Annotated in this window: 60 protein-coding genes and 1 tRNA gene (2 of these 61 only partly in view); 31 read left to right on the forward strand and 30 right to left on the reverse strand. The window is 62.9% G+C overall.

Annotation, left to right across the window (positions count from 1 at the left end):
* Both ABIB00_RS06145 and ABIB00_RS06150 read left to right on the forward strand, forming a co-directional pair.
* On the forward strand, positions 1–3046 hold the 3' portion of the coding sequence (locus ABIB00_RS06145; protein WP_354046729.1) for an efflux RND transporter permease subunit. It extends 101 nt beyond the left edge of the window; 3046 of the gene's 3147 nt are visible here — the last part of the coding sequence; the start codon falls outside the window, past its left edge; it ends in the stop codon at positions 3044–3046.
* Between the two features lie 69 nt (positions 3047–3115).
* Positions 3116–3688 carry an invasion associated locus B family protein gene (locus tag ABIB00_RS06150; protein ID WP_354103721.1) on the forward strand — a complete coding sequence of 191 codons (573 nt, stop codon included), beginning with the start codon at positions 3116–3118 and terminating at the stop codon, positions 3686–3688.
* Positions 3689–3880: 192 nt separating this feature from the next.
* Here ABIB00_RS06150 and ABIB00_RS06155 read toward each other — a convergent pair whose 3' ends face one another.
* Positions 3881–6169: an arylsulfatase gene (locus ABIB00_RS06155; protein WP_354103722.1), complete on the reverse strand. Its 2289-nt coding sequence runs from the start codon at positions 6167–6169 to the stop codon at positions 3881–3883.
* A gap of 107 nt (positions 6170–6276) precedes the next feature.
* Between ABIB00_RS06155 and ABIB00_RS06160 the strand changes: the two genes are divergently transcribed.
* On the forward strand, positions 6277–6963 hold the full coding sequence (locus ABIB00_RS06160; protein WP_354103723.1) for a TetR/AcrR family transcriptional regulator: 687 nt from the start codon (positions 6277–6279) through the stop codon (positions 6961–6963).
* Here ABIB00_RS06160 and ABIB00_RS06165 read toward each other — a convergent pair.
* From ABIB00_RS06165 to ABIB00_RS06190, 6 genes are all read right to left on the reverse strand, one after another.
* Positions 6945–7664 carry an ABC transporter ATP-binding protein gene (locus tag ABIB00_RS06165; RefSeq protein ID WP_354046722.1) on the reverse strand — a complete coding sequence of 240 codons (720 nt, stop codon included), beginning with the start codon at positions 7662–7664 and terminating at the stop codon, positions 6945–6947. The genes ABIB00_RS06160 and ABIB00_RS06165 overlap by 19 nt on opposite strands.
* Entirely contained in the window at positions 7661–8428 is a 768-nt protein-coding gene (locus ABIB00_RS06170; RefSeq protein ID WP_354103724.1) for an ABC transporter ATP-binding protein, read from the reverse strand. Before ABIB00_RS06170 ends, ABIB00_RS06165 begins: the two co-directional genes overlap by 4 nt.
* Positions 8418–9389: a branched-chain amino acid ABC transporter permease gene (locus ABIB00_RS06175; protein WP_247345810.1), complete on the reverse strand. Its 972-nt coding sequence runs from the start codon at positions 9387–9389 to the stop codon at positions 8418–8420. The genes ABIB00_RS06170 and ABIB00_RS06175 overlap by 11 nt, the downstream gene beginning before the upstream one ends.
* Before the next feature lie 13 nt (positions 9390–9402).
* Positions 9403–10266 carry a branched-chain amino acid ABC transporter permease gene (locus ABIB00_RS06180; protein ID WP_354103725.1) on the reverse strand — a complete coding sequence of 288 codons (864 nt, stop codon included), beginning with the start codon at positions 10264–10266 and terminating at the stop codon, positions 9403–9405.
* A gap of 64 nt (positions 10267–10330) precedes the next feature.
* Positions 10331–11584 carry an ABC transporter substrate-binding protein gene (locus ABIB00_RS06185; protein ID WP_354103726.1) on the reverse strand — a complete coding sequence of 418 codons (1254 nt, stop codon included), beginning with the start codon at positions 11582–11584 and terminating at the stop codon, positions 10331–10333.
* 218 nt (positions 11585–11802) lie between these two features.
* Positions 11803–12165 (reverse strand): DUF1428 domain-containing protein, encoded by a 363-nt coding sequence (locus tag ABIB00_RS06190; protein WP_247446782.1) that lies wholly within the window; start codon positions 12163–12165, stop codon positions 11803–11805.
* Between the two features lie 297 nt (positions 12166–12462).
* On the opposite strand from ABIB00_RS06190, the gene ABIB00_RS06195 reads away from it, so the two are divergent.
* The 12 genes from ABIB00_RS06195 (at position 12463) to ABIB00_RS06250 (ending at position 19237) form a co-directional block, all read left to right on the forward strand.
* Positions 12463–12536 (forward strand) — tRNA-Gln (locus ABIB00_RS06195).
* Positions 12537–12847: 311 nt separating this feature from the next.
* The gene (locus tag ABIB00_RS06200) at positions 12848–14017 is read left to right on the forward strand and encodes a phage portal protein (protein WP_354103727.1); all 1170 of its coding nucleotides are present in this window, start codon (positions 12848–12850) and stop codon (positions 14015–14017) included.
* Positions 14017–14685 carry a tail assembly protein gene (locus tag ABIB00_RS06205; RefSeq protein ID WP_354103728.1) on the forward strand — a complete coding sequence of 223 codons (669 nt, stop codon included), beginning with the start codon at positions 14017–14019 and terminating at the stop codon, positions 14683–14685. Before ABIB00_RS06200 ends, ABIB00_RS06205 begins: the two co-directional genes overlap by 1 nt.
* On the forward strand, positions 14685–15014 hold the full coding sequence (locus tag ABIB00_RS06210) for a gene transfer agent family protein (RefSeq protein WP_354103729.1): 330 nt from the start codon (positions 14685–14687) through the stop codon (positions 15012–15014). Before ABIB00_RS06205 ends, ABIB00_RS06210 begins: the two co-directional genes overlap by 1 nt.
* A 123-nt stretch (positions 15015–15137) precedes the next feature.
* Positions 15138–15770: an HK97 family phage prohead protease gene (locus tag ABIB00_RS06215; protein ID WP_354103730.1), complete on the forward strand. Its 633-nt coding sequence runs from the start codon at positions 15138–15140 to the stop codon at positions 15768–15770.
* Positions 15771–15802: 32 nt separating this feature from the next.
* On the forward strand, positions 15803–16927 hold the full coding sequence (locus tag ABIB00_RS06220) for a phage major capsid protein (RefSeq protein WP_354103731.1): 1125 nt from the start codon (positions 15803–15805) through the stop codon (positions 16925–16927).
* A gap of 12 nt (positions 16928–16939) precedes the next feature.
* Positions 16940–17509: a hypothetical protein gene (locus ABIB00_RS06225; protein ID WP_354103732.1), complete on the forward strand. Its 570-nt coding sequence runs from the start codon at positions 16940–16942 to the stop codon at positions 17507–17509.
* Between the two features lie 185 nt (positions 17510–17694).
* On the forward strand, positions 17695–17838 hold the full coding sequence (locus ABIB00_RS06230; protein WP_354103733.1) for an HNH endonuclease signature motif containing protein: 144 nt from the start codon (positions 17695–17697) through the stop codon (positions 17836–17838).
* Entirely contained in the window at positions 17835–18209 is a 375-nt protein-coding gene (locus ABIB00_RS06235) for a hypothetical protein (protein ID WP_354103734.1), read from the forward strand. The genes ABIB00_RS06230 and ABIB00_RS06235 overlap by 4 nt, the downstream gene beginning before the upstream one ends.
* 2 nt (positions 18210–18211) lie before the next feature.
* Positions 18212–18499, forward strand: coding sequence for a head-tail connector protein (locus ABIB00_RS06240; RefSeq protein ID WP_354103735.1), 288 nt, complete (start codon positions 18212–18214; stop codon positions 18497–18499).
* A gap of 1 nt (position 18500) precedes the next feature.
* The gene (locus ABIB00_RS06245) at positions 18501–18923 is read left to right on the forward strand and encodes a DUF3168 domain-containing protein (protein ID WP_354103736.1); all 423 of its coding nucleotides are present in this window, start codon (positions 18501–18503) and stop codon (positions 18921–18923) included.
* Positions 18920–19237 carry a phage head closure protein gene (locus tag ABIB00_RS06250; RefSeq protein ID WP_354103737.1) on the forward strand — a complete coding sequence of 106 codons (318 nt, stop codon included), beginning with the start codon at positions 18920–18922 and terminating at the stop codon, positions 19235–19237. Before ABIB00_RS06245 ends, ABIB00_RS06250 begins: the two co-directional genes overlap by 4 nt.
* A 2-nt stretch (positions 19238–19239) precedes the next feature.
* Here ABIB00_RS06250 and ABIB00_RS06255 read toward each other — a convergent pair whose 3' ends face one another.
* Complete coding sequence (locus ABIB00_RS06255; RefSeq protein WP_354103738.1) at positions 19240–19467, reverse strand: hypothetical protein; 228 nt, start codon at positions 19465–19467, stop codon at positions 19240–19242.
* 74 nt (positions 19468–19541) lie between these two features.
* On the opposite strand from ABIB00_RS06255, the gene ABIB00_RS06260 reads away from it, so the two are divergent.
* From ABIB00_RS06260 to ABIB00_RS06315, 12 genes are all read left to right on the forward strand, one after another.
* On the forward strand, positions 19542–19832 hold the full coding sequence (locus tag ABIB00_RS06260) for a hypothetical protein (RefSeq protein ID WP_354103739.1): 291 nt from the start codon (positions 19542–19544) through the stop codon (positions 19830–19832).
* The gene (locus ABIB00_RS06265; RefSeq protein WP_354103740.1) at positions 19802–20203 is read left to right on the forward strand and encodes a phage terminase small subunit P27 family; all 402 of its coding nucleotides are present in this window, start codon (positions 19802–19804) and stop codon (positions 20201–20203) included. Before ABIB00_RS06260 ends, ABIB00_RS06265 begins: the two co-directional genes overlap by 31 nt.
* Complete coding sequence (locus ABIB00_RS06270) at positions 20181–21806, forward strand: terminase large subunit (protein ID WP_354103741.1); 1626 nt, start codon at positions 20181–20183, stop codon at positions 21804–21806. The genes ABIB00_RS06265 and ABIB00_RS06270 overlap by 23 nt, the downstream gene beginning before the upstream one ends.
* A gap of 3 nt (positions 21807–21809) precedes the next feature.
* A complete protein-coding gene (locus tag ABIB00_RS06275; protein ID WP_354103742.1) occupies positions 21810–22205 on the forward strand; it encodes an HK97-gp10 family putative phage morphogenesis protein in 396 nt (131 codons plus the stop codon).
* On the forward strand, positions 22198–22542 hold the full coding sequence (locus ABIB00_RS06280; RefSeq protein WP_354103743.1) for a gene transfer agent family protein: 345 nt from the start codon (positions 22198–22200) through the stop codon (positions 22540–22542). The genes ABIB00_RS06275 and ABIB00_RS06280 overlap by 8 nt, the downstream gene beginning before the upstream one ends.
* The gene (locus tag ABIB00_RS06285) at positions 22529–24805 is read left to right on the forward strand and encodes a hypothetical protein (RefSeq protein WP_354103744.1); all 2277 of its coding nucleotides are present in this window, start codon (positions 22529–22531) and stop codon (positions 24803–24805) included. Before ABIB00_RS06280 ends, ABIB00_RS06285 begins: the two co-directional genes overlap by 14 nt.
* Before the next feature lie 99 nt (positions 24806–24904).
* Positions 24905–25510 (forward strand): hypothetical protein, encoded by a 606-nt coding sequence (locus ABIB00_RS06290; RefSeq protein WP_354103745.1) that lies wholly within the window; start codon positions 24905–24907, stop codon positions 25508–25510.
* A 746-nt stretch (positions 25511–26256) separates the two neighbouring features.
* Complete coding sequence (locus ABIB00_RS06295; RefSeq protein WP_354103746.1) at positions 26257–26607, forward strand: hypothetical protein; 351 nt, start codon at positions 26257–26259, stop codon at positions 26605–26607.
* 15 nt (positions 26608–26622) lie between these two features.
* On the forward strand, positions 26623–26838 hold the full coding sequence (locus ABIB00_RS06300; protein ID WP_354103747.1) for a hypothetical protein: 216 nt from the start codon (positions 26623–26625) through the stop codon (positions 26836–26838).
* 25 nt (positions 26839–26863) lie between these two features.
* On the forward strand, positions 26864–27106 hold the full coding sequence (locus tag ABIB00_RS06305; protein ID WP_354103748.1) for a PilZ domain-containing protein: 243 nt from the start codon (positions 26864–26866) through the stop codon (positions 27104–27106).
* A gap of 136 nt (positions 27107–27242) precedes the next feature.
* Positions 27243–27509, forward strand: a complete 267-nt coding sequence (locus tag ABIB00_RS06310; protein ID WP_354103749.1) for a hypothetical protein — start codon at positions 27243–27245, stop codon at positions 27507–27509.
* 260 nt (positions 27510–27769) lie between these two features.
* Positions 27770–27952 (forward strand): hypothetical protein, encoded by a 183-nt coding sequence (locus tag ABIB00_RS06315; protein WP_354103750.1) that lies wholly within the window; start codon positions 27770–27772, stop codon positions 27950–27952.
* 77 nt (positions 27953–28029) lie between these two features.
* Here ABIB00_RS06315 and ABIB00_RS06320 read toward each other — a convergent pair whose 3' ends face one another.
* The 8 genes from ABIB00_RS06320 to ABIB00_RS06355 all read right to left on the reverse strand — a co-directional run bounded on the left by ABIB00_RS06320 (position 28030) and on the right by ABIB00_RS06355 (position 37464).
* On the reverse strand, positions 28030–28653 hold the full coding sequence (locus ABIB00_RS06320; RefSeq protein ID WP_354103751.1) for an SLATT domain-containing protein: 624 nt from the start codon (positions 28651–28653) through the stop codon (positions 28030–28032).
* Positions 28650–30455, reverse strand: a complete 1806-nt coding sequence (locus tag ABIB00_RS06325) for a DUF6538 domain-containing protein (RefSeq protein WP_354103752.1) — start codon at positions 30453–30455, stop codon at positions 28650–28652. The genes ABIB00_RS06320 and ABIB00_RS06325 overlap by 4 nt, the downstream gene beginning before the upstream one ends.
* A 317-nt stretch (positions 30456–30772) precedes the next feature.
* Entirely contained in the window at positions 30773–31744 is a 972-nt protein-coding gene (locus ABIB00_RS06330) for a Bug family tripartite tricarboxylate transporter substrate binding protein (protein ID WP_354103753.1), read from the reverse strand.
* Between the two features lie 59 nt (positions 31745–31803).
* The gene (locus ABIB00_RS06335; RefSeq protein ID WP_354103754.1) at positions 31804–32925 is read right to left on the reverse strand and encodes an iron-containing alcohol dehydrogenase; all 1122 of its coding nucleotides are present in this window, start codon (positions 32923–32925) and stop codon (positions 31804–31806) included.
* 16 nt (positions 32926–32941) lie between these two features.
* Complete coding sequence (gene pdxA / locus ABIB00_RS06340) at positions 32942–33976, reverse strand: 4-hydroxythreonine-4-phosphate dehydrogenase PdxA (protein ID WP_247345738.1); 1035 nt, start codon at positions 33974–33976, stop codon at positions 32942–32944.
* Complete coding sequence (locus ABIB00_RS06345) at positions 33973–35079, reverse strand: four-carbon acid sugar kinase family protein (RefSeq protein WP_247446780.1); 1107 nt, start codon at positions 35077–35079, stop codon at positions 33973–33975. The genes pdxA and ABIB00_RS06345 overlap by 4 nt, the downstream gene beginning before the upstream one ends.
* A complete protein-coding gene (locus tag ABIB00_RS06350) occupies positions 35076–36521 on the reverse strand; it encodes an FAD-binding oxidoreductase (protein WP_354103755.1) in 1446 nt (481 codons plus the stop codon). The genes ABIB00_RS06345 and ABIB00_RS06350 overlap by 4 nt, the downstream gene beginning before the upstream one ends.
* Positions 36522–36543: 22 nt before the next feature.
* A complete protein-coding gene (locus ABIB00_RS06355) occupies positions 36544–37464 on the reverse strand; it encodes a dihydrodipicolinate synthase family protein (protein ID WP_354103756.1) in 921 nt (306 codons plus the stop codon).
* A 121-nt stretch (positions 37465–37585) separates the two neighbouring features.
* Between ABIB00_RS06355 and ABIB00_RS06360 the strand changes: the two genes are divergently transcribed.
* Positions 37586–38419 (forward strand): IclR family transcriptional regulator, encoded by an 834-nt coding sequence (locus ABIB00_RS06360; RefSeq protein WP_247446777.1) that lies wholly within the window; start codon positions 37586–37588, stop codon positions 38417–38419.
* Between the two features lie 6 nt (positions 38420–38425).
* Here the strand turns inward: ABIB00_RS06360 and rnz are convergent, their stop codons facing one another.
* The 4 genes from rnz to ABIB00_RS06380 form a co-directional block, all read right to left on the reverse strand.
* On the reverse strand, positions 38426–39337 hold the full coding sequence (rnz, locus tag ABIB00_RS06365) for a ribonuclease Z (RefSeq protein WP_354103757.1): 912 nt from the start codon (positions 39335–39337) through the stop codon (positions 38426–38428).
* Positions 39338–39770: 433 nt separating this feature from the next.
* The gene (locus ABIB00_RS06370; protein WP_247446775.1) at positions 39771–40976 is read right to left on the reverse strand and encodes a calcium-binding protein; all 1206 of its coding nucleotides are present in this window, start codon (positions 40974–40976) and stop codon (positions 39771–39773) included.
* A gap of 237 nt (positions 40977–41213) precedes the next feature.
* The gene (locus ABIB00_RS06375; protein WP_354103758.1) at positions 41214–42416 is read right to left on the reverse strand and encodes a calcium-binding protein; all 1203 of its coding nucleotides are present in this window, start codon (positions 42414–42416) and stop codon (positions 41214–41216) included.
* A 269-nt stretch (positions 42417–42685) separates the two neighbouring features.
* Complete coding sequence (locus ABIB00_RS06380) at positions 42686–43291, reverse strand: TetR/AcrR family transcriptional regulator (RefSeq protein ID WP_247345715.1); 606 nt, start codon at positions 43289–43291, stop codon at positions 42686–42688.
* Positions 43292–43491: 200 nt separating this feature from the next.
* Between ABIB00_RS06380 and ABIB00_RS06385 the strand changes: the two genes are divergently transcribed.
* Positions 43492–44748, forward strand: a complete 1257-nt coding sequence (locus ABIB00_RS06385) for an efflux RND transporter periplasmic adaptor subunit (RefSeq protein ID WP_354103759.1) — start codon at positions 43492–43494, stop codon at positions 44746–44748.
* Between the two features lie 151 nt (positions 44749–44899).
* Complete coding sequence (locus ABIB00_RS06390) at positions 44900–48088, forward strand: efflux RND transporter permease subunit (protein ID WP_354103760.1); 3189 nt, start codon at positions 44900–44902, stop codon at positions 48086–48088.
* On the opposite strand, the gene ABIB00_RS06395 is transcribed toward ABIB00_RS06390, so the two are convergent.
* From ABIB00_RS06395 to ABIB00_RS06435, 9 genes are all read right to left on the reverse strand, one after another.
* A complete protein-coding gene (locus ABIB00_RS06395; protein WP_354046696.1) occupies positions 48085–48813 on the reverse strand; it encodes a sulfite exporter TauE/SafE family protein in 729 nt (242 codons plus the stop codon). The genes ABIB00_RS06390 and ABIB00_RS06395 overlap by 4 nt on opposite strands.
* Before the next feature lie 14 nt (positions 48814–48827).
* The gene (locus ABIB00_RS06400; protein WP_354046694.1) at positions 48828–49004 is read right to left on the reverse strand and encodes a hypothetical protein; all 177 of its coding nucleotides are present in this window, start codon (positions 49002–49004) and stop codon (positions 48828–48830) included.
* On the reverse strand, positions 48997–49254 hold the full coding sequence (locus ABIB00_RS06405) for a hypothetical protein (RefSeq protein WP_354046693.1): 258 nt from the start codon (positions 49252–49254) through the stop codon (positions 48997–48999). Before ABIB00_RS06405 ends, ABIB00_RS06400 begins: the two co-directional genes overlap by 8 nt.
* Positions 49255–49484: 230 nt before the next feature.
* Positions 49485–50603: a helix-turn-helix transcriptional regulator gene (locus tag ABIB00_RS06410; RefSeq protein ID WP_354103761.1), complete on the reverse strand. Its 1119-nt coding sequence runs from the start codon at positions 50601–50603 to the stop codon at positions 49485–49487.
* 112 nt (positions 50604–50715) lie between these two features.
* Positions 50716–51834, reverse strand: a complete 1119-nt coding sequence (locus ABIB00_RS06415) for a helix-turn-helix transcriptional regulator (RefSeq protein WP_354103762.1) — start codon at positions 51832–51834, stop codon at positions 50716–50718.
* Between the two features lie 441 nt (positions 51835–52275).
* Positions 52276–52524: a DUF6894 family protein gene (locus ABIB00_RS06420; protein ID WP_354046688.1), complete on the reverse strand. Its 249-nt coding sequence runs from the start codon at positions 52522–52524 to the stop codon at positions 52276–52278.
* A 45-nt stretch (positions 52525–52569) separates the two neighbouring features.
* Positions 52570–52671, reverse strand: a complete 102-nt coding sequence (locus tag ABIB00_RS06425; protein ID WP_502917793.1) for a DUF3455 domain-containing protein — start codon at positions 52669–52671, stop codon at positions 52570–52572.
* A gap of 23 nt (positions 52672–52694) precedes the next feature.
* Positions 52695–53666, reverse strand: coding sequence for an AraC family transcriptional regulator (locus ABIB00_RS06430; protein WP_354103763.1), 972 nt, complete (start codon positions 53664–53666; stop codon positions 52695–52697).
* Between the two features lie 220 nt (positions 53667–53886).
* Complete coding sequence (locus tag ABIB00_RS06435) at positions 53887–55044, reverse strand: helix-turn-helix transcriptional regulator (RefSeq protein ID WP_354103764.1); 1158 nt, start codon at positions 55042–55044, stop codon at positions 53887–53889.
* Between ABIB00_RS06435 and ABIB00_RS06440 the strand changes: the two genes are divergently transcribed.
* Entirely contained in the window at positions 54940–55197 is a 258-nt protein-coding gene (locus tag ABIB00_RS06440; RefSeq protein ID WP_354103873.1) for a hypothetical protein, read from the forward strand. The two genes, ABIB00_RS06435 and ABIB00_RS06440, sit on opposite strands and share 105 nt — an antisense overlap.
* Positions 55198–55336: 139 nt before the next feature.
* Here the strand turns inward: ABIB00_RS06440 and ABIB00_RS06445 are convergent, their stop codons facing one another.
* Positions 55337–55536 carry the 3' end of a hypothetical protein gene (locus ABIB00_RS06445; protein WP_247345677.1) on the reverse strand. 313 nt of this gene lie beyond the right edge of the window, so 200 of the gene's 513 nt are visible here — the last part of the coding sequence; the start codon falls outside the window, past its right edge; the stop codon is at positions 55337–55339.

Below are 55536 nucleotides of genomic sequence, written 5' to 3' on the forward strand. Positions count from 1 at the left end.
GTTGCCGGTCGCGCCACTGCCGCAGGTGGACTTCCCGACCATCCAGATCACCGCCAATCTGCCGGGCGGCAGCCCGGAGACCATGGCCTCGTCGGTGGCCCAGCCGCTCGAACGGCAATTCGCCCAGATCCCGGGCATCGCCCAGATGACCTCGACGAGCTATCTGGGCACCGCGTCGATCACGATCCAGTTCGACCTCAACCGCAGCATCGACGGCGCCGCCAATGACGTGCAGGGCGCCATCAATGCCGCGAGCGGCCAGCTGCCGAAGAATCTGCCCTCGCCGCCGACCTACCGCAAGGTCAACCCGGCCGACGCGCCGATCCTGCTGCTGTCGGCGACCTCCGATACATTGCCGCTGACCAGCGTCAGCGACGCGGTCGATGCCCAGCTCGCCCAGCAGATCAGCCAGCTCTCGGGCGTCGCGCAGGTGTTCATCGGCGGCCAGCAGAAACCGTCCATCCGCATCCAGATCGATCCGGCGAAACTCGTCGCCAAGGGCCTGTCGATGGAGGACGTGCGCAGCCAGATCGCGATCACCACGGTCGACAGCCCCAAAGGCAATATCGACGGCCCGAAGCGCGCCTACACGATCTACGCCAACGACCAGCTGACCCAGGCCAAGGACTGGAACGACGTCATCATCGCCTATCGCAATGGCGGTCCCTTGCGAATCCGCGACATCGGCCAGGCGGTCAGCGGCGCTGAAGACGCCAAGCAGGCGGCCTGGGCCAATGGCAAGCGCGGCGTGTTCCTGGTGATATTCAAGCAGCCGGGCGCCAACGTGATCGAGACCGTCGACCGGATCAAGGCCACCCTGCCTCGCCTCGTGGCCGCGATACCGCCCGCGATCAAGATCGAGCTCATCAGCGACCGCACCACGACCATCCGCGCCGCCGTCGAGGACGTCCAGTTCACGCTGCTGCTGACCATTGCGCTGGTGGTCATGGTCATCTTCATTTTCCTGCGCAGTTTCTGGGCGACCGTCATTCCCACCATTACGGTTCCCCTGGCGCTGCTGGGCGCGTGCGCCTTGATGTGGGTGGTCGGCTATTCGCTCGACAATCTGTCGCTGATGGCGCTCACCATCGCGGTCGGCTTCGTCGTCGACGACGCCATCGTGATGCTCGAGAACATCACCCGCTACATCGAGGAAGGCGAATCGCCGATGGCGGCCGCCTTCAAGGGCTCCAAGGAAATCGGCTTCACCATCGTGTCGATCAGTATCTCGCTGGTCGCGGTGCTGATTCCGCTGCTGCTGATGGGCGGCATCATCGGGCGCCTGTTCCGCGAATTCGCCGTCGTGCTGGCGATGACGATCTTCGTCTCGATGTTCGTGTCGCTGACCCTGACGCCGATGATGGCCTCGCGCTTCCTGCGCGCCCATGGCGAGGTGACCCACGGCAAGTTCTACCAGTGGAGCGAGCGCGGCTTCGATGCGATGCTGCGCGGCTACGAATGGGTGCTCGACCATGCCCTCGCCTGGCGCCGCACGACGCTCGCGATCTTCTTCGCAACCCTTGCTTTGTCGGTCTACCTGTTCGTCCTGATCCCGAAAGGGTTCTTCCCGCAGCAGGACGTCGGCCTGATCACCGCGACCTCGGAAGCCTCCCAGGACATCTCGTTCGCGGAGATGCAGCGCCGCCAGGTCGAGCTCGGCAAGATCGTGATGGACGATCCCGACGTCGCAACGATCGCGATGAACATCGGCGGCAGCGGCCGCGCCGGCAACAACGGCAACATGTTCATCACGCTGAAGCCGCTCGGCGTCCGCACTACCTCGGCGCAGCAGATCATCGCGCGGCTGCGTCCCCAGCTCGAGAAGGTGTCGGGCGCCCGTCTCTACATGCAGGCGGCCCAGGACGTCCGGCTCGGCGGCCGGCCGACGCGCACGCAGTTCGAGTTCACGTTGCAGGACGCCGATCTGGCCGAGCTCAACGACTGGGCGCCGAAAATCCTCGCCAAGATGCAGACGTTGCCGCAACTGCGCGACGTCGCGACCGACCAGCAGACCAAAGGCACCACGGTTCAGCTCAAGATCAACCGCGATACCGCAGCGCGCTACGGCATCCAGCCTCAGCTGATCGACGACACGCTGTACGACGCCTTCGGCCAGCGCCAGGTCACGCAGTATTTCACCCAGCTCAACACCTACAAGGTCATCCTGGAAATCCTCCCGGAGATGCAGGGCAGCCTCGAAAGCCTGAACAAACTCTATCTGAAATCGCCGCTGACCGGGGACCAGGTGCCGCTGTCGACGTTTGCGACCTGGAGCACCGATCCGGTCCGCCCGCTCTCGATCAGTCATCAGGGCCAGTTCCCGGCGATCACGATCAGCTTCAACCTCGCCCAAGGCGTCGCGCTCGGCCAGGCCACGGAGGCCGTGCAGAAGGCGATGGCCGATCTCGGTGCGCCGCCCACGCTCAATTCGAGCTTCCAAGGCACGGCACAGGCGTTCCAGCAGTCGCTGGGCACCGTGCCGCTCCTGATCCTCGCGGCGCTGGTCGTGGTCTATCTGATCCTCGGCATCCTCTACGAGAGCTACATCCATCCGATCACGATTCTCTCGACCCTGCCCTCGGCCGGCGTCGGCGCGCTCGCGATCCTGATGGCGGCCGGTTTCGAGTTCAGCCTCATTGCTTTGATCGGCATTATTCTGCTGATCGGCATCGTGAAGAAGAACGGCATCATGATGGTGGACTTCGCCATCGCCGCGGAGCGCGACGAGCACAAGACGCCGGCGGAATCGATCCGGCAGGCAGCGCTGTTGCGCTTCCGTCCGATCATGATGACGACGATGGCTGCCCTGCTCGGCGGCGTGCCGCTGATGCTCAGTCACGGCACCGGCGCCGAGATCCGCCAGCCGCTCGGCTACGCCATGGTCGGCGGCCTGATCGTCAGCCAGGCGCTGACGCTGTTCACCACCCCGGTCGTCTATCTCTATCTCGACGAGCTCAACAACTGGTTCTCGGGTTGGGGACGTAAGGGTGACGGCGAAGGCGACGAGACGATCGCGCACGGCACCGTTAAGGAAGCTGCCGAGTAGCAACTTGCACCGCGCGCCTCGCGACGCTACAGCGAGCGAGACCCCGGTTCACGCCAACGCGGTTTTGCCATGTCCCTGCAATCCAGACTTGCCGCCCTTGCCGCCGCGCTCCTGTTGTCGACGGGTGCCGCGTATGCCCAGCAGGGCGCCAAGAAGAACGCAGCTCCCCCTGCCCCGGCGGCACAGCCCGCACCGGCTCCGACGCAACCGCAGGCTGAGGGCTCTCCGGCGCAGCAGGCCGGCTGGGTCGTGCGCTGTACCAGCGTCAGCCGCGATGCGCCGCTCGAATGCGCGATGGAGCAGAACGCGGTGCTGACCAAGACCGGCCAGACCATCGTCCTGATCAACATCCGCATTGCGCCCGACACCCGCACACCGGTGGCGCTGCTGCAATTGCCGCTCGGCCTCAACCTTCCCATCGGCGCCAAGCTCCAGGTCGACGAGGGCAAGACGGTCGATCTCCCCATCCAGACCTGCGAGAACCGCGGCTGCTACGCCTCGACCCCGATCGCGCCGGACCTGCTTGCGACCTTGCGGTCGGGCAAACAGCTCAAGGTCTCCTTCCAGAACATGGCGAAGGAAACGATCGCGATCCCGATGCCGCTCGGCGATTTCGCGGCCGCTTACGACAAGATCAAGTAGCGCGCTTCTTTTTCGCCGATTGCCGCAGGAGTTTTCCTTGCGGCCCCATCCTTCGAGACGCCCGCTTCCGCGGGCTCCTCAGGATGAGGTTTCAGCGCGCGGCAAATCCCAAACCCTCATGGTGAGGAGCCCGCCAAGGCTGGCGTCTCGAACCATGAAGGCCGAGCGCTCTCGCAGCCCGCAAGCCTGCCGTTACTGCCGAGCCATCTGCGCGTTGCCGACGGCGTCGCCGTCGAGCTTCTGGTCGTTGTGCATGGTCACGCTGACGCGCGAGAGCCGTCCTTCGAATTCGAACGGCGCCTCGTAATGCGACACCGGGCTGCCGCGGTCGCGGCCGATGTCGAGGCCGGACCACGAAATCAGCGTGTGGAATCCGAGCTGGGTCTGCAGCGATCCCGCCTTCTCACCGTCGATCAGGAGCGTGTAGTCGGTGACGCCGGTACGCGAGCCCTTGGCCGGCGGCTCCTTGCGCACAAGACGCTCAACGTGAACGCCGAGCCGCCGCGCGCCCGACGGCACCTTGCGCTCCGAGCGGACGATCTGGTGACTGCCGCCGATGTTGAGGTCGTGCACGAGATGGCCGTCCTTGACGTAGAGGCTATAGCCGGACGTCGCATCACCATGCGAGATCAGCACGCCGTCGGCACCCGCCTCGTCGATCTCGACATGCGCCTCGATCGTGTAGCTGCGGCTGCGCACATCAGGCGCGACATCGGTCGGCACATGACCCATGCCGGCATGGAAGACGAAATGATGGCGCGCACCATGGAAGCGCGCGGCATTCTCCGCAAAGCGCGGCCCGAAGCGGTCGTCGAGCGGCAGCACCTTGTGCTTCCCGGCTTCCTCCCACCATGCCGCGATCATCGCTGCCAGGCGCTCCGGTTCTTTCGCCGCAAGATCATCGGTCTCGGAGAAATCCTCATCGAGATGGAACAGCTCCCATTTGTCGCTATCGAACGGCGTGCCCGATGGATGGAAGGCGACCGCCTTCCAGCCGCCCTGCCAAAGGCCGCGATGGCCGAACATCTCGAAATATTGCGGCGAGCTCTTTGAAGGAGCGGACGCGTCCGCGATCGAACGCGCAAAGCTCTCGCCTTCCAGCGGCATCTGCCGACAGCCCGCGATCTCGGCGGGCGCCTCGATGCCGATCAGCTCCAGCAGCGTCGGCGTGAGGTCGGTTGCGTGCACGAACTGGTGCCGCAGCTCTCCCTTGGCCGCGATCTGCTTCGGCCAGTTGATGACGAAGGGATCACGGATACCGCCGCCATGGGTGTTCTGCTTGTAGCGCCGCAGTGGCGTGTTGGACGCCATCGCCCAACCATGCGGAAAATTACTGTGGGTGTCGGGCCCGCCGATGTCATCGATACGGCTCAGCTTCTCCGCGATCGGCTCCGGCTTGAAGTTGAACGGACCCATCGCGTTGACGAAGCCGAGCGGTCCGCCCTCCTGGCTGGCGCCGTTGTCGGACATCACGATGATGACCGTGTTGTCGCGGATGTTGGCCGTCTCCAGGAATGAGACAAGGCGCGCAAGATGACGATCGGAATGATCGAGCATGCCGGCAAAAGCCGCCTGCAGGCGCGTGAAGACGCGACGCTCGTCGGCCGAATGATCTTCCCAGGCTTTCACGCCGTCATTGCGCGCCGGCATCCGCGTTCCCTCCGGCACCAGCCCCATCGCCTTCTGACGCGACAGCCGCTGCTCGCGCTCGATGTCCCAGCCGTGTGAGAACGTCGCATCGTAGCTCCTGATGATCTCGGCCGGGGCCTGGTGCGGCGCGTGGCAGGCCCCCAGCGCCACCCAGGTGAGCCACGGGATGTCGGGACGATCGGCGACGTGATCACCGATGAAGCGGATCGACTGGTCGATCAGGTCCTCGGTCAGATGATAGCCATCGGCATACGTCCCCGGGGGATCGATATGCGTGTTGTCGGAGACGAGCTCCGGCGCGTACTGGTCGGTCTCGGCATCGAGGAAGCCGTAGAAGCGATCAAAACCGCGGCCGAGCGGCCAGCCGTCGAACGGGCCGGTGGCGCCGCTTTCGGTCAGCGGCGTCACGTGCCATTTGCCGACCATGTAGTTGCGATAGCCGTGGGTGCGCAGCATCTCGGCGAGCGTCCCCGCCTCGCGCGCGATCTTGCCGCGGTAGCCGGGATAGCCGGAATCGAAGTTGGCAAGGCATCCGACGCCGACGGAGTGATGGTTGCGCCCGGTGAGCAGTGCCGCGCGCGTGGTCGAGCACATCGCGGTGGTGTGGAAGCCGGAGTAACGCAGCCCTTCGGCGGCGAGCCTGTCGATGGTCGGCGTCTTGATCGCGGAACCATAGCAGCCGAAATCGGAGAAGCCGACGTCGTCGAACAGCACGACCAAAATGTTCGGCGCGCCCTCGGGCGGCCTCGGCGCCTCCGGCCACCAGGGCTTTGAGTCCGCAACCGTCTTGCCGACGGTGCCGCGGAACGGCGTGCTGCTGCCTGCGCTCATCTGATCCTCCCTGTCGGCTTGCCTGGATGGCCGCCGACGGCCATGGTTGACCTGCGGCTCGTCCCCGCCTAAACTATAATCCGAATTATGGTTATGATTTGACCCAGATGCAAGCGCGGAAGCAGCCAGGTTCGGAACAGCCCGGGTTTCGTGATTTCGACCTGCCCGGCGTCGTCCCGTCGCGCCAGAAGCGCAGCCGCGAGACGACGCTGGCGCTGCTGCGCGCCGGCGCGGAGATGCTGCGGAGGCGCAGCCTCGCCGAGCTTTCGATCGAAGCGCTCTGCACCGAAGTCGGTGCCACCGTCGGCGCCTTCTACAGCCGCTTCGAAGGCAAGGAAGCCTATTTCAACGCGCTGATGGCACTGGCCGCGCGCGACGGCGAGCAGCGGCTGGCCGAGATCAGGCGGCCGTCGCCCGATGCGGGCCTCGACAAGCTCTGCCAAATCATCGTCAGCGGCATCATCATCTGGATGTGCAACCACGAGGGCGTGCTGCGCGCAGCGCTCCAGCATGACGACACCCGCCCGGACAAATGGACAGCATTCAAGGCTCTTGCGAAAGCGACCACCGAACGCGCCGCTCCTCTCCTGCTGCCGGCGATGGGCAAAGGGCGTAAGGCCGCCAAGGTCCGCACCATCGCGTTCGGCTTCCAAATCGTGCTGGGCACGCTGGTGAATGCGATCCTCAATGATCCCGGGCCGCTGTCGCTCGGGACGAAGGAGATGGAGACGCGGCTCGCCGGCTGCCTGTTGCTGCTGCTTCAGGCGGAAATCAGTCAGTCCACCCCAAGATAAGCCTTCTGCACCTGCGGGTCCTGCGCGAGCGCTGCGGCCGTGCCTGACAGCACGCTCTTGCCGACCTGGAGCACGGTGGCGAAATCCGAGACTTCCAGCGCGAGCTCGATCGATTGCTCGGCGAGCAGGATGGTCAGACCCTCGCGATGCAGGCGGCCGAACGTCTCGTACATGGATTCGACGATCGCCGGCGCAAGACCGAGCGAGGGTTCATCCAGCATCAGCAGTTTCGGATCGCTCATCAGCGCGCGGCCGACCGCGAGCATCTGCCGTTCCCCGCCGGACATGGTGCCGGCGCGCTGGTTGCGGCGCTCCTTCAACCGCGGAAAGAACTCGTAGACGCGTTCGAGGAGCGTGGCCCGGCGCGACTTGTCGTGCAGCGGCGTTGCGCCGAGCAACAAATTGTTCTCCACGCTCTGCTGCACGAACAGCCGCCAGCCCTCCGGCGACAACGCCAGCCCCTTGCGCACGATCGCAAACGCCCTCTCGCCGGCGATGTCCTCGCCGCGAAAATGGATCAATCCGGAATGCACGGGAATGAGGCCGGCGATGGCGTTCAACGTCGTGGTCTTGCCGCCGCCATTGGAGCCGAGCAGCGCGACGACGCTGCCTTCGGGAACCTCCAGCGAGACGTCGGAGACGCCGATGAGATCGCCGTAGCGCACCTCCAGATGTTCGATCCTGAGCAACGCCCCGCTCATAGGTCCGGCCCGCCCATCAGCTCGACCGGCGTGTGGCCGGCGGCCGCCTTGGCCGCGCGCTTGCCGAGATAGGCCTCGATCACTGCGGGGTTGGAGGTGACCTCGCGGGGTGACCCACGGGCGATCTCCTTGCCTTGGTGAAACACCATCACGCGGCTCGCGAGCGACATGATCACTTCCATGATGTGCTCGACGATCACGAGCGTAATGCCGGAACGGTGGATGTCGCGGACGAGGTCGATGGCGAGTCTCACTTCATGCGCGTTGAGACCGGCCATGGCTTCGTCGAGCAGCAGCACCTTTGGCTCGGTCGCGAGCGCGCGCGCGATCTCCAGCCGCTTGCGGCCCGGCGTGCCGAGCGAGCGCGCCGGTGCATCCGCAAGCCTGATCATGCCGACCCGCTCGAGCACGGCGCGCGCCTTGGTCTCTGCTTCCTTGCGATGCGCCGTGCGCAGGAAGGCGCCGATCATGACATTCTCGAGCACCGTCATGCCGTCAAATGTCTGCGGCACCTGGAAGGTGCGGGCGAGCCCAAGCCCGGCGCGCAGCTCCGGCGTGAGGTCGGTGATGTCGCGGCCCTCGAACAGGACGCGGCCGGACGTGGTCTTGAGATCGCCGGTGAGGCAGTTGAAGAACGTGGACTTGCCCGCGCCGTTGGGGCCGATCAGGCCGAGGATGTCGCCCTGCTCCAGCGTCACGGAAGCGTCGTCCACTGCCTTGAAGCTGCCGAACGCCTTGGTGATCCCGCGCGCCTCAAGGAGCATGGCCTGCTCCCGTATCCTTGCTGGGCTTGCTGCGCCGCGTGAACAGGCTGAGCAGACCGCCCGGCTGGAAGCGCGCGATCACCACGATGATCGCGCCATAGAGCACGAAGGTGAGCCCGGCGCCCTTGCCGCCGAGCCAGCTGTTGGAGATCTCCTCCAGCGGCACCAGGATCGCGGCGCCCACCAGCGGTCCGAACAGCAGCCCTGCCCCGCCCAGCGCCGCCATGATCAGGATTTTCACCGAGATCAGGATGCCGAACCCGGACTCGGGATCGACGAAGCCGAACATCATGGCGTAGAGCGCGCCGGCGACGCTCGTCAGCGCCGCACTCAGCATGTAGGCATAGAGCTTGGTACGGCTCGCAGGTGCACCGAGCGAGCGCGCGGCCCGTTCGGAATCCTTGATGGCGCGCAGGTAAAACCCCATCCGGCTGTTGGTCATCCACCACGTGATCAGAAGCGTGATCGCGAGGATGAGCAGGAAGAGATAATAGTACGGCAGCGACGACAGGAACGAGAGATCGAAGATGTTGCGTGGGACAGTTGGACCAGATAGCCCGACGGCCGCGCCTAACCAGTCGGTGTTGGTGACGATCAGCCGCATCGTCTCGGCCACAGCGATCGTCGCCATGCTGAAATAATGGCCGGACAGGCGCAGCGTCGGCACACCGATGATCGCAGCCAAGCCCACGGCCAGCACGATCCCGCCGGGAATGCCGAACAGGGGCGACAGGCCAAATTTTACATAGGACCCCATCGCGGCATAGGCGCCGCAGCCGAAGAACACGACGTGTCCGACCGAAACCTGGCCGGCATAGCCGCCGACGATGTTCCAGGCCGACGCCGCAATCGCATAAAGCAGCACCAGTGCGCCCAAGCGCTGCTGGAACGGCGAGGACAGCAGCAGCGGATAGGCGATCGCAATCGCTGCGACGACCGAGAGCCAGATCAAGCGCCGCATCACAGCTTTCTCATCACATCTTCCCCATCAGGCCCTGTGGCCGGAACCAGAGGAAGAGCAGGAACAGGACATAGACGACGATGTCCTTGTAGATCGCGCCGATCAGATAGCCGGATAGTGACTCGATCACCCCGATCAGGAGCCCTGCGACGAGCGCGCCGGGCACGCTCCCAAAACCGCCTAGCGAAACCGTGACGAAGGCGACGATGCCGAGCGTCTCGCCGACGGTCGGCACGATGTAGAAGAAGTTCGCAATCAGCGCGCCGGCAAGCCCGGTGGCGCCCGCCGCAATCGCCCAGGCGATCGCCTGCATAGTGTCGGGCCGGATGCCCATCAGCTGAGCCGCGGTTTGATCCTCCGCCACCGCCAGCATTTTCGAGCCGAGCGAGGTCCGCGTCAGCAGCAGATGCAGCCCGAGCGTCACGAGCAGCGCGACCACGCCAGCAAGCAGCCGCGAGGCCTCGATGCGCAAGCCGGCAAACGCATAAGTGCCGCCCACGATATTCGGGGGCATCGACAGGAAGTTGGCGCCGAACCACCAGAACACGGAATAGCGCAACAGCAGCGCCAGGCCGAAAGTGCCGAGGATCTGCGCCAGCATCGGCCCCTTCATGATGTCGCGGATCAGGGCGAAATAGACCACGATACCGACCGTCGCGAGCAGCAGCGTCGCCAGCGGCGCGCCGAGGATCGGCCCTCCCCCCAACAGCGTGTAGACGACGTAGGCGACGTACATGCCGAGCATGACGAAATCGCCATGCGCGAAATTGACGATGTTCATCATGCCCCACACCAGCGTGAGGCCGGAGGAAAACAGGGCGTAGACGGCGCCAAGCAGAAGCCCGCCGACGATCACCTGTACGAGTACAAAGGACATGAGCCGCGTTGCTCTGATCAAATCATCATGGGAATGGCGGAGCGCGCAGCCCCGCCTTTAAATCTCACCAGCCCTTGTAAGGCAGCACAGGCGCCTTCTCGGCATTGGCCTTGGGCCACACCGCGGTGTAGTTCTCGCCGTCCTGGAGCTGGATGATGAGGCCGGAGGCGAGCACGTTCTGGCCCTTGTCGTCGAACTTCACGCCCTTGTAGCCCATCATCAATTGCTCGGGCTTCAGATCCGTCGCCTTCAGCGCGGCCTGGATCTTGGCGGGATCGGTCGAGCCGGCGCGGTCGATCGCGTCGGCCAGCACGAAGAAGCCCTGCATCTGGCGGCCGACGGTGTCGTCCATCTCCTCGCCGCTCTTTTTCTTGTACATGTCGGCGATGATGGCGGACGGCGAGTCGGACGGTCCCACCGCCCAGGACGAGCGATTGAAGACGCCCCGCGAAATCTTGCCGACCGCCTTGATGAAGGACGGATCGGAATAGCCTGCGTCGTCGGCGAGCAACACGGGCGGCTTGTAGTCGAGCGACTGCATGGTCTTGGCGAACAGGATCGCGTCCGACGTGTAGCTGATCATGATGATGACGTCGGGCTTTTTCTCCTTGAGCTGGAGCACCTGCCCCTGCAAATCGGTCGCATTGACGGGATAGGCGACGTCAATTGCGATGGCCTGCCCCTTATCCTTGAAGGCGGCGCTGATGGTGTTGGCGACCGAGGTGCCGTATTCGGTGTTGTCGTGAACCAGTGCGATTGCATCGGTCTTGGCACCCTGCGCCTTGATGTCGGCGAGGAAGTCGACATAGGCCTTGGCGAAGTCGGTGGCGATCGGCGTCGTGCGGAAGAACCATTTGAAACCGCGCTCGGTGAGATTGGCGGCGACCGACTCGGAGTTCAGAAAGGGAATGCCGTATTTCTCGGCGATCGCGCTCGAAGTCAGCGTGACGCCGGACTGATAGGAGCCGAACAAAGCGGCCACCTTGTCCTCCGTGATCAGACGCAGCGCCTGGTTCTGGCCTGTCGCCGGGTTGCCCTGGTTATCCGCGAACACGATCTCGATCTTGGCGCCGCCAAGGCCGGAAAGGCCTGCGTTCTTCGCCAGCGGCAGAGTGCCGAGCTCGGGATGGGCGTTGTTGATGATGTCCATGGCGACCTCGAGCGCCGCCTTGGCGTGCGCGCCGATCGAGGCGGTGCCGCCGGACATCGGCAGGATCGCGCCGATCTTGACGACCTTGTCCTGCGCTCGCGCGCCTGAAGCGAGCACAAGGGACATCGCGGCCGCGCAAAGCAGCCCGGTGACGTGCTTCAATCTCATGAAATCAGACCTCCCAAAGGGTTTCCCCAACCAGGTTTTTTTTGGAAAGCTCGGCTAAGCGCCCGCCTCCGTTTGATTATGCCTGGTGATGAGAGGATGGCATGCCGGCCCGATACCGGCAAGGTGAAACGAACTGCCACGATGCTGCATAAGCAAGCACCGTTTATAGGGTGGGTTAGCGCCAGCGTACCCACCCTACGAGGCTGCGCAGCGTGCGCTCACCCCACCACGTCGCTCGCCCTCAGCAGTGTCGTGAAGCCGCCATAGATCATGCGCTTGCCGTCGAACGGCATGCCGTCCAACTTCAGCCGGGGGTCCGCCATCACCTTCTTGTTGACGGCATCGCGAGTTTCGCGGTCGCGATAGACGATCCAGGAGAACACCACGATCTCGTCCTCCTTCGCCATCACCGCGCGCGGAAACGAAGTGAGCTCGCCATAGGGCACGTCGTCGCCGATGCATTCGACATAATCCAGCGCGCCGTGCTCCATCCAGATCGCGCAGGCCGTTTTCGCCAGCGCCTTGTAGGGCTCGATCTTGTCCTTCGGCACGGCCAGCACGAAACCATCGACATAGGGCATCACGGATCTCCTTGGGTTGCATGTCCAAGGACGATGCAGCGCGCGCCGATCCGACTGGGAAACGTGATTTTCCGATGAGGCAAACCGTCGCGCGCCGCTGCGGCGCGCCGCCGGAGCCTGAGATCCGGCCGCTCACGCCCCCGATTGGACCGCAAAACACACCTGCACCGGAGCGCTTGCCAGCCCACAGCCGAGCGGGTAGAAACCCTCCACGCCTGAGCCGTGATTTGCGCGATAAGCGCCGTCGGCCACGGCCGGACAAGTCAACAAGTCATTGAATTTGTTCGGCTATTCCGTTGGGGAATGGTGTAACGGTAGCACAACAGACTCTGACTCTGTTTGTCTAGGTTCGAATCCTAGTTCCCCAGCCATTTCAGTGTTATGTCAACAAAATCAGTTACTTAGACCCACGTCAGTGACCTCAAAACGGTGCCACTCGTAACCGCTTTTCGGCACCGCAGGGCGTAACCGCGCCTCACTCTCGCCACTATTGAGGTGCGTAATATAGTTGCGTTATCGGAGGTTGCTCCGAAACAAATGCACAGCACACAGAGACCGTTCAACCGCACGCCTTGCCGGCGCGCCAACCTGTGTTTGTGCTCATTTGTCCGTCGCGACTCGCCTAAAATCTATTCTCGGCTTCGAAACTAAGGCCAGCCTCGCTGAGCCCGACGACTTTCTGTTGTCGCTTTTCGGTGCCGCCCAGACCATCGCCGGCGCCAATGTGACCCCGGCCAGCGCCATGTCGTGCGCGCCGGTCGCGTGCGCGGTCCGCTCGATCTCCGAGGCGGTCGGCCAGCTTCCCTTGCGCATCTACAAGCGGACGGCCGACGGCGGCAAAGAGCCGGCTACCAGCCATCCCCTTTACCGCCTCCTTGGTGACGCACCGAACACCTGGACGCCGGCCTCGCTCTTCCGTTCCCAGGTCACTGCCGACGCACTGTTGCAGCCCTACGGCGGCTTCGCGCAGATCGTGCGTGTTGACGGCCGCCCCTTCGAACTCATCCGGCTAGATCCCCAGCTTTCCGCGATCGTCGTCGACTACTCCAACTTCGAACCGGCCTACGCCATCAAGGCGGACGGCAAGAACCCGGCGCGCGAAATCCCCGCCGCCGACATCATCCACATTCATAGCCCCGCATACCGCCCCTCGCGCGGCCTGGTCGGCGAGGGCCGCGAAGCCATCGCTCTGTGCATGGTCCTGGAGCAGCACGCGGCGCGCCTGTTTGGCAACGGGGCGAGGCCATCTGGCGTCCTCTCACTTAAAGGCAGCATCACCGCAGACGCACTCACCAAGGCCAAGGCGGCATGGCAGGCCGCGCATAGTGGGACCAACTCCGGCGGGACCGCAGTGTTGCCCAGTGACGCTTCCTGGCAGGCGATGACCTTCTCTAGCGTTGACGCCCAGTTCCTAGAGCTACGCAAGTTCGCAATCGCGGAGATCGCGAGGCTGTTTCGCGTTCCGCTGCACATGCTGATGGAGGCGGACCGCTCGACGCCGCGCAGTATCGAGGCGCTCGGCCAAGAATTCGTCACCATGACCTTGCTGCCTTGGCTGAAGGGCTGGGAACAGGCCCTCGAATTGAAGCTCTTGGCGAAGGAAGAGCGCGATCAGTTCTGCATCGAATTCAACCTGGACGCCTTCGCCCGCGCCGATCTCCTCGCCCGCGCACAAGCTCTTTCCGTCGCAGTCGCAGCGCGAATCTTGAACCCCAATGAAGCGCGGTCCATCGGCTTTGGCCTGCCTGCCTATGTGGGCGGGGACACCTTCGAAAATCCGAATACCAGCAGCGCACATGCCGGCGGCGCACTCAGCGCGAGCGGCAAGACCAACGATCAAGAGGCCGCCTGATGCTTCGCACCATCCACCTTCATGGCAAGCTCAGCAAAGAATTCGGCGCGTCACATCGCTTCGATGTTGCGACGGCCGCTGAAGCTCTACGCGCGCTCAACTGTGCGTTCCCCGGCCGCTTCGTGAAGGCGCTGGAGCAAGGGGCCTACAAGATCGTGCGCGGTGACAAGCGCAACGGCATGCAGCTCGACCTCGATCTCGTGAACCAGTTCAACCTGGGCCTCGCGGATCTCCACCTGATCCCGGTCGCCAAGGGCGCGGCATCCAATACGGCCAAGGGCACCACCAAGATCGTGCTCGGCGCTGCGCTGGTCGGCGGCGCGCTGTTCTTATCCGGCGGTTTGCTTGCAACTCCGCTGGCGGCATCCGGCATTCTGAGCGGCACGACTTACGGCACCGTGGCAGCGATCGGCCTTGGCCTCGCACTGTCTGGTGCATCAACGCTCCTGACCAAGCCCGCCGGTCAACCAACGCAGACTTCCAACGGCCTCAACGTCAACGGCGGCAACATCGGCAATTCCGGCCAGCAGGGCAATGCGGTCCCGCTGATCTATGGCGAGTGCATGGTCGGCACGACCCCGGTCGAGGTTTGGTCCGACGTCGAGGACATCAACGTCTATGCCGACAGCGCCGGCTCAATCGAGACCGCATTCGGGGAGCGCGGCTAATGGCTGATCTCTCCTACACCACCTTTTTCGGCGACGGCGAATACGCATTCCTGCTTACGCCCGCAATGATCCGGGAGCTTGAGACGAAGTGCGGTCCCGTCGGCGCGATCAGCAATCGTCTTTTCGCGCGCAACTTCGCCCAGGCCGATCTCTCCGAGCTCATTCGGCTCGCGTTAATCGGCGGCGGAGTGACGCCCAAGCGCGCCAATGAGCTGATCGTCGCTTATGTCGACGGCCGCCCGCTTATCGAAACATACGAACTCGCCGCCAAGATCCTTGAGCGGACGCTCTTCGGCAACCCTCACGGAGATCAAGCAAGTGCAAGTTAACCTCACCGCCAACGGCGCGACCAATCCAGTCCCTTGGTATGGCGGCGCCGGCACGTTCTCTGCCTACGGCAACTTCGGCGGCGGCACTGTCACGCTGCAAATGTCGCCTGACAATGGGACGACTTGGGTCAACGTCGATTCATCGGGCGAACACTACTCTACCTTCACCACCAATGGCACGTGCGGCTTTGTGCTCGGTCTCTGCCTTATCCGCGTTCAACTCACTGGTGCGACCGCGCCGTCCATTACGGTCTCCATCTGATGGACCGCCTTGAAGTCAAAGCGACGCTCAGCGTCACCGATGCTGGCGAGATCGTCGGCACCGCTTGGCCGTTCGGCGAGCCGGACACGACCGGCGACCTCATCGTCAAGGGCGCGTTCAATTTCGTCTCGAATGAGCTTCCGGTCCTGTTCCAGCATAACCCGTCTGATCTGATCGGCACCTGGACCGACGCTGCGGAGACAACTGACGGCCTAGTGGTCAAAGGCAAGCTCCACATGGATCAGCCTCGCGCTCGCACCGTGCTCGGCATGGTCAAGAGCGGCTTGGTTTCCGGTTTGTCGATTGGGTTCAAGACCAGGTCGTCAACTCAACAGGGCCGCAACAGGGTAATCGCCGCGCTCGATCTTTTCGAGATCAGCGTCGTTCGCAATCCCGCTCATCCTCGCGCTCGCATCACCAGCGCAAAGAATTACGACACCGCGGAAGCGGTGGCCGCAATCATTCGACGCTTCACGGCGGCGTCAACCAACTGACCTCAACCTCTGAAAGGCAAAGTCCCACTCCAATGAAGCATGTTTCCCCCATCGAACTGAAAGACACCGGCGCCGGTAACGACGACCCGGCTGCGATCGTGACCAAAGCCCTGGAGGGCTTCCAGGGCACGTTCGAAGATCGCATCAAGGCCATCGAGACCAAGTCGACCGAACGCCTCGATCGTCTTGAGGCCAAGCTGAATCGCCAAGGCCACGGCGCTGGCGCCGAAGTCGAGACCAAGTCTTTCGAGACGTTCCTTCGCCACGGCCCGGACGGCCTGAGCGAGATCGAAAAGAAGTCGCTCGCCGCCGCCGGCAATACCGTGCTCACTCCGCCGGAGTTCGGTCAGGAAGTGCTCAAGCTACTGCGCCAGTTCTCGCCCATTCGCCAATATGCGCGCGTGGTTACGGTTGGCTCGGCACAGGTTCAGTATCCGCGCCGCACCGGCTCGACCGCTGCGACCTGGGTTGCGGACACTGCCGACCGCACCCCGAGCGACCCGTCTTACGAAGGCGTGAACATCACGCCTTTCGAAGCGGCGACCTATACCGACGTGTCCAATCAGCTCCTTGAGGACAACGCCTACAATCTCGAAGGCGAGCTGGCTTCCGATACGGCGGAATCGTTCGGCATCGCCGAAGGCACCGCATTCGTGAAGGGCAACGGCACCACTCAGCCGGCCGGCCTGATGACCGCGAGCGGCATCTCGCAGATCATCACGGGAGCGGCTGCAAACTTCCCGAGCTCGACGCCGGCAGACGTGCTCATTGGCATGTTCCACGCAATCCCGACGCTCTGGGCACAGCGCGGCGCGTGGCTGATGAACCGCAATACGATCGCGGCCATCCGTCTCTTCAAGGACGGCATGGGCCGTTACCTCCTGATCGACGACCTCGCGAACGGCGGCGCGCCGACGCTGCTTGGCCGGCCGATCGTTGAGGCGCCGGACATGGACGATATCGGGGCGAACAAGTTCCCGATCCTGTTCGGCGACTTGTCCGGCTACAGGATTGTGGACCGGATTTCCTTTCAGGTGCTTCGCGATCCCTACAGCATGGCGACGAAGGGCCAGACCCGCTTCCACTCGCGCAAGCGCGTGGGCGGCTCGATCACGAACCCCGACCGCTTCGTGAAGCTCAAGATTTCGGCGACCTAAGAGGAAAAGAATATGGGGCTCGCAGCGAATACCTATTCCCTCCAGCTCGGCAACACGTCTTTCGACTTGAAGCCGTCGCTGCGGGCCGCATTCGTCTTGAACGAAAAATACGGTGGCTTCCAGAACCTCTCGCGCCACCTCGCGGAAGGCAGCATCACCGCCGCCGTCGACGTAATCAACGCCACCATCGCCGATCAGAAGGCCTGGGCCAAATACGCGCTCGCGCCTGACAGCACGGTCGTGTGCGACCTCATGAACGCATTCGGCGACCTGATCGAGTTCGTCCTGTTGCTCGCGGGCGCCGACGACATCAGCGACAAAGTCGACGCCGGCAAATCGATCCCATTCAATGAATACTTCACCCAACTCTTCCAGATCGGCACCGGCTGGCTTGGCTGGGCGCAGGATGACACCTGGGAAGCGACACCTGCCGAGATCATCAACGCTCAGAAGGGACGCATGGAAATGCTCAAGGCCCTGTTCGGCAGCAAGGAGCAATCGGCAGACACTACCGACGTTACCAGCATCAAGGACGACCTCAACGCCATCGGCGACCTGACCAACCATGTGAGGCCGCGCTAATGCCCTACAAGTGTGGTCGAGTGTGCGCTTGCGGACGGATTGTTGCCGGCGATGCTCGCTGTGTATGCCAAAGCCAGCGCCGCAAGGAAGCCGACCAGCGTAGGCCGAACGCCAACGATCGCGGCTACGATAGCCGCTGGAGCAAAGCCCGCCGCACGTTCCTGGACAAGCACCCGCATTGCGCCATGTGCGGCAAGCCTGCCGTCGTGGTCGACCACATCAAGCCGCACCGTGGCGACAAGCTCATGTTCTGGGACAAGGGCAACTGGCAGCCTCTCTGCACCCATCACCACAACAGCACCAAGCAATCAATCGAGCGCCGGCAATGAGCAATGAGACCAAGCTGTGGTGTGCCGTGATCTCGCAGGCGATCACTGATGCAACCCTACCACTCGACGTGACGACCAGACGCGAACGCACCGAGCGCCAGCGAGCGCGTGATTGGTTCGTCCAGGATGATCGCAGCTTCCGTGATGCCTGCTATCGAGCGGGCTTCGAGCCTGATCGCGTGCGCAGCTACGTGCTGCCGCTGATCGCGGAGGCGGGCAAGCATGATCAGCCGATGCCACAACGCACGCGGAAACGCCGTGTCCGGTTCTCAGCGAGACATACCCCGGGGGTGGGTGAAAACATCACAAACGACCGCCGCGACCGGAACACTCCCTCGACGCAAGAGACCCCCGAATTGGAGATTTTCTGACCATGGCCGCAGTCACTTTGGCCGAGCTCAAGGCGCACCTGAACCTCACCACCGACCAGGACGACCAGCTTCTCGCCGGCAAGCTTGAGGCCGCGAGCGCGTGGGTTGGCGCCTATACCGCGAGCGATCCCGGCCTGGACACTACTCCGGCGCCGATGAACGAGGCGATCCTACAGTTGGCCGCGCACCTCTATGAGAACCGCGAGGCCAGCCTTGTGGGCGTCACCGCGTCGGCGCTGCCCTTCGGTTTCCTCGATTTGCTGGCCCATTATCGCGCGTTTGCGTTCTGAAATGACCATTTCCGACCCCTCATTGAGCCTGCAAAAGGCTATTCGAGCGCGTCTGATCGCGAGCCCGGAGCTCATGGCCCTCGTGCAGGCTGATCACGTGATGGACGCCAACGGCCGGCCCGAGGTGATGCCTGCTGTTTTCGTCGGCGAAGGGCAGACCGTCTTTCGGCGCTGGGACGCCACGACCTACGCGACCCTCCATGTTTGGTTCGCAGAGCCGGGCTTGGTCCAATGCAAGGAAGCAGTCTCCCCGATCGTCGCGGCGCTGCGGATCGATGCCCAGGCCGATGGCGTGCTGCTGATCGACGGCTTCACCGTGCACGACATGCAGGCCACCCAAACCCGCTACGTCCGAGATCCTCACGGTTCCTACAGCCATGGCGTAGTGACCGTCGCCGCCATCGTAAAGGCGAGGACAGCATGAGAGCCGGTAACCTCGATCGCCTGATTGAAATCCAGCGCCGCACCACCGGCTTGGACCTCTACGGCACTCCAACTGAGACCTGGACGGTGGCCGCTACCCTGCGCGCCCAGCTCTTGCAGCACGCCACCGACGACAAGGAAGGCCAGCGCGGCCATACCACGGACGTAGTCCGGACCTTCCGGACGCGCTGGCTCGACGGCGTCGGGCTCGACAACCGCGTCACCTATGACGACCAGCAGTATCAGATCACCCAGATCAAAGAGCTGGGCCGCCGCCGTGGCCTCGACCTCACCGTTGAGAAGGTCGGGCCATGATCTCAGTCCTCGAGCGCGTAGATGGCGCGAAGCTTTTTCTCGATCTCTGCCACTCGCCGAATACCGGCCGGCCGCAAGTAGCCTCGGCTTCTTGCTTCGGTAAGGACGCGCCAGTCACCTTTATTGCGATGAGGAATCACCGAAACGCCTACCAGGCCGAGGCCGCTCTCTCGCAACTGCTCAATGATGATCCAGCTCAAATCGCCATTCGAAATCGGTTTTTTAGCCATCGAATCTCCTCAGCCCGGCTGAAGCCTATCCGCCCCCGGTTGCGGCGCAAGTCCGGTCCATTTCGGGGGCCAAAATGACGGGCCTGATCACCGCAGAGCGCCTCCGGCAATTGCTTGCCTATGATCCTGCCACCGGCATCTTCCGCTGGAAGATCAGCACCAACGGCCGTGTAAAGGCCGGCGATGTTGCTGGTCATATCAATAGCGTCGGCCATCGCCGGATCTGTATCGACGAGCGATTTTACCAGGCCTCCCGTCTCTGTTGGCTCTACATGACCGACTCCTGGCCGAGGGGGCGCGTGCGTCGCGTCAACGGCATTCTAGATGACAACCGATGGATCAATCTGTGTTTGAGGGCCGCGTGAAGGGCCGCAAACCAGAGCTCATGGCCGACGCCAACGCGCTCGACGCCTCGACCCGGCCGCCGTCCTGGTTGAGCAAACAGGCCAAGGCCGAATTCCGCCGCGTAATGCCGGAGTTGGCGAAGCGTCGCATCCTAACCGTCGCGGACCTAGGCTCATTGGAGAGCTATTGCGTAGCCATGGGCAGGGTTCGCCAGTTGGAAGGCCTCTTGCGCACCGAGATCGACCTGAAGCTCCTCCGCGCCCAGGACAAGAGCATGGTGACGGCTCGCCAGCTTGCGGCCGAACTCGGCCTGACCCCTGTTTCCCGATCCCGTCCGGCTGTGCGCGACAACGACAACGAAGGGGACGATGACAACCCGCTCGCCCTCTAAGGACACCTATCCGCACTGGATTTTCGACGACACGCCCATTCCCGACCCGTTCGGCCATGGCGAGCGCGCAGTCGAATTCCTCCGGCGGCTCAAACATCCAAAATCGACGCTGCCCCGAATGCAATTTCAGCTCGATCTCTGGCAGGAAAGGATTGTCCGCGCGATCTATGGGCCGCGCGACGACGCCGGCAACCGGATTGTCAGCACCGTTGTCATCCTGGTCCCGCGCGGTAACCGCAAGACCAGCCTGTCCGCTGCCTTGGCTCTGCTTCACACCATCGGCCCCGAACGGGTTGCCGGCGGCGAGGTGATCTTTGCGGCCAGTGATCGCAGCCAAGCCGGCATCGCCTTCAAAGAGGCCCGTAGCATCGTCCAGGCCGATCCTAAGCACCTGGTCCCGGTGACGAAGATCTATGACGCCTTCAACAGCGCAAAAAAGATCGCCTATCCACGCGAGGGGACTGAACTCGAAGTCATCTCCGCAGATGCACCGAGCAAGGAAGGCAAAACGATCTCGTTTTGCCTGGCAGACGAAATTCACGTGTGGCGCGGAAATGATCTTTGGAAGGTCCTGACCAACGGCCTGGACAAGATCGACAACAGCTTGCTCGTGGTAGCGACCACCGCCGGCCGTGGGCAGGACAACATCGCCCATGAAGTGATCGAGCGCGCCCGCAAGATCGCGCGCGGCGAGATCATCGACCCGACATGCCTCCCTGTGCTTTTTGAGTCACCGGCAGATGTTGACTATGCCAGCGAGGAGGCTTGGCGCCGCGTCAATCCGGGGAGCGCGCACGGCTATCCGTCGATCGCCGGCTTCAAGCGCCATATCGCGCGCGCCAAAGACAGTCCCACCGAACGCGACAGCCTGTTGCAATACAAGCTCAACGTCTGGCTTGACCATTCGACCTCGCCCTTTGTGGACATGCTGACCTATGACAAGGGCGCGGCGCCGATCGACTATGAGGCCTTGCGCGGCGCGCCGTGCTGGGTCGGCGTCGATATGTCAAAGACCAGTGACCTTTCGGCTGTGATCGCATGCTTTCGGGAGGGTGACACCTACACCGTATTGCCACACTTCTTTTGCCCCGAGGCCGATATCCGCCGACGCGGCGACCTCGATGGGGTCAACTACGTTTCTTGGGCCAAGGACGGTTTCATCAGTCCAACGCCTGGCAACGTGATCGATAACGCTGCTGTCGCGGACTACATTCGCTCGCTCTCGGAGCGCTTCCAGGTCCAGGAGATCGGTTTTGACGTGGCCTATGCCCAGGCTGTGATGGCGCCTCTGGTCGACGAAGGCTTTCCAGTAGTCACTATCCGGCAAGGCTGGGTAACGCAATCACCCGCGCTCAACACCCTTGAGGCCGCAATCATCAGCGGCAACTTCCGGCACGGCGGACACCCCGTCTTGCGCTGGAACTTCGCAAACGTCGCGATCCACAAAGATGCAAACGACAATCGGATCATTCACAAGAGCAAGAGCACCGATCGCATTGACGGCGTCGCCGCGACCTGGATGGCCGTGTCGCGTGCGGCGGCCGGCGATAGCAGCCGCTCGATCTATGAACATCCGGACGCTGTTGAGCTTCTATCGTGGTGACCTATGGCCGATGACCTCGACGACTACCTGCTATCATTGCCCGACCGGCTCACCGAGCGACTGAGCGACGCGCTGCGCGAGCAGGCCTTCCGCCTTTCGGACGCCCAGCGCGAAGCTTTGCGTGCCCTTGAACAGTCGCCAGAGAGCGGCGCGCTGGAAGCGTCGTGCACGGTCGCTCCCGGCGCCAATGGCCTCGAATACATCGTGATGGCCGGCGGCGACATGACGACTAAGGAGGTCCGCGAAGGTAGCGGCGAGCCTTATGACTACGCGCTCGGTTTTGAATTCGGGACCAGTCACCAGGCGGCGCGGCCATTCTTCTACCCGACCTACAACGCCATGCGCGACGACATGCAAAAGGCGATCGACGAAGCTGTGAATGAGGTTTTCAATGACTGACGACAAATGCGCCCGCTCGATCACCTGGGCCGGCGGCACCCAAACTTTCACTCTGGCGCACCCATATGTGCAGCGCGTGTTGTCATGGCGCGGCATCCCCGGTCCAGGCGGTAGCTCGATCGCGGCTGTCATGGCGCGCTTTGAGGCCAGCAACTATTCGGCCAGCGACGTAGAGCGCCTGATCGAGCTGGCCCTGGTCGGGGGCGGCACGCCAGAGCGCGAAGTTGAAGCGCTGTTAGACGCCCATGTGCGCGGCAAACCGCTTGCCCCCAATGTCCTGATCGCCAGCGAAGTCCTGGCGGCCCTTTTCGTCGGAGATACCCATGCCAGCGCCTAGCCTCAGGATCCCCATCAGCGTCGATCTGGAGAAGTTCAAGGCCCAGATGAAAGAGACCAGCTCGCTGGCCAGCACCGCTACGCGCCAGATTGCGAAGCAGTTTTTGGCCATGAACGAAGACATCGGCAAGAGCATGGCCGGCGCCGCTGCGAAGTCGGCGCTTGGCCTCGCAACCAATGTCGCGCTGGTCGTGGGGTCATTCAAGCTGATGACGGCGGCGATCGCTGGCGCGCGCGAGCAGATGCAGCAAATGGTCGATATCGCCGACAAGGCCCAAAACCTTGGCGTATCGCCCGCGTTCCTTCAGGCCTTCACCGCTGAAGCCAAGAAATTGAAGGTGGAGGCCGGCGAGCTCGAATCTGCGCTCGACCATGCCTTCAACGCGACCAAGGAACAGTCGCCGATCGACATCGGCGAGTGGACCTTGGGCGAGGAAAAAGTCACCAGCGTCGAGAAGGCATTACGCGTCTACAATGAGACCTTAGCCAAGACTGCCGGCCAGCAGTTGCAGGGCCTGGTCCTATTCCGGGACGCAAAGACCCAGGAGGACAAGATCAAGGCGGTGCTTGCGGCGATGATCCAGCTCGACCAGATCGGACAGCATGCGGCGAGCCTCGACCTGGGCGAGAAGATGTTCGGCGCCCAAATCGTCGATCGCATGCGACAGGGCCGGACCAGCGCCGAAAGCATGCTGGCGACGATCAAAGACGCCAGCGCCAACGCGGACGGAATTTTCAGTAACGCCCTGGTCGAGCGCGCCAAGGAAGTCGACGACCAGCTTAAGCTTGCCCATCAGCGGCTCTCGACCGCGTTGAAGCCGTCCTGGGATGACCTCGCCAGCGTCTTGATGGACATCAAGAGCGGCTGGTCGGACGTGGTCGGCTACATCGCCAAGGCGGTTGAGTTGTCTAACAAGCTTCCGCGTATTCCCGGCATGCCGGCGAGCTCCAGTGACGTTGGCGCAAAGCGAGACGCCCTCGACCAGGTCAACGCGCGCCTCAACGGGACCGGCGGCGGTTTACTCGGTTCCGTCAATCTCCCGCCGTTGTCCATCCCCGGCCTGGGGCAGATTTACAACGGCACCACGGCCGACCTTGAGGCACACCGCGACCGGCTGCAAAAGGAGATCGCGGCGCTGACGGCGAACGGGGAGCAGTATGGCCCGACCGCACCGAGCCAGACGCGCGGCACCGGCCCCGCGCCCACGATGATCAGCACCGGCAACGACGTGGACAAGCTCGGCACGGCTGCCGACAGCATTGAGAAGCGCACCGCCGCATTGCAGGCGGAAGCCGCCGGCCTCGATCTCGCGACCAGCGCACGCGAGCGGAACAAAATCGAGGCGCAGCTTCAAACAGTCGCGATGCAGGCCAACGCCGCTGCTGGCAAGGGCGAGAAGGTCGTCACCGAGGAACAGCGCAAGCGTATCGAGGAAGTCACGACCGCGTATGCCCAGGCCACCGAGGCGATCGAAAAGGCCACCGTCGCACAGTCGATCCGGCGAGGTCGCGAGACCTCGCTGCTCGATCCACAGGACGTGCAGATCGCGAACGAATTGAAGGGCCTCTATCCCGACGTTGCGACCGCGCTGAACTCGGTGGAGGCCAGCGCCATGCGGACGAATGAAGCTATGCGGTCCATCGGCAGCACCATGTCGAGCAGCCTCACGAGCGGCCTAGCGGACATCCTGGACGGCACCAAGAGCGTTTCGGCGGGATTCGCCGACATGTCCAAGGCGATCGTCCGCGCGCTCGAAGAGGCGATGATCAAGGCACTTGTCGTCGCGCCGATCATGCGCTCGCTAACTGGCATGTTCGGCCTGGGTGGTTCCTCTCTGCCCTTGCCCGGCGAGGGCGCATTCATTGGGCCGGTAGCCAAGGCAGACGGTGGATTCATCACCGGACCAGGGGGACCGCGCGACGACAAGATCCATGCGCGCTTGTCCAATGGCGAGTTTGTCATCAACGCGGCCTCGACGGCGAAGCACCGCGCCGCGCTCGAAGCGATCAACAGCGACCGCATCCCCCGATTCGCGAATGGCGGCTTGATTGGCGGCACCGGCAGCGGGGCCGCGCCGATGATTGCCCCCGCGCATGTGATCGCACCTTCGATCTCCGTCAACGTGCAGGGCTCGCCCGGCCAGTCCGCCCAGGACCACCAGCGCACCGGCGAGAACATCGCTAGGTCCCTAGAGCATCAGGTCCGCAGCATGATTGCCCAGGAACTCCGCACCCAGCGGCGTCCCGGCGGCGTGCTGCGGTAAGAAAGAGGGCTTGATCCTCAAGCCGCGCGCTATATAGCGCCTGAAAAACGAAAACCCCCGCCGGCGAAGCGAGGGTTTTCCAAGGAGTGCCCAGTTTAGGTGTCAACACTGACTGGACGGTCCAGACCCAAGGTTCCGAGGCCCATGTCTGAACAGTTTGATTATAGCACTTGCGATCAAGATCGCGCGCAAAATATCGACGATCGCGAAGAAAAAAGAACCGCGCTCCCGACTGAATGGGAAGCCGCGCTCGCGGACCTCGACGACGAGCCCGCGCCGGCCTCGACAGAACCCGAAGTCGAAGAGCAGCTCGACGTAGAGCCGGCGCGCGTAAAGCCGAACTACCGCGCCATGTTCGATGCCGCGGAGGCCAAGAAGAAGCTCGCCAAAGGTCGCAACCGGCAGCAGCGGCATCGCGCGCGACCACGGGAAACGAGCATCGCCAAGCTTGCGAGCTCGCTTCGTAAGGCGATTGCGAAGTCGCGGGGGAATAAGCAGCTCGAGCAATTGGGCGAGCGGGTGGCGGAGCTTGCCGGCTTCCGCTTCCTCTCACGGATCATCATTGCGCAGCACGGCCCCATGTCTGACGCCGCTCTAGCGCGGCACCTTGACCATGGCGACGGCTTCACCCGAAAGAAGGTATGGCAGTTGCGCCAGATCGTTGCTGACCTAGAAGCCAACGGCGGACCGTGGCACGACATCTAGCCTATAATTTCGGAATTTCTGGCGTCACGCTCTTGAAAAATTGTAGTAGTTTCAATTGGTTACAGAGGCAGGATGGAACAGATCTTTAGGCAGGGTGGAACAGATTGAAAGCGTTCTGTTCCACCCTGTTTTCAGAAACCCTATAAAACAAGGGGTTTTTGAAAAGTCGACATGTCACGTTTGCTAGAAGTAGGTAGTTGTTTAGTTGTTTAGAATAGTGGGGAGCGTTAGCTCCCCTAGGAACCGTGACAGCGAAACTCGCGGTCTCCCTCGCTCCGCTCGGTCGCTTCGCTCCAAGGGCCGCCTCCGGCGTCCCGCTCTTGAAACCACCTCCGGAGATGGGAAGTGTTTGCGAGGAAGTTGAAGTTGGACTGCTCCCGGCCATACGCCGGCCTCCGGCCGGCTCATATCCTGGTCGAGAACTCTCCGGCTCTGGCAAACCCTTCCGGCCATGCTCGCCGCCTGCGGCGGCTCACGACGGCCACGGTCCTGAGGGAGGCGTTCCGGTCCGCGCGCGGTCGAGCGACGTGCGTTTACCGATGATGCCCAGGATCAGCAGCAGCGAGTCAGGATTCGTTTTTTCGTGCTGGTAGCTACCAGACACCGGACAGAGGGGCTGACGCATCAGCGGGCTTCTAATCGAGGCCTAAAATGGAAGGGCTGCCGAATACCGATCAACTTCTTATCGAAGCGTTAAACGATTCCCGTGATCCTGCGGGCATAGTTTAAACATTCAGAGGACAACGATGTCCGAAGTGATCAATTTTCCGCGCCCCCAAGAGTCCCCTGCGGTGCATCCCGGCGTTCTTCGTGTTCAACAGCTTGCAACTGTATTGTCCAAGCTGCACGGAGCAAACCTGCGCACCCAAGACGACATGCGTGGCGCGCTATGGATCCTCGATCTCACCAACCAATGCGTTCGGGTTATTCTGTCAGACTTCAAGGATGATCCCTGTATCCGCGAACTCATTCGGCACGCGGAGGAATTGACGGCTTCCATAGAGAGAGCCGGTGGCATGGTTCAGCACCTTGGCCCGGCTTCGCAGAACGCTGCCGTTGCAAGCAGTGATAACGACTCAATTGAACATAGAGCATGAGGTTGGGAGGCCCACGTGATGAGGCTGGTCGCAACGCGTGAGTATTCGTTTCTCGACGTCCAAACTTTGAATGAGCGCCAAGCGCGTGACACGCTTTTTCGATACGGCGAGAATTCTTTTTTGCTGCACATGACTCCCGGCGAAGGGGAGGACGATCATCTTCTCTGGTTGGACTGCCGCGCAGCACTGCTCTGGATCAATCAGAGCGTTGAAGAATACGGATCATTGTAGGGACTGATATAGCGGGCTCAAGCCAATGGTTCAGACTCGGCGTGCACCACGCTTTCGCGTGTCCAAGCCAGCGCAGATCGAGCGCGGAGGCGACAAAACTCCCTGCACAGTTCGTGACATTTCTACGTCGGGCGCAGCACTTCAACTCTTCAACTCGATTGACAGAATACCCTCCGCCTTCACGTTGATTATCCCAGAAGATAATTTGAAATTGCGCTGTCGGGTCGTCTGGCGGACACCCTTTAGGGTGGGCGTGATGTTCGATTGAAGATTGAGCCGGGCTTTGATGGCATGAAAGTCAGTTCTGACTTACAACCATCAGTAGAATAACTGAGTTGACGCGACTTCCCGAATATGAGTCTTATGCCGCCACACCGCTAATGGTGGGGCTCAAGGGAATTCCAATGCTGATTGCTGACGATCGTTACTTCGCGCTCCTGCGCACGCTGACCGACGCACACGCCGGCTCCGACGACTACGTCGCGATGGGCCGGGGCTGGGTGGAGAACCGCATTCAGGTCGCCTTGTGCGCGGCCGACGTCTATCCGGCGAGTAGCGCCGATTGTGATCCCGACCATCCGTCGATCGTGCTGCACGGCGAAGAGCCGTCGTCCGAACTGGTCGCGGAGGTCGAGCTGATGCTCGCCAGCCTGGGCAGATGCAAGGGGTAAGAGAGGGCTGGGGAAAAGCGGGATACCCGTTGAAGCGGGGAGATTTCAGGGGCGGCGACTCACAAATCTCTACTAGAGTTCCGTTGTTGGCCGAGCTGATTCGGCTGGCCATGAAAGAAAACCGGGCTCACCCCTACCAAAAGGTGCCCGGCTTTCATGAAGTCAATCTCCCTGCGGCCTGTTGGCCGTCTTAACTTATGCATTCAGTAATACTGAAGGCCTGAGTCCGGTCAAGAGGTCCTACCCAAGGACTGAAAATATTGAGGAAGACAAAGTTTACGTTCGACGAAGCTGTGGATGTTTGGCTTCGCTACTGGAGTGGTCAGGTTCAGAGCGACATCGCCGCCGACTACCGCATCAATGCGGGGCGTGTGAATGAAGTCCTGAAGGAAAAGATCCACCTCGGAAGCAAGCAAATCGCAGCTTCTAAGCGTTCAGCGTAAGCGATACCCCAGGACGGGCGGCTTCGGCCGCCCGTTTCTGCGAAGCAGGCGCGCAGCGATCAGCATCCTCCAACGCTTCAAGTCGGATGAGTCGGAAGCCGTGCGGGATATGCGTAGCCAAAAAGCAGGGCAACCAGGAAAAGCGTTATAAGAAGCAGGACCGCGGAATAGATGTGTTTAACCGCGAATGTCGAGAGCCATATTCGCGCTAGGCCCCAACGCGTGAACCAAGGATACCTTTCCGGATTCTCGGTCTGATAACGCTGGAAATCTACGTCCTCGTGATTGATGCTGTATTTTTGAAGCGTAGCGTTGTATCGGGCTGCAAGCTCCAGCAGCTCAGGTTCCTGGATAGCGTCCAGCTTAATGCTGAGTTCGCGTGTTATCTCACTCATTTCGAGGCCGGCACGATGATGTTGCTCGGCACTAACGACATCACCGCTAGAATATTGGAGTAACGAGGACACCAAAATCACGATCGAGAATACGATCGTTATGAAATTTAGGTTGTCTGCCACTTGCAGCGGGACTTTGATGAAGTAAGGAAAAGCAGTTAGGATAATCAGATAGGCTGATGTAATTGCGGTGACCCTCGTTAAGGCCCGGTCTTTTGCCGCTAGGCGCTTGGCAGCATTGAAGCGCGAGCCCGACGTAGACTTCAGGCCGTGTAGAAGCTTTTCCGCAGCTTCTTTCGTTGTCATTGTGATTTTGCTCCAGAATGCAATTCAAACGATAAAGCCTCGACCATCGCCACGCGATCACGCAGCGGACCTTCGGGTAAAATGCCATAGCGGCCGGTCGTGCTCGCCTTCGTGTGCCCTAGCAGAATGCCGTGCTGCTCGTCCAGATACCCGGCCGCGCGGAAGGCGTCCGTGACGTTGTGACGGAAGCTGTGGAAGTTGACCCGCCTATCCACCTTCACGCCGACGGCCTTGAAGTAGCCATTGAAGAATTTGGAGGCCTCGCCGAAATAGCCGCGCTTGTCGCGCTCTACTTCAGGAAACAATCGCTGACAGCCGCTTGCGGCCACGCCGGCATGGTAATCGAGACAGCCCAGCTCGATCAGCCTGGAATGCACCGGCACCACGCGCATAGACCCTTCCGTCTTGGTGCTCTTGGCTGCGCCTTCCTCATCTTCGTCACCCACCTCGGTGATGTGGAATATCCACGTCCCGTGAAGCTGGCGCACGTCTGCCGTCAGCAGCTGGCAAAGCTCGCCAAGGCGAGCGCCCGAATAGATCGCGATCAGCGGAATCCAGTAACGCCAATCCCGGACAGCAGCATTCCCCAGTTTGCTCTCAGCACCGTCGCCTAAGCATGTGCCGAACAGCGGCGAGCTGAAGATCGTCTGTAGCTGTTGCTCGGTGAAGGGGAAGCGGTTCTTCTTTCGCTTGTCGATCGACAGATACATACCGCTCATCACGTCATCGTCGATATACTCGTTCTGCAACAGCCACCGCGCGAAGCTGCCGAGCGCTGCCAGATATTTGTTGATCGACTTCTGGCTGATCGGCGGTTTTTTGACGGTCTCATTCGCCTCAATCACCTTCCGAAACGACATGCCTTCGAAGGCCTTACTGTCCGCCGCCTTCACGGGCCAGCGCGCCAGCTCTTGCTTCCAGTTGCGAACAGCTTTGCGCGTGATCACCGAGACGTGCGACGCCTCGCCGACGAACTCCGCAAATAGCTTCACGATCTTGCGGTTCTGATCCCAGGTGTCCGGCCGCGCGTCTCCAATCCGCTCGGCTTTGAACTTGTCGTAAAGCTCCATGAGCGTTTCGCCGGGGGCCGCAATCCGTTTGCCGTGAGTAAGGTCGGCCGGCACCACGACCGGATCAGCGGGCACACCGGCCCAGTTGCCGGCATCACGTTCGGCCGCGCGCTCAAGAACCTCAACCTGGGCACGCTGTAACCGCTGGCACAGATCCCTATAGGCCGGCGAGCCCTTTGCGATCAGGAGCTGCTCGCTCTGGATCACGTCATCGGCCTTCCATTCGATCAGGGCCGTCTCTCCGGTCGCGAGGTGCTTCTTAAGCTCGGCAAGCTGGATGGAGCGTCGCTCGCGGTCCAGCTTCGCGGCGTCCTTCATGGCGATCAATTCAATGGTCGCGTTCAATTGCATCATCGGATCGGCGGACCAGGCCACGCGTCCGGTCTCGATGCCGGCAGCCAGCTTGTTCGTGGCCTCCTGCACTGTTGTGCGCGTCGGGAGGGCCGCGCGCGCCCGGCTATCGTGCTGAAGCTCGCCCTCATAGTGCGACCAGACCGCTGCCTGGAGATCAGCGCGGGACGGCTCGCGGCGCTGCTCAAGCTCGGCGAATTGGGCGCGGAAGGATGCGATGACTGGCGCCGCTCTGTCGCGTGCTTGCCGTCGATCACTGGTGCCGAGAGACTTCCAAATCTCTTTCCGCTTGAGCATCGGCTGTAGCTTCAACGGCACGCCGACGCGGACATAGTAGGACGTGCGACCAGGGCGCTTTTGGATATTTGTGGCGATAGACATTCGAGTCCTCGTAACCGCGACTCGTAACCACTACTCGTAACCACCGATCATGAAAAGCTGTTTTATTTCATATGTTTATTGAAATCATTGAATTTTTGCTGGGGGTCCTCAGGGTCCTAGTTCCCCAGCCACTCCAGGTAAGCCGCTCACAAACAGATCGTCAGAGGTGGCGCTCTTCGTCGAGCGCCTTCATCCTATGCATCTCGACAGGATGCGACGAGCGAGCTTCGCGCATACACGAAGCTTTGGCGCGACAGGCGCCAAGCCGCGATCCGGCCCAAGCCACTTCGAACGTTGGCAGACGGTCGACCTGGCTCCTAATCCAGCTTGATGTTTGCGGCTTCGATCACCTTCTTCCAGCGCGCGGTTTCCGCGGCGATGTAGGCCGCGAACGGTTCGGAATCCACCGCGACCGCGACTGCGCCGAGCTCAGCCATCTTCTGCACTGTCTCCGGCTGCTGCATGAAGGCGCGGATCTCCGCGGAGAGCTTTTCGACGATCGGCTTCGGCGTCGCCGCGGGGACGAAGAAGCCGTGCCAGGCCACGGCCTCGAAGCCGGGCAGGAATTCGGCAACGGCGGGCATTTCCGGATCGAAGGCGGCGCGCTTGGGCGTTGCGGTCGCAAGCATCGCGAGCTGGCCGGTCTTCACCTGCGGCAGCAGCAGCGGCACGTTGTCGAAGGCGAGATCGATCTGGCCACTCAGCAGATCCGTCAGCATCTGGCTCGAGCCCTTGTAGGGCACGTGCACCATCTTGGTGCCGGTCATCTGCTGAAACAGCTCGCCGGCGAGATGCTGCGAAGTGCCGACGCCGGCCGAGCCGAACGAGACCTTGTCCGGGTTCGCCTTCAGAAAAGCGATCAGCTCCGGCACGGTGCGCGCCTTGATCTTGTCGGGGTTGACGACGAGAACGTTGGGCACGACGCTGATCTGGGCGACCGGCGCCAGATCCTTGTCCGGCTGGTAGCTGAGCTTCGGCCCGTAGAGCGTGGGGTTGATTGCGAGCGCGGACGTGCTGGCAAGCCCGAGCGTGATGCCGTCAGGCGCCGACTTCGCCAGCCGCGTCACGCCGAGGATCGAACCGGCGCCGCCGACATTCTCGACCACGAACGGCTTGCCGAACTTCATCTGAAGATGGTTGGACACCATGCGGGCAAAGATATCCGCGGTGCCGCCGGCAGCGAAGGGAACGATCACCGTCACCTGCTTGGACGGATAGCCGTCCTGGGACTTCGCCGGCGACGTCGCCAGCAGCACGGTTGAGGCAAGAACAAGCCACATCGATCTCATCGAAATTTCCTCTGCATTTCCTATTGTTGATTGGCTGCCGCGCGCGTGCGCGGAGATAACTAGAACGCAACCTCGTACATGCTCAGGATCGCATCCCGTCCGAGGTCGCGCGGATTGTTGTCGAGCAGGCGGCGAATGGCGTGCGCCTCGTCGGCCATCACGCCGAGATCGTCCCGGGGCACGCCGAGCGCAGACAACCGCATCTCGATGCCGAGATTCCTGCAGAACCCATAAGTCGCCTCGAAGGCAAGCTTCGCATCACTCTGCGCCGGCAGTCCGAGTGCCGCGAGCACCGCCGCCGTCTTCGCCTCGGCCGCCGGCATGTTGAACGCCAGCGTGTGCGGGAAGATCACCGCGCAGGCGAGCCCGTGCGCCACATGATGGCGCGTCCCGAGCGGATAGGCCACCGCATGGCCGGCGGTCGTGTTCACCGGCCCGAGGCAATAGCCGCCGTACAGCGAGGCCAGCGCCAGACCCGCGCGCGCCTCGCGATCCCCGCCGTCAGCGACCGCGCGTTGGCCGACCAGCCGGGCGCCTTCGAGCGCGTAGAGATCGATCGCCGGATGCGCCTTGCGGCTGGTATAGGCCTCGACGCAATGCGCCAGCGCATCGACACCGGTGGCCGCAGTGATCTCCTCCGGCACGGTCATCGTCAGGTCCGGATCGACGATGGCGATATCGGCGAGCATAAAGCGACTCTGCACTGCCTGCTTGTTTCGGCTGACGGGATCGGTGACGAGTGCGCGGGTGCCGGCCTCGCTGCCGGTGCCCGACGTGGTCGGAATCTGCATCAGCGCCACGCTGCGGCCGGCCACCTTCTCCGGACCGACGATATCGGCAAAAGCCACCTCGGAGGTACAGAGCACAGCCACCAGCTTGGCGAGATCCATCGCACTGCCGCCGCCGAAGCCGATCACGAGATCGGGCTTGACCTCGCGCGCCATCGCCACGGCCTTGTCGAGATTGGGCAGGTCCGGCTCGGGCTTGACCTCGCCGAACACCTTCACTGCACCCGGCAGCGCCAGCCTGTCGACGCGGCGCGCGTTGAACGGGTCGGAGATCACGAGCGGTCGTTTGGCGCCGATGCGCTCGGCGAAGCGCGCCGCTGCGGTGATTGTGCCGCAACCGAATTCGAGGACGGCGGGGCGAAGAATTTCGATGGGCGTGAAGGCGTTGGTCATCGTGGGCTCGATCTCGTCACTTGGATGCGGAGGCGCCAGCGGCCAGCCGTTCGGCATAGTCGATGGCCTCGATCAAGCTGTGCTCGTTGGCGATGCCCTTGCCGGCGATGTCGAAGGCGGTGCCGTGATCGACTGAGGTGCGGATGATTGGCAGGCCCAGCGTGATGTTGACGCCGGAGAGCTCCTGCCAGCGGCCAGTCGCGGGATCGATCTGGAAGCCGAGCAGTTTGACCGGGATATGCCCCTGGTCGTGATACATCGCCACCGCGGCATCGTACTGACCGGCGCGCAGCTTGACGAAGATGGTGTCGCCGGGCACGGGACCGACGACGTCGAGGCCGTCAGCGACCGCTTTCGCAATCGTCGGCGCGGACACGTCGATGTCCTGGCGGCCGAACAGGCCGCCCTCGCCGGCGTGCGGATTGAGCGCGGCGATGGCGATCTTCGGCTTGGCGATGCCGAGCCGCAGCAGCGCATCGTTGGTGAGGTCGATGACCATGCGCAGGCGCTCCGGCGTCAGACGCTTCGGCACGTCCTCCAGCGCCACATGGGTCGAGACATGGCTGACGCGCATGTTGCCGTGGGCGAGCAGCATCACCGAGCCGCGCACACCGGTGAGATGCGCCAGCATCTCGGTATGTCCAGGGAAATGATAGCCGGCCTTGTTGAGGGCTTCCTTGTTGAGCGGAGCCGTGACGATGGCCGCGGTCCGTCCCGCCTGCGTCAGGCGCACGCTTTGCTCGATCGCCTTGTAGGCGAAGCGTCCGCCGTCCGCGCTCAATACGCCGGGCTTGATCGGGTCGCCCTCGACGTCGGCCTGGAGGAAGCAGAGGTTCGGCCAGTCACGATCCTCAGCGCTCACTTCCGGGATCGCAATGCCGGCACTGAGCGTAGCTTTCGCGCCATCGAGCGCCGCGCCACTGCCGATGATCAACAGACGCAGATCGCCCGTCGCGATCCGGTCCTTCAGCCCGACGCAGGCCTTGACGATGATCTCCGGCCCGATCCCGGCCGGATCGCCCATGGTGATGGCAAGATGGCGAGAGGTCATGTCGGACTCTCCTTGTTGAGCAAATGATTGATGTGGAGCAGATCGCGCCAGAGCTCACTGGTGCCAAATGCGCCTGATTTCGAGATGACATCGACGCCGGCCCAGCGGCCGCCCTGCAAGATCGAGCGCGGCAATCCCGGCACGATACGTCCTGTCACCTGCAGCGCATGCGCGCCAAGGGCAACGCATGCGGCCTTCAAAGTCTCCCCGCCGGCAACGATCAGCGTGCCCGGCGGTTCAAGCGCTGCGATCAGCGCCGTCATCTCGCGAGCGATCCGCCGTGCCGCCTCGGCGCGGGTCAGACCGTCGGCGAGGGAGAACTTGACCAGCGCCACGCCGTCATCGGCCAGCTTGCGTTGGACGTGCGTCGTGCCCCCACCTTCAGCAAGCGCGACGGCGGCATCACCGCAGGCAGAAAGCTGGGAGGCGGTGGCAGCCTGATCGGAGCCGAACAGCCCCAGCACCGGCAGCTTCAACCGGCCCGGCGCATCGGCGCGATGGCTGCGGGCGAGCGCGCCGGCCAGCCCGCCGCTTCCACACCAGAGCACGGGCCCGGGCATGCGCCGTCCCATTTCGACGACATGATCGAGCTCGATATCGCTCTCGGCATCAAAAACCTGAACACCGCCTTGCGAGAGCGTATCGGCCCGGCCCTGCCGCACTTCGATGCCCTCGAGTTGCAATTGGGTCAGGAGATTCTCTCCGACCCGATGCCAGTCGCCTTGCACCGTGCGCGCAAATTGCTGGCCACCCGCGGTGCGGCGCCCCTGATAGTGGAAGGCAGGCGCGACCACGCACGACGCCCAATGGCCGCTACGCAGGCAGGCGCCGAGCTCGGCAGCCCATGCGCCGCGCAGCAGGCTATCCACCTTCTTGTAGGCGATGGTCGCCTCGCGGAGCAGCGGCGCCAGCCGTCCGACGATCTCGATGCTCTCGGCCTTCGACCGCTCGCGGCTGCCGCTGTCGATTGCGAGGCTTCCGGAATCCTGTGGAGCGGACGCTTCCGGCCAGGTGACGTTGAACGGTCCGCACAGGCCGACGAACTCCGCGGCGGTATCGAGCGCGCCGGTGAGATCGTCGGCAAGCAGGCGGACGCTTGTCATCGTCGCGTGCCTCCGACATTGAAGATCTTGCCGGGGTTCATCAGGCCCTTGGGATCGAGCAGTTGCTTGATGCCGCGCATCAACTCGATATCGAGGGGATCGGCAACGCGGGCAAGCCGGCCACGATTGGTGATCCCGATGCCGTGTTCTGCACTGATCGCCCCGCCCTGCACTGCGGTCTCGTCGTCGACGATCTCGTTGATCTCAGCCACCAGCGCGGCTGTTGCGTCCGGATCCTGGCAACGCGCGCGGTCGATCAGGGCGATCACGTGGATATTGCCGTCGCCGATATGGCCGTGCATCACGACGCGCGCATGCGGCACCGCGGCGTTGATCCGGGCCTCGACATTGGTGACGAAGGCAGCCTGACGCTCCAGCGGCACCACACTGTCGTGCGACACGACATAGCCGCTGCGCTTGTTGCCTTCGGAGACGCTGTGCCTGACCGCCCAGATCGCCTTCGCCTGCGCGAGGTTGGACGCCAGGATGACGTCTTCGGCGAGCCCTGCCTCCATCGCGGCTGCGAGCACCGTGGCGAGCGGCTCATCGAGATCGACGCCCGCGAGCGTGTCGGTCAGCTCGACGATCAGGTACCACGGCGTCGTCAGCTCGAACGGGATCGTGACATGCGGCACGGTCTCCGCGATCACCTCGATCTGCGAGCGCGACATGATCTCGAGGCTGCCGAGCCGGTCGCCGACCGCACCGCGCAAGCGTTGCATGATCTCAAGCGCCTGCTCGACGCCCTGCAATTTGAGCAGCGCCAGTGCCGAGCTGCGCGGCGGCGAAAACAGTTTCAGCACGGCTGCGGTGACGATGCCGAGCGTCCCCTCTGCGCCGATGAAGAGCTGCTTGAGCGCGTAACCGGCGTTGTCCTTGCGGAGCGCACGCAGGCCGTTGAAAATTCTCCCGTCGGGCAGCACGACCTCCAGCCCGAGCACGAGATCGCGCGTCGGCCCGTAGCGGAGCACAGCCGTGCCGCCGGCATTGGTCGAGATGTTGCCGCCGATCTGGCAGGAGCCTTCGGCACCGAGGCTCAAAGGGAAGTAGCGATCCACGCCACGGGCCGCATTCTGCACCTCGGCGAGGATGCAGCCGGCCTCCACGGTGATGGTGTTGGCGAGCGGACTGACATCGCGCACGGCCCGCATGCGGTCGAGCCGGATCACGACGTTGGCCGTACGCTCGTCCGGCGTCGCGGCGCCGCACATGCCGGTGTTGCCGCCTTGCGGTACGATCGCGAGCTGCCTTGCCGCGCAGAACTTGACGACGGCAGAAACCTCGGCGTTCGAGCCGGGCTTCACGACGGCGGCGGCGCGACCGTGATAGCGTCCGCGCCAGTCCACCACATAGGGCTCCTGGTCGGGTCCGGACGCGATGACGTGCTTGTCGCCGAAGATAGCGGCGAGCCCGGTCAACGCATCACGGTAAGGGTCGGACATCGGATCGCCTCGGCGCGTCGCGCTAGACGACGGCGGCGAATGCCGCCGCATCCGCGAGCAGCTCTTTCACCTGCCCCGGCGGCAAGGATTCCAGCGGCGGCCGCAGGCGCTGCCATGCGGCATGGCCGGTGCGTTCGGCCGTCAGCGCCTTCAACGAGGCCATCTGCGGGAAGCGCGAGACCAGTTCGCGCGCCTTGACGATGCGTGCCTGCGCCGCCTTCAGTGCCGCGTCGTCGTCGCTGTCGCCAAAGTGCTTGTAGACATAGGCAAGGTCGCGCGCGATGAGATTGGAGGTCGCGGTGATGCAGCCCGCGCCACCCTTGCGCAGCAGCGGCAACAGCAACGGATCAGCTCCGACCAGGACCGAAAAGCCGGGGAAGCGTTCGACCATCGTGGTCATGTTGGCGAAGTCGCCGGAGGAATCCTTGATGCCGGTGAAGGTGGACGGATAAGCCGCGCGCAGCCGCTCGATCAAGGCATGCGAGATCGGCTGCGCCGACATCTGCGGGATATGGTAGAGCACGATTTTGAGCCTGGCATCGCCGATGCGCTGCACGACTTCGCTGTAGGAGGCGAAGATGCCGTCATCGGTGACGCCCTTGTAATAGAACGGCGGTAGCATCACCACGGTATCGACGCCGACCGAGAGCGCGTGGCGCGTCAGCGCGATGGTCTCGCTGAGCGCGGCAACACCGGTGCCGGGCAGAAGTCGCTGCGGCGCGATGCCGGCGGCGACTACCGCCTCCAGCAGTGCGGTCCGCTCGGCAGCCGAGAAGGAGTTCGCCTCGCCTGTCGTGCCGAGCAACGCGATGCCGTCGCAGCCTTCGTCGAGCAGGTAGCGGCAATGCGCGACGAAGCGCGCATGATCGGGGGCGAGCTCGGCGTCGAGCGGCGTCAGCGCGGCGGAGAACACGCCATGGGGGTGCAGTGATGATGTCGACAAACTTCCTCCGGGCGTCAAATCTCTGTTGTTCGGAATGCGAACTTTTGTTACTGGCTTGACCTGTCGTAAAATCAGCTTGCCGCCACGTCAAGGGCGACATGTCATGGCAAGGCATTAGAGCATGGCCAAGGTCGAAAAGAAGGCCGCAAAGCGCGCATCGCAAGCTAGCGCAAAGAATCCAAAGAATCACGTCGCCTCCGTCGGCAAGGCCTTCGCGGTGCTCAAGAGCTTCACCAGCGAGGCCTTCGAGCTGACCCTGAGTGAGATTGCCGCACGCGCCGATCTCGATCGCGGAACGGCGTTCCGGCTGATCCAGACCCTGGTCGAGGTCGGCTATGTCCAGGCGGTTCCGCAAAGCCGCCGGTTCCGGCTCGGGGTTGCCTGCCTCGACCTTGGCTACACCGTGCTGTCGCACGGTTCGTTGCGCCCGATCGTCGAGCCGCTGCTGCGCGATCTCGTACCTGATGTCGGCGATGCAGCCTCGCTCGGGATCCTCGACGGCGGCGACGTGATCTATCTCGCGCGCATCGGCGCGGGCCTCGACCGGCACAAGATGGATCGCCGTCCGGGCACGCGCATTCCCGCCTACAGTGCCGCGCTCGGTCATGCGATGCTCGCGCATCTGGCACGGGACGAGCAGATCGCGCGACTGGAATTGCGGCCCCGCGTCAAGCTGTCGGAGCGCACGCTGACCGATCTCGATGCCCTGCTCGCCCGGCTCGATCAGGTGAAGAAGAAAGGCCATGCCGTCTCCGACGGCGAGAACGCCTATGGCCTGCGCACGCTGGCGACGCCGATCTTCGACGCCCAGGGTCTCGTGATCGGGGGATTGAGCGTCACCGTCGATGCGATGCGCATGGACATGCCGACCTTCCGCGACCAGGCGCTGCCGAGGCTGATACAGGCGACGAAAGAGGTGCAGGACCTCGCGATCAAGTCGGGATTGACGAGATGAGTGACGTCAAGCCGGTGAGATGACGATGTGGTCGAAGTCGGCGGCGATCCGCGTGTTTGGAAAGATCCTAGTCGCCTCGGCCAATAGCTCTTCGTCCCGATAGCGCCCCGACATGTGGTTCAGCACGAGTTGTTCGACGTTGTTCGCGGCCGCGAACGCTGCCGCCTCGCGCGCGGTGAGATGGCCATAGTCCCGCGCGGTCGAGGCGTCGCGATCGAGGAACGTCGCTTCGATCACCAGCACATCGGCGTCAGCGACGTATCGTGACAGCCCATCCGTAGTTTCGGTGTCGCCGATCACGACGAGTTTCTTGCCGCCGCTCGGCGGCCCCAGGACGTCATCGGGATCGATGGTTCGGTCAGCGATCGCGACAGGCCGTCCTGCGGCCAACTCTCCGCGCAACGGCCCATCCGGCACACCAAGGGCTGCGAGGCGATCGGGCTGAAGGTGACGACGGGTGGGACTCTTGAAGGAGAAGCCAAAGCTGTCGGTGTCGCGGTGGCGGACCGGAAAGCAATCGACGGTGAAGTCACCGGCATCGATGACCTGTCCTTCGGTCAGCGGCGCGAATTCCACCGGGATCGGCGCCCTGCCCGCGCCCCACAGGCCCGAGAGCATGCGGACGACGATGTCGAGCGTACCCTGCCCTGCATGGACGGTCATCACGTCGGAGTTCTGGCGTAACCCCAGCGTCGAGAACAGACCGGGGATGCCGAGCACGTGATCGAGATGGGCGTGCGTCAGCAGGATGCGGTCAAGCCGCCGAAAGCCGGCGCCGCTGCGTAGCAACTGCCGCTGCGTGCCCTCGCCGCAATCGACCAGAATACGCTTGCCCGCTGCCTCGACCAGGAGGGCTGGATGGTTGCGCTCCGCCGATGGAACGCTGGCCGAGGTCCCAAGGAATGTCAGGGCGAACATGCTCGTCAGTGTCCAGGCTTCACCGCCCCCAATGCCACGCGAGCAGCAGCTCGTACAGGCCCATCGATCTCGCATGAAGCGCCGGTCCCCGCAGGACGCTCGGTAAAAAAACGCGAAAACAACCCCATGCACAGTACAAATCAGCACAAATCATTGAAGAATTTCGCACCCCATTGCGCGACCCCCGCGAGCGAAGGCGGTTTGACTCGTCGGGCAAAACAGCGCGTGCCGCCGATGCCAACGGAAGACGCCGTGCGTCGGCCATTGAACGATTGGCCGCATGGGGGCCGACGCCGGCAGCAGGCTGAGCGGCCCGCCGCCGGTGTCAGCGGACGAGTGGCGCGTGCTGAGGGGATCTGCAGGACGAGGAAGTGTAACCCGCATCTCGCCCCGCTGTAGGCGGGGCAAGATGGTTGCTCCCGGAGCAACTCGCTCAGATGAGGAAGTCGGTCGGGTGCAGGCTGGCGGCGTGAACACCGTCCAGCGTGATGGTGTCGCTCGCCGACAGATGAATCACGGCATCGCCGGCGGTATTATCGCTGATCAGGCTCGACAGCGCCGTCCAGTCCGCAAACCCATAATCACCCACATTGATCAGGTCGTGCTCGGTCGCGGTGCTGCCGACCGCCTTGTTGCCTTGATCGAAGTCAGTGATGAGGTCATTACCGGATCCGGTGTTGAAGACGAAGGTGTCGCTGTTTCCTCCGCCCGAAAGCTCGTCATTGCCGGTGCCGCCGTTGAGGATATCCCTGCCGCCGGTGATCGAGCCCGGCGTCGCGGGGTTATAGACCTTCGCATCGCCATACAGGAAATCGTTGGTCGCTCCGCCGGTGAGGATATCGTTGCCGCCATCAGCATTGCCGGACATGGTCGGAGCATCGCCGTAGAGCGCTGGGTTCGTAAGCTGGAGGGTGTCAGGGCCACCGGTCTTGAGGGTGAGAATGTCATCTCCCCCTTGGGCATTGTCGGTCAGTGAGGTCGCCGAATCTCCGTACGCAAATCCGCCGGTCCAGACAATGTTGGCGCCGAAGGTGAAGGTGATGTTGTCGTTACCGCCAATGGCATCGCCGCTGATGGAGCCGATAGCATCGCCGCTGGCTATCGCTGAGCCCTCCATGGTGTTCAGACTGATGTCGAGCGTGTCATTGCCGCCCTGCGCCGTACCGCTCATGGAACCGCCGGCATCGCCGGCGTACACATTGTCGTAGTCTCGCCAACCCACCGCGCCGATGATGGTGTCACTGCCGCCGTGCGAACTGCCCGACATGTCGCCAGCGACATCACCGAAAGCATGCACGTTGGTGTACATCGAGCCGTTCTCGACATCGATGGTGTCGTTGCCGCCCCTGGCGTCGTCGGTCATCGCCTGGGCGTCGCCGACCACGAGGGCGGCGTTCCAGCCATAGTTGAAATTGACCGTGAGCGTGTCGTTGCCGCCGTGGGACTGGCCATGTAGAGTCGTGTTGTCGTCGCCGAAGATCGTGACCTCTGCTTCGGGCTGGGTGATCGTTGCGGTCACGCTGTCGTTGCCGCCCCAGGTGTCGGTAGCGGTCGGAAAGTTGGGATCTCCGTTAACGGTTTCGATTTGACCAAACTGGTCGAGCAGGACGTCGATGGTGTCGTTCGGCAGATGTTGCATGGCGTAACTCCCAGTTCATTGTCGGAAGCGGGTTGACGCCGGCAAGCTTCTTGCGCGACGCGCTGTGACCACGCTTCACCGTGACGAATCTACTTTCGGTAGACGGCGGAAATTTGCAGGAATCCGGGATAGAGTTTGATTGCGATGAAGATTGGTGGAACTCGTCGGCGTGCCGTCGCAATCCCGATGTCGCCCGGCGCTTTGCGGAGCAACACCGCCGCTTTTGATTCAACTTCGTCAGATGATGAAGTCGGTCGGATGCAGGCTCGCGGCATGGACGCCGTCGAGCGTGACCGAATCGTTGGCGGAGAGATGGATCACGGCATCGCCGGCGGCGTTGTCGCGGATCAGGCTCGCCAGTGCGGTCCAGTCTGCAAAGCCGTAGTTCTGTACGTCGATCAAGTCATGTTCCACCGCCGTGCTGCCGATGGCCTTGTTGCCCTGATCGAAGTCGACGATCGTGTCGTTGCCGGAGCCGGTGTTGAAGGTGAAGAAGTCGCTGTTTCCCCCTCCCCACATCCGGTCGTCGCCGGCTCCGCCGTTCAGCGTATCGATGCCGCCGGTGATCGAGCCTGGTGTCGCCGGTTCATAGATTCGCGCGTCGCCATACATGAAATCGCGGCCCGCGCCGCCATTGAGGATGTCGTTGCCGCCATGGGAATTGCCCACCATGGTGGACGCATCGCCATACATCTGCGAAACGGCATTCGTGTACCGTCCGTCGAGCTTGGCGGTGAGCACATCGTCGCCGCCCTGGGCGAAATCCATCAGGGATTCCGCCGAATCCCCGAACAAGGTTCCGCCTGAGATGGCGCTGTCGCCGTTCAAGGTTATGGTCAAGTTGTCGTTGCCGCCATGCGCGAGACCCCTCAGGGAACCGATGGCGTCACCGCTTACAGTCGCCCCTCCGTCCGTCGTGAGCACGCTGACATCGAGTATGTCGTTGCCGCCGCGCGAGGTGTCTATCATGGAACCGCCGGTGTCGCCGGCAAACAGGTTGGCGCCGCCGCGCCACGCGACCGAGCCGGTAATGTCGTCATTGCCGCCTTGCGCGTTGCCCGACATGTCGCCAGCGGCATCGCCGAAGGCCGAGATCGTCGTATAGACGGTGCGGCCGGCATCCGCGACGATGGTGTCATTGCCGCCCTTGGTGTCGTCGATCATCGCCTGGGTATCTCCCACCACAAGGTCGGTATTCCAGCCGCCACCGATGTCCGCGATGAGCGTGTCGTTTCCGCCTTGCGAGTGACCAAGCAACATCGTGTGGTCATCGCCGAAAATCGTGAGTTTTGCATTGAGCGCGGCGACCGTCGCCGTCACGGTGTCGTTGCCGCCCCAGACGTCCTTGGCTGCGGGAAAGCCGGGGTCTCCGTACACGGTCTTGATTTGACCAAACTGGTCGAGCAGGACGTCGAAGGTATCGTTCGGCAGATGCTGCATGGCGTAACTCCCATTTCATTGTCGGAAGCGGGCCCTGACGCCTGCAGAACTTCTTGCAAGACGCGTTGTTGACCACGCTTCACCGGGAGCAATCTACCTTTGGTAGATGGCAGAGATTTGCAGGAATTCGGGAGAGAGTTTGATCGCATGCGTGGAACCGCGGCAATCTCGTCGAATTTCTCGAACGCGAATTCGGCGGCTTCGTCCCGCCACCACCGCTGCCTGCTACGCAATCCGCGAGATGAGTGAGGCCGCGACGCGGGCAGACATCACTTTCCGTCGGCCGACTGCGCTTCGACCGCCTGCACGGCGACACTCGCTACCTGCTGCAACGCCTCGCGGTCGGAGCCTGAAGACGCCATCACGCCCATGCCGACGGACACCGCCGAGACATAGCGCGCGAGCGCGGCAGGATCTGAGGTCGGCTTGAGGTCGCCTTCGGCCTTGGCGCGAACAAAACGGTCGCGGAGCTGGTCCTCGTTCTGGGCGCGACGGGTGGCGAGCTCGAAGGGGACGCTTTCTGATCCAGTGCCGCAGGCGATGCCGCCTTGCACAAGCAGGCAGCCCGGCGGATTGGCGGGATCGGTCTGCCTGTCGGCGATGCCCGTCAGCATCCGCTCGGCGACCTCGCGGGCGGTCGGCGCTGCCACCACCTCGTCCATCCAGACGCCGCGCAGTTTGGTGTAGCGGTCGAGCGCGGCTTTCAGCAGGCCCTCTTTGTTGCCGAAACAAGCGTAAAGGCTCGGAGGATTGATGCCCATGGCCTCGGTGAGCTGGGCAATCGTGGCGCCCTCATAGCCATGGCGCCAAAACACTTCCATCGCCTGGTCCAACGCCGTCTCGGCGTCGAATTCGCGGGGGCGTCCCATGCCCATGTGCCTGTTCTCCTCGGAATTCGCGGTCTGCCGGAGACTAACGCCAAATCCTATCTAGTTGTTCTAGCTTTATTTTCCTGCCGTCTTCCAATTCTTGCGGTAGGCCGCTACAATTTTCTTAGTGAATGGTACATAAGTATCTTGCACTGCGGCATCCAGCTCCACATCTGTAGCGAACACTACATATCTGGAGCGCGCAAATGCATCCCTCCCAAAATTCTGCCCAAAATACCGTCCGCACCGGCCGTTTTCGCCGCCTCCTTGGCGGTGTCGCCATCGTGGGCACCCTCGCCGTAGCCGGATCGATCGCGACCGGCCACTACTTCCGTTCAGCCCAGGCGACGGCAACCGCCGCCGCGGCCGAGCAAGCCGTCTCCGTCACCGTCGCGATGATCGAGCCGCGGCAGACCGTGCTGTGGGACGACTTTTCCGGCCGTCTCGAGGCCATCAACCGCGTCGAGCTTCGCCCGCGCGTGGCAGGCGCGATCATGTCGACCAACTTCACCGAAGGCACGCTGGTGAAGGCCGGTGACATCCTGTTCAAGATCGACCCGGCGCCTTACGCGGCGGAGGTCGACAAGGCCAACGCGCAGCTCGAGGCGGCGAAAGCCCGCGTCGTGTTCACCCAGAGTGAGCTCGAGCGCGGCGCGCAGCTCGTCGGCAACGCCGTGGTCACGCGGCGCGACTACGACCAGCGTGAGAACGCCAACCGCGAAGCCATCGCCAACGTGAAGGCGGCTGAAGCAACGCTTCAGACCGCAAAGCTCAATCTCGACTACACCGAGGTGCGCGCCCCCATGGATGGCCGCGTCGGCAAAATCGAGATCACCGTCGGCAATCTCGTCGCCGCCGGCACCGCCTCCCCGGTCCTGACCTCGCTGGTCTCGGTCAATCCGATCTACGCGTCGTTCGATGCGGATGAAGAGGTCGTGCTGCGTGCGCTGAACTCGATCGCGGATGCTTCCGGCCAGCGCGGCAAGCTCGACCAGATCCCGGTTGCGATGGCGACCTCGGGTGACTTGTCGGCGAAGGGCCACATCCAGCTCATCGACAACCAGGTCAACGGCCAGAGCGGCACCATCCGTGTCCGCGCGGTGTTTCAGAACGAGGACGGGCGTCTGATCCCCGGTCAGTTCGCCCGCGTGCGCATGGGCCAGCCGAAACAGCAGATGCTGGTGATGATCGACGAGCGCGCGATCGGCACCGACCAGGACAAGAAGTTCGTGATGGCGGTCGGCGACGACAGCCGTGCAGTCTACCGGCCGATCACGCTCGGCGGCTCCGTCGACGGCTTGCGTATCGTCACGGCGGGGCTGAAGACCGGCGACCGCATCATCGTCAACGGCCTGCAGCGCGTGCGGCCGGGTGCCCTGCTCAAGACGGAGATCGCGGCGATGGGTGCGCGCGGGCCGCAGCAGGCATCCAACCACAGCAACCAGGACGTCGTGCAGCGTTAGCGTTCTCCGTCATTCCGGAGCGCGCGGGCAGCGCGAACCGGAATGACGAAATCGTTGAACTATCAGGACATCACTTCTCAATTCCGGGTTCGCGGGCTTTGCCCGCGCCTAGGGATGACGGGACAGTCGTCTCTCGCGCAGGGGCAAGGCCATGAATCTCTCAAAGTTCTTCATCGATCGTCCGATTTTCGCCGGCGTGCTGTCGGTCCTGATCTTCCTCGCCGGCCTGATCTCGCTGTTCGCGATGCCGATCTCGGAATACCCCGACGTCGTGCCGCCCTCGGTGCTGGTGCGTGCGACCTATCCCGGCGCCAATCCGAAGGTGATCGCGGAGACGGTAGCGACGCCAATCGAGGAGCAGATCAACGGCGTCGAGAACATGCTCTATATGTCGAGCCAGGCGACCACCGACGGCGCGATGACGCTGACGGTGACGTTTCGGCTCGGCACCGATCCTGACAAGGCGACGCAGCTGGTGCAGAACCGCGTGCAGCAGGCCGAGCCGCGCCTGCCCGCCGTGGTGCGCCAGCTCGGCATCACCACCAAGAAGTCATCGCCCGACCTCACCATGGTCGTGCATCTGCTGTCTCCGAACAACCGCTACGACATGACGTATTTGCGCAACTACGCCGTGCTCAACGTCAAGGACCGGCTGGCGCGGATCGACGGCGTCGGCGACGTCCAGCTCTACGGCGCCGGCGATTATTCGATGCGGATCTGGGTCGATCCGCAGAAGGCCGCCGAGCACGGCCTGACCGCAAGCGATATCGTCAGATCGATCCAGGCGCAGAACGTCGAGGCCGCCGCCGGCGTGGTCGGCTCTTCCCCCAACGTCAAGGGCATCGACCTGCAACTCTCCGTCAACGCCGAAGGGCGGCTTGCGAACGAGGAGCAGTTCGGCGACATCGTGGTCAAGACCGGCACCCATGGCGAGGTGGTGCGGCTGCGCGACGTGGCGCGCATCGAGCTCGGCGCCTCCCAATACGGCCTTCGTTCGCTGCTCGACAACAAGCAGGCGGTGGCGATCCCGATCTTCCAGGCGCCCGGCTCCAATGCGCTCGAGATTTCCGACCACGTTCGCGCCACCATGGCCGAGATCAAGAAGAACATGCCGGAAGGCGTGTCCTACCAGATCGTCTACGACCCCACCCAGTTCGTGCGCTCCTCGATCGAGGCTGTGATCCACACGCTGCTGGAGGCGATCGCACTGGTGGTGCTGGTGGTGATCCTGTTCCTCCAGACCTGGCGCGCCTCGATCATTCCGCTGCTGGCGGTGCCCGTGTCGATCGTCGGCACCTTCGCGGTGATGCACGTGTTCGGGTTCTCCATCAACGCGCTCAGCCTGTTCGGCCTGGTGCTCGCGATCGGCATCGTCGTCGACGACGCCATCGTCGTCGTCGAAAACGTCGAGCGCAACATCGAGGGCGGATTGTCGCCGCGCGATGCGACCTATCAGGCGATGCGCGAGGTGTCCGGCCCGATCATCGCGATCGCGATGGTGCTGATCGCCGTGTTCGTGCCGCTCGCCTTCATCTCCGGCCTCACCGGGCAGTTCTACAAGCAGTTCGCGCTGACGATCGCGATCTCGACCGTGATCTCCGCGATCAACTCGCTGACACTGTCGCCGGCGCTGTCGGCCTTGCTGCTTAGGGGTCACGACGAACCGAAGGACCGGCTGACGATCATCATGGAAAAGGGCCTCGGCTGGTTCTTCCGCGGCTTCAACAAAGCGTTCACACGCTCGTCGGAGAATTACAGCGGCACCGTCACCAAAGTGATCTCAGGCAAGGCCGCCGTGATGGGCCTCTATGTGGTCCTGGTCGGCGTGACTGCCTTGCTGTTCCAGCAGGTCCCGAGCGGCTTCGTGCCGGGTCAGGACAAGCAATATCTGGTCGGCTTCTCGCGTCTGCCTGATGGTGCAACGCTCGACCGCACCGAAGACGTGATCCGCAAGATGAGCGACATCGCCCTGACCCAGCCCGGTGTCGAGAGCTCGGTGGCATTCCCCGGCCTGTCGATCTCGGGCTTCACCAACTCCTCCAACGCCGGCATCGTGTTCTCGACGCTGAAGCCGTTCGAGGAGCGCAAAGGCGCATCGCTGAGCGGAAATGCAATCGCCGCCGACCTCAACAAGAAGTACGCCGGGATCCAGGAAGCCTTCATCGCCATGTTCCCGCCGCCGCCGGTCAACGGGCTCGGCACCATTGGCGGCTTCAAGCTGCAGATCGAGGATCGCGCCGGTCTCGGCTACGAGGCTCTGAACGACGCGACCAACGCGTTCGTAGCCGCAATGCAGAAGGCGCCGGAGATCGCCGGTGTGTTTTCGAGCTTCCAGGTCAACGTGCCCCAGCTCTTTGCCGACATCGACCGCACCAAGGCGCTCCAGCTCGGCGTGCCCGTGACGGAAGTGTTCAACACGCTCCAGATCTACCTCGGTTCCTACTACGTCAACGACTTCAACAAGTTTGGCCGCACCTATTCAGTCTATGTCCAGGCCGATGCGCCGTTCCGCGCGCGAGCCGACGACATCAGGCAGTTGAAGGTGCGCTCGTCCTCCGGCGACATGGTGCCGCTGTCGGCGCTCATGACGATCCGCCAGAGCGCAGGCCCTGAACGCGCGATCCGCTACAACGGCTTCCTGTCCTCCGACATCAACGCGGCGGCTGCGCCCGGATTCTCTTCCGGCCAGGCGCAGGAAGTCGCGACGCGGATTGCGGCGGAGACATTGCCGCCCGGCTTTGCCTTCGAATGGACCGACCTGACCTATCAGGAGTTCATCGCCGGCAATTCCGGCCTCTGGGTGTTCCCGCTGGCCATCCTGCTGGTGTTCCTGGTGCTGGCCGCGCTCTATGAGAGCCTGACCTTGCCGCTCTCGATCATCATGATCGTGCCGATGGGCCTGCTGGCCGCGATGTTCGGCGTCTGGATCTCCAAGGGCGACAACAACGTCTTCACCCAGATCGGCTTGATCGTGCTGGTCGGACTCTCCGCCAAGAACGCGATCCTGATCGTCGAATTCGCGCGCGAGCTCGAATTCGCAGGCCGTACGCCGATCCGGGCTGCAATCGAGGCGAGTCGCTTACGACTGCGCCCGATCCTGATGACGTCGATGGCGTTCATCATGGGCGTCCTGCCGCTGGTGCTCTCGACCGGCGCGGGCTCGGAGATGCGGCGTGCCATGGGCGTCGCCGTGTTCTCCGGGATGATCGGCGTTACCGTGTTCGGCCTGTTCCTGACACCGGTGTTCTATGTGCTGCTGCGGACCGTTACCGGCATGAAGCCGCTGACGCATCACGGCAGCGACACCAGCGCGTCGCCGGTGCAAACCGTCGGGCACTAGACCAGGGAAATCCCCGAGAGCAACAACAGCACGAGCACGGTCTTGCGAAAGACCGTCTCGTTGACCCTGTGGAAGGCGATCACGCCGAGCGCGGAACCTGCGAACAGCGCCGGCAGGCTGACCGCGAGGTCGACGAAAACTTTTGACGAGAGGTCCTGGTGTCCGACCAGCAGGACGATCGCGAACAGCTGCATCACGGCGATGAACGGCTGTACCAACCCGCGCTGCTCGCTCTTGGGCATGCCGCGCATGTCGCACCAGATCGTCGGGATCGCGCCGGGCATCGCGGTCAGCCCGCCGACCAGCCCTCCTCCAAACCCGATCAAAGCGACCCAATGCCGCCCGACCGCCGCGCCGGCCGTCACCAGCGTCGGCCGGAGCAGCATGTAAGCGGCATAGAGCGCGACGATGAGGCCGAAGCCGCGCCGGAGCAGATGCGTGTCCGCGGACTGCAACAGCGAGACCGCGATGGGAACGCCGATCAATCCGCCGACGATCAGCATCAGACTGCCCTCCCAGCGGATGTTGCGCCGAAGTGCCCACAGATTGGTGGCCTGCACGCCGATACTGCACGCCATCATCAGCGGCACGGCTTCGAGCGGCTGAAAAACCCTGAGCAGAATGGCACCCGCCACCGCCGAGAAAGCAAAACCCGAGAGCCCGGAGACGAAGGCACCGGCGAACACGGCAACGCTCAGCAGCATCAGAGTCGTGACATCAGGCACAATGCACCCTCCGGTCAGTCGTAGCGAATTTGCGAGACAGGGACACCGGCGCTCACGGTGCAAACGGCCGGCTCAAGTGGAATCGACGGATGCGCGTAAGCGCAAGATCGCTCCAGCACCGCGAGGCCAACCAGTTGGAGAGCGACGAGCGCCGCGGTCAGCGCGATCGCGACGACGCTGACGTTACGCACGCTCGAATTCGGGGTGACCGGTCTTGCGCTCGCGCGGATCAACTCCGTTGGCATTTTCAAAGGTATCCTCTTCGCGGGAGACGGGAATAATTTCATTCAAACACGGCGCTTCGTGCGGCTGCTCCAGCAGGTGGCGATAGCGCCGCAACGCGCGCCGCGCGTCGATTTCGCGCTGCGCGCGGAATGCCTCGCCTATGCGGGCGACGATATCGCGAAACCTGCTTGTCAAAATTGGTGACGCCGTTCGCATGACACTCTCCTCTCAACCTGCACGCGAGGTTGACGGAATTTCACTTCCGCTAGCAGTGAGTTGCTTCACACAAATATCTGATACGTCGAACAACAGATCGTGTGACCTCTAGTAGAAGACAACGCGGAAAATCGCGTCATTCGATCGAACGACGCGCGATAACTTTCTAATGATGCTTCTGATTGAACCTATTGCGAGCTGCGGCGACTCGCCTGCGCCTTGAGCGCGTCTCAGTGCACGAGCGGATTGGAGAATCCAGCTGCGAGCTTGACGAGATCGGCCTGACGGGAAACGCCGGTCTTGGCGAACACGCGATGCAGATGTGTCTTCACCGTCGTCTCCGCGATGCCGAGCGCAACCGCCGTCTCCGGGACACCGCCGACATCGACGATCGACTGCAGGACCCTGAGTTCTGCAGGAGTAAGTTCGAAGGTGCGGTCGATGAGGCCGGCACATGAGTGGCCGTCGAGTTCCGCTTTCCAGATGAACAAGGCGCCCACGGCGGAACTGCGCTCCGCCGCACCTTCGCGCAGCAGCGACGGCAGCGCCATGACGTGCGCGACATAGTAGGAACCGTCATGCGACATCAGCGGAATTTTCCGCCCCGCAGAGGCCGCCAAGGCGACCTCGCCCGTGTCACGGAAGATATCGCGCAGGGCCGAATTTACAGCGGGGGATCTCGCCACCAGCCGGCCAGCGACAGACCGCAGGACATCATCGACACCAAGGATCGTCTCCGCGGCCGGATTGCTATGGACGATATGACACGCCGAATCGAGCAGGATCACGCCGGCATTCAACTGGTCCACGACGTCGGCGAGCGCGATCGCGCGCTGCTGCTTCCGCTCAATCGCCCGGTTGATAAGCAGCGCCCGGCTCGCATGCGGAACCAGGAATTGGATCCGCGCCCGCTGCTCGGCGTCGAGCATCTCCCTGCCCGGGATCACGGTCATCAGCATCGGACACGGCGACTTCGACTGCTCCAGCACCACGTTCGCGACATCGATGCAGCCCTGGGGGCGCAGCCACTCCTGATAGAAGCGGCCACGGCGGTATTCGTCGAAATCCACGAGATCGGGGATGTTGCGCACCTCGCCATAGCGCGGAAGCCGCGCAAGCGGGTCGTATTGAGCGTAGGTCTCCGCATAGAGCCGAATGTAGCGCGGATCGACCCCACAGTAATAATGCGTCGCGCCTGATTTGCTGACCGGGTCCTTTGAAATCAGACCGCAGGCCTGGCTGCCGATGAAGGCATTGAGCTTGACAACGACGTCGCTCCACAACTCCGGGTTGAGTCCGGCGTCATAGATGGTCTCGATCAACTCGGACGGTTTTGGAGGTCGGGGCATCGGAACAGCCAATGGTGACACATGGAGATGGCGAAATGCTCTTCGTGCCCGCCGGCCATTGTGAGTCTATCACGGGAGCGAAAGGTTCAACCCTGAAGGCACAATTGGCAGCTTAGTTGACGAGCGGATTGGAGAACCCCGCCGCAAGCTTGACGAGACCGGCCTGACGCGAAACGCCCGTCTTGGCGAACACGCGATGCAGATGCGTCTTCGCCGTCGTTTCTGCGATACCGAGCGCAACCGCCGTCTCCGGGATGCCACCGACCTCGACGATCGACAGGAACACGCGCAGCTCGGCCGGCGTGAGATCGAAGGTCCGCGCGACCAGTTCGCCATAGGACTGTCCGCCAAACGACACCTTGCGCAGCAGCAGCGCGCCGACGGCATCGACCACCCGCTCGCTGCCGTCCCGCAGCACGGACGACAGCGGCAGGATGTGCGCGACGTAGCGCTCGCCGCCAGGTGAAAGCAGCGGAAACGCATGGTCCGTTGCAGCCAGCAGCGCAATTTCATTGCGGGTCGCGAACGCTTCCCGCAGCGTCCGGTTGGCCTCCGCACTGCTGGTCACGAGTTGCCCGGCAACGGATCGAACCAGATCGTCGGCCGCGAGCAAGGCGCGCCCCGCGGAATTCGCGTGCACCACCCGGCAGAACACATCGAGCAGAAAGATGCCGCAGGCAAGATTGTCCAGGACCTCCGCGAACGCGGTCGCCAGCGTCAGTTGCGAGGTCATGGCGCGGTTGATCAGCAACGCGCGGCTGGCGTGCGGCACGATCAGCGAGAGCCGCTGCTTCATCACCGGATCCACCATCCGGCGGCCCGACAGCACCGTCATCATCACCGGGCAACTCGCATTCGAATTCTCGAGCACGACGTTGGCCGCATCGCTGCAGCCCTGCGGCTTCATCCACTCCTGGTAAAAGCGCCCTCTCCGATATACGTCGAAATTGACGAGATCGGGAATGCTGGCGATCTGGCCGTGCGGAGGCAGGACCGTGAGCGGATCGAACTTCGAATGCGTCTCGGAATAGAGCTGGATGTAGTGCGGGTCCGCTCCGCAATAATAGTGCGTGACGCCGAACTTGCTGATCGAATCCTTGGAAAACAACCCGCAGGCCTGCCCGCCGACGAAGTCGCGGATGCCGGTGACGACGTTATTCCACAGCGAGGGATCGAGCCCGGCATCGTAGATGGCCTCGACCAGTTCGGCTAATTTCCGCGGTCCGTGCATGGCTATAAATGGCCTGAGCGATCAATATCACCAAGCGTACCACAGCCCAAACATGCGGCATCCTCCGATCGGAGGACGCGCCGGCCGGGCGGATGGAGCCCGGCCGACGGGCGTCGTGCTCAAGCCGCCGGGGCTAATGCCGGCTCAGAACGCGACGCGAACGCCACCTTTCGCGGTGCCGGTGCGGCTCTGGTCGGACATCATCATGCCCTCGACCGCGCCGGCTGCGGCCAGACGTATCGATGTTGATGGCTCCGTTGAAGTTGACGAAGGTCGGTAGCGCGACGGAGTTCAACGATGACACCTTCGTGTTCGGCGCGACGAGATTGACATTGATGGTCGCATTTGACTTGGACGGAGGCGACCGGACCCCGGCTCACAACGAACAGAATCCGTTTCGTCAGCCACTGCTGCACAGTTGCGACACTGCCGCCAAAGGCACTACGCCTGGTCCCAGCCGGCCTTCTCCGCATTCTCCGACCAGACCGCGGCGCGGTAGATCTCGCGCCCGCTATTGTCCCTGACGCAGATCCAGGCGTCGCGATCGCGCAGATCGTCGCGCCACACAAAGAGATGGCTTGCCATCTCGTTGGCCACCACGAATGTTGTTTCGGCGCATTCGAACACCATGCCGCTAGGGTCGATTTTCACGATATTGCCGACCAGAAGGTCGAAGAAAAAACGGCGCATTCAACACTCCGGCTGCCGACGCCGCGCGCAACGCTGCATCATGATCTACTCCGCGCGCCAGAACACGTAGTCGGCCGAATACGGCGCGCTGCGATAAGCCCCGGCCTGTTCGCAAGAACCGCGCACCATGCCGCCTTGTGTGGTGATGCGCTGAAATCAGTCGCGCGCGGTCACGGCATGTCGCCGCTCCTGACGTCGCTGGGCGTAGCGCCATAAGTTCGACGGAAGCAGCGGTTGAAATAAGAGAGATCCCCGAAGCCGACATCGTAGGCGATCGAGCTCACCGTCCGCTCGGCATATCCGGGTTCCCGCAGCATGCGATGGGCGCGCTTGACGCGCTGGTCGATCAGGAAGGAGGAGAACGTCTTGCCGTCGGCCTCGAAAAGGCGCTGGAGATAGCGCGGCGTCACGCCGAGCTCCTGTGCAACCGTGGCCACCGACAGGTCCTGCCGCCAGCAATTGTTGGAGATGGAGACCTTCGCCTTCTGGAGTCGAGCCCCCTTGACGCCGCGCCGTCCGGCCAGTTCACGCGTCTCATGGGGCGCACCGAGCACGAGCGCCAGAAGATCGTGCAGATGTCCGACCCCCAGCTGCCGCAGATTGGGCGTCGCGAAGACTTTCTCCCGCACCAGCGTCACCGCGTAGTCGACCAGCAATCGAAGCCCCGTCGAGCTCCCCGGCATGACACGCATCACGACATCATCGACGTCCACGATCATCGGCGCCAGCACACGTCTCGGCACACGCAGCGAGAAGCAGCTGCCCAGCGACACCCGCTCGAACGTGGTGACGTCCTCCGCGCTGGTCAGGACCGCCTCTCCTGGGTGAAGGTTCAAATCGTGTCCTCGCTCGGATATCCCAAGCACGCCGGATCGATTCACGATCAGGGCGAAGCTGTCGTCGCCATCGGCCACGAGCTGCTTGGTGCGGATGACTCGCGCTCCGCACAATCCTCCGATCAACAGCTGGGCTTCCGGCAAGACGTGAGACGTGAAGCTCGCCGCGGCCGGCTTTCCGTCCCTTGCCTCGACCTCCGCCTTCAACACCCCGCGGCAGTAAAAATCGCGAAGTAGCGGGATGCGCTCGTTTTCGGGAATATCGTTGGTTGAAACATCGAGAACGGAAAAATCAAATTGGCTCACTGCAATCCCTCCCAACCGACGAGCAGGTCCGGCCACACGCTGTCGTTTCCTCACACGCGCGTTCGATGCCGTCGCGCGGCGCTTGCTGCTCGTCACTTTTATGGAGCGCGATATACGAAAGTATCAGATGGCGCGCGTCCTGCATTCGGAGGACCCGCGAGCCTGACTCATCACAATGGATTGAGATCGCTGCGCGTAACAACGAAGCGTGTGAAATGGATCACACGGCGTCTTCACCGCCGTTCGTTCGCCGCGCGAACGGAACGGCAAAGCCGGCTGCGATCTTGACCAGATCAGCCTGCCTGCCTGCGCCTGTCTTTTCGAACAGGCGGCCGAGATGTGTCTTCACCGTCGTCTCGGCGATGCCGAGCTTTGCCGCAATGTCGGGAACTCCGCCAATCTCGACGATGGCCATCAGCACGCGCAGTTCGGACGGCGTCAGCCTGAAGGCCACTGCGATCGCATCGGCTGCGAGCCATGGCGTCGTCGAGGCCTTTTGAACGAAGAGCGCCGTGGCGGCAACATCTCGCGATAGACTGCGATCCCGCTTCAGGGGAAAAGCTTGGAGCAGATAGTGCTGTCCATCGACCGACGTCGCAAGCTCGATCTGTCGGCGAGCAGCGGAAAGAATTTCGCTGTCTGCATCGATTTCGCACAGGCTGCGGAATATTTTGTCGGCCTGGGTGTTGCGGGCCACGATCCGGTCGCCGACGAGTGCCAGCAGATTGGCATCGGCGAACAGCCGGCGGCATGCTGCGTTGGCGTGCATGACCCGTCCGTCTGCGTCGAGCAGGCAAACCGCCGTGCTCAACCCGTCGAGGACATCGGCAAGGTCGTCTACGGTATGCGAGCGCGCCCTGATCTGCCGGCCCATGATTCTGGAACGCTGAAGGTGCGGGGCAAGCAGCCGCATACGCTCACGCATCGGCTCGTCGACTGTTCCGCGGGACCGGTGGCGCAACACCTGCAGGATCGTGGTGCGCGCGGCCGACTTTTCGAGCGCCACGGCTGCAAGGTCTATCGCTCCTTGCGGCTCCACCCACTCGCGGTAGAAGCTCGTTGCCATAAAATCCGCATGAGGCATGACGTCGGTCACGCCGATCGTCTGCTCGGCCGCGAGCGTGAGATGACGATCAATCAGGGGGTCGAGCTCGACATATCGGTCGCGATAAAGCTGACGGAAGCGGGATTCGGTCCCGAAATGCTGATGAATCTCGATCGAGAGCCCGGCTGAATCCCTGGAGAGGATGGTCGCGGCACACCCGCCAACGTAATGGGAGACCTGTTCCAGCGCCCCGCTGCGCAGCGCGGGCTCGACTGCCGCGTCGTAGATCTCGCCGAGCAGAGACGAGAACCGATTTGCCTGGAGGATCGTCATCGGCCGGACGACGCAATCTGCGTGTTGCCTGCGCGCGCGCGAGAGAGCGAGAACCGGGAACTGGCGGAGGAGACGGGCCGGTCAATCGCCGCCTTCGACGATGGGAAAACATTGCAACAAAATGCTGGAATATCGAACATCGTCCTTGCGTAACGTCAACCGCAGGATGCGGCTTGGACGTTTTCGCCAAAGACTAGGATAAATGCGAACAGCGGGCGAACTGTGTGCGATGAGTCACGCGCCGGCGCGCACCGCAAGATTTTGTCGCGGCCGATCCTGCCGGCTCCGGCAATTACTTCCGATTCTCCTCGCAGAATTTCAGCGCCGCCAGCGCTTCGCCGGCCCGCGGGATCTGCATCTCGATGCTGTCGTCGTCATCGTCCTCAAAATCGACCGAGAGGCGCTTTGCCTTCGAGAGCCGGTCCATCATCGACTGATCGTATTCGAAGATGCCGCGCACGGTGGTCTTGTCCATGACCTCCCACTTCGCCT

It is taken from the genome of Bradyrhizobium sp. LB14.3, assembly GCF_040547985.1.
Taxonomy (GTDB): domain Bacteria; phylum Pseudomonadota; class Alphaproteobacteria; order Rhizobiales; family Xanthobacteraceae; genus Bradyrhizobium.

Bases quoted from the DNA above. Each gene is read 5' to 3' on its own strand.
- ABIB00_RS06160 (WP_354103723.1), top strand. From the start codon at position 6,277: ATGCAAGCGCGGAAGCAGCCAGGTTCGGAACAGCCCGGGTTTCGTGAT.
- ABIB00_RS06180 (WP_354103725.1), bottom strand. From the start codon at position 10,266: ATGTCCTTTGTACTCGTACAGGTGATCGTCGGCGGGCTTCTGCTTGGC.
- ABIB00_RS06295 (WP_354103746.1), top strand. From the start codon at position 26,257: ATGTCCGAAGTGATCAATTTTCCGCGCCCCCAAGAGTCCCCTGCGGTG.
- ABIB00_RS06220 (WP_354103731.1), top strand. From the start codon at position 15,803: ATGAAGCATGTTTCCCCCATCGAACTGAAAGACACCGGCGCCGGTAAC.
- ABIB00_RS06225 (WP_354103732.1), top strand. From the start codon at position 16,940: ATGGGGCTCGCAGCGAATACCTATTCCCTCCAGCTCGGCAACACGTCT.
- ABIB00_RS06275 (WP_354103742.1), top strand. From the start codon at position 21,810: ATGGCCGATGACCTCGACGACTACCTGCTATCATTGCCCGACCGGCTC.
- ABIB00_RS06345 (WP_247446780.1), bottom strand. From the start codon at position 35,079: ATGACAAGCGTCCGCCTGCTTGCCGACGATCTCACCGGCGCGCTCGAT.
- ABIB00_RS06285 (WP_354103744.1), top strand. From the start codon at position 22,529: ATGCCAGCGCCTAGCCTCAGGATCCCCATCAGCGTCGATCTGGAGAAG.
- ABIB00_RS06320 (WP_354103751.1), bottom strand. From the start codon at position 28,653: ATGACAACGAAAGAAGCTGCGGAAAAGCTTCTACACGGCCTGAAGTCT.
- ABIB00_RS06280 (WP_354103743.1), top strand. From the start codon at position 22,198: ATGACTGACGACAAATGCGCCCGCTCGATCACCTGGGCCGGCGGCACC.
- ABIB00_RS06440 (WP_354103873.1), top strand. From the start codon at position 54,940: ATGGGAGACCTGTTCCAGCGCCCCGCTGCGCAGCGCGGGCTCGACTGC.
- ABIB00_RS06435 (WP_354103764.1), bottom strand. From the start codon at position 55,044: ATGACGATCCTCCAGGCAAATCGGTTCTCGTCTCTGCTCGGCGAGATC.
- ABIB00_RS06170 (WP_354103724.1), bottom strand. From the start codon at position 8,428: ATGCTCCTTGAGGCGCGCGGGATCACCAAGGCGTTCGGCAGCTTCAAG.
- ABIB00_RS06185 (WP_354103726.1), bottom strand. From the start codon at position 11,584: ATGAGATTGAAGCACGTCACCGGGCTGCTTTGCGCGGCCGCGATGTCC.
- ABIB00_RS06165 (WP_354046722.1), bottom strand. From the start codon at position 7,664: ATGAGCGGGGCGTTGCTCAGGATCGAACATCTGGAGGTGCGCTACGGC.
- ABIB00_RS06330 (WP_354103753.1), bottom strand. From the start codon at position 31,744: ATGAGATCGATGTGGCTTGTTCTTGCCTCAACCGTGCTGCTGGCGACG.
- ABIB00_RS06360 (WP_247446777.1), top strand. From the start codon at position 37,586: ATGGCCAAGGTCGAAAAGAAGGCCGCAAAGCGCGCATCGCAAGCTAGC.
- ABIB00_RS06390 (WP_354103760.1), top strand. From the start codon at position 44,900: ATGAATCTCTCAAAGTTCTTCATCGATCGTCCGATTTTCGCCGGCGTG.
- ABIB00_RS06250 (WP_354103737.1), top strand. From the start codon at position 18,920: ATGAGAGCCGGTAACCTCGATCGCCTGATTGAAATCCAGCGCCGCACC.
- ABIB00_RS06350 (WP_354103755.1), bottom strand. From the start codon at position 36,521: ATGTCCGACCCTTACCGTGATGCGTTGACCGGGCTCGCCGCTATCTTC.
- ABIB00_RS06155 (WP_354103722.1), bottom strand. From the start codon at position 6,169: ATGAGCGCAGGCAGCAGCACGCCGTTCCGCGGCACCGTCGGCAAGACG.
- ABIB00_RS06190 (WP_247446782.1), bottom strand. From the start codon at position 12,165: ATGCCCTATGTCGATGGTTTCGTGCTGGCCGTGCCGAAGGACAAGATC.
- ABIB00_RS06210 (WP_354103729.1), top strand. From the start codon at position 14,685: ATGGCTGATCTCTCCTACACCACCTTTTTCGGCGACGGCGAATACGCA.
- ABIB00_RS06325 (WP_354103752.1), bottom strand. From the start codon at position 30,455: ATGTCTATCGCCACAAATATCCAAAAGCGCCCTGGTCGCACGTCCTAC.
- ABIB00_RS06270 (WP_354103741.1), top strand. From the start codon at position 20,181: ATGACAACCCGCTCGCCCTCTAAGGACACCTATCCGCACTGGATTTTC.
- ABIB00_RS06335 (WP_354103754.1), bottom strand. From the start codon at position 32,925: ATGACCAACGCCTTCACGCCCATCGAAATTCTTCGCCCCGCCGTCCTC.
- ABIB00_RS06235 (WP_354103734.1), top strand. From the start codon at position 17,835: ATGAGCAATGAGACCAAGCTGTGGTGTGCCGTGATCTCGCAGGCGATC.
- ABIB00_RS06420 (WP_354046688.1), bottom strand. From the start codon at position 52,524: ATGCGCCGTTTTTTCTTCGACCTTCTGGTCGGCAATATCGTGAAAATC.
- ABIB00_RS06205 (WP_354103728.1), top strand. From the start codon at position 14,017: ATGCTTCGCACCATCCACCTTCATGGCAAGCTCAGCAAAGAATTCGGC.
- ABIB00_RS06385 (WP_354103759.1), top strand. From the start codon at position 43,492: ATGCATCCCTCCCAAAATTCTGCCCAAAATACCGTCCGCACCGGCCGT.
- rnz (WP_354103757.1), bottom strand. From the start codon at position 39,337: ATGTTCGCCCTGACATTCCTTGGGACCTCGGCCAGCGTTCCATCGGCG.
- ABIB00_RS06245 (WP_354103736.1), top strand. From the start codon at position 18,501: ATGACCATTTCCGACCCCTCATTGAGCCTGCAAAAGGCTATTCGAGCG.
- ABIB00_RS06260 (WP_354103739.1), top strand. From the start codon at position 19,542: ATGACGGGCCTGATCACCGCAGAGCGCCTCCGGCAATTGCTTGCCTAT.
- ABIB00_RS06240 (WP_354103735.1), top strand. From the start codon at position 18,212: ATGGCCGCAGTCACTTTGGCCGAGCTCAAGGCGCACCTGAACCTCACC.
- ABIB00_RS06375 (WP_354103758.1), bottom strand. From the start codon at position 42,416: ATGCAGCATCTGCCGAACGATACCTTCGACGTCCTGCTCGACCAGTTT.
- ABIB00_RS06405 (WP_354046693.1), bottom strand. From the start codon at position 49,254: ATGCGAACGGCGTCACCAATTTTGACAAGCAGGTTTCGCGATATCGTC.
- ABIB00_RS06175 (WP_247345810.1), bottom strand. From the start codon at position 9,389: ATGCGGCGCTTGATCTGGCTCTCGGTCGTCGCAGCGATTGCGATCGCC.
- ABIB00_RS06415 (WP_354103762.1), bottom strand. From the start codon at position 51,834: ATGCACGGACCGCGGAAATTAGCCGAACTGGTCGAGGCCATCTACGAT.
- ABIB00_RS06230 (WP_354103733.1), top strand. From the start codon at position 17,695: ATGTGCGGCAAGCCTGCCGTCGTGGTCGACCACATCAAGCCGCACCGT.
- ABIB00_RS06265 (WP_354103740.1), top strand. From the start codon at position 19,802: ATGGATCAATCTGTGTTTGAGGGCCGCGTGAAGGGCCGCAAACCAGAG.
- ABIB00_RS06255 (WP_354103738.1), bottom strand. From the start codon at position 19,467: ATGGCTAAAAAACCGATTTCGAATGGCGATTTGAGCTGGATCATCATT.
- ABIB00_RS06410 (WP_354103761.1), bottom strand. From the start codon at position 50,603: ATGCCCCGACCTCCAAAACCGTCCGAGTTGATCGAGACCATCTATGAC.
- ABIB00_RS06310 (WP_354103749.1), top strand. From the start codon at position 27,243: ATGCTGATTGCTGACGATCGTTACTTCGCGCTCCTGCGCACGCTGACC.
- ABIB00_RS06305 (WP_354103748.1), top strand. From the start codon at position 26,864: ATGGTTCAGACTCGGCGTGCACCACGCTTTCGCGTGTCCAAGCCAGCG.
- ABIB00_RS06150 (WP_354103721.1), top strand. From the start codon at position 3,116: ATGTCCCTGCAATCCAGACTTGCCGCCCTTGCCGCCGCGCTCCTGTTG.
- ABIB00_RS06380 (WP_247345715.1), bottom strand. From the start codon at position 43,291: ATGGGCATGGGACGCCCCCGCGAATTCGACGCCGAGACGGCGTTGGAC.
- pdxA (WP_247345738.1), bottom strand. From the start codon at position 33,976: ATGACCTCTCGCCATCTTGCCATCACCATGGGCGATCCGGCCGGGATC.
- ABIB00_RS06370 (WP_247446775.1), bottom strand. From the start codon at position 40,976: ATGCAACATCTGCCGAACGACACCATCGACGTCCTGCTCGACCAGTTT.